A 57,671-nucleotide genomic window follows, 5' to 3' on the forward strand; every position below is an offset into this window, starting at 1 on the left:
TGAAATTTAAAAACTTCTTTTATACATTGAAGTTTAAATTCGTAATTGTATTTAACTTTTCTTTCCATAAAAATGCCCCCAAATAGTGTCTAACTTTTTGGGGGCAGTTCACTGGATGAATTTGGGATTTTTTTTATGCGTTTTTATTTTCAAAATGCATTCAAAAACGCATAGACAATATATCACGGATATATTGTCAACTCGTTTCCGCAGTTTCAATCGTGTTATGTTTTGAAAACCAGTATGCAAAATATTTTTAAAGAGTATTCTTTTAATGGAGAAATTCAGAAAATAAAGTTGTGAATAAATATTATTCATCAAAAACCATTTTCACGATACTATCATACCTAAACAACATGCTTATTTTATAATACAAAAAAAGCGCAAAGTCTAAATGACGTTTGCGCTTTCCAAATATTACTCTTTAAAACTTGACAACCTTTGTGGGCACAGATTACAAATCTGTGCTATCGGTTAAGTAAGCTCTATAATCCATTAACCACAGCTGGCATAGATCCACTAGAATTTCCTGACAAATTAACACTTTGATCACCTAAAGTATTAACCATAGAATTATTTATAATCATACAATAAAGTGTCCAGTTTCCATTTAAATTATTAGAAGTAGTACCTCCGGCGTAATCAGCTGACAAATGCCAAGTTCCGTTTTGTATAAAAGCATATACATTGAGTGGTGTAAAAGTACCACCATTAGACGCTTTAAGTCCGCCACCACGAGGATCAAAAGAAGATCCTACCACAATTACAGTATAATCTGCAGCATTTACCTTAATATCCAAATCATTAACAAAATCTCCAGCAACATTATTAATTATGTATCTAACACTATTAAAAGCTTTAGTATTTCCTGCTCCAGTTCCTACTGCATATACCTCACCAGTAGTATTGTCTCTAACTAATTGCGAAACTCCATCTTGAGGTGCTTTTGCGGCAGTACCCAAATACATCTTATCTGCAACTTTTGCTGTACCATTAACCTCCAATTTTTTTGAAGGTGTAGTTGTACCAATCCCTACATTACTTGATTCATCAATATTTAATGCAAATGCACTTGCTTTGCTATTGTAAACACCAAATTTACCGTCAATTTTATTTAGTCCAAAATAATTGGTATTAGTAGTTGTTCTGTCTTTAATCTGTAGCTCATAACCTACCTCAGCACGATTAATGCTTGTTATATTTTTTGAGCTCATATCTAAATCCCGAGCAGCTTTATGGTTACCCAAATTATCACCGCTAATAATATAAGGATTAGCACTGGTACCTGCTCCGGTTACAATATTATCAGGATTAGTACCTGGTTTTATTATGGTTTCAGCACCGGTTATAGAAGGTTTGTTTTTAATAAACGAAGCATCAGAGGTGTTAGTCGTATTCCAGTCCGCCTGAACCTGATTGTTTTTAATAAAAGTTGCAGCATCTTTCCAAACTAAATTACCGCTATTATCTAAAGAAGTAGCAACAGAACCTGGTACTATAGGTTTAGAATCATCAGCGTTTTGATTAACTGCTAACTTTTGAACAACAGTTTTACGGCTACCTTCTTCAATATAAAGATCATTTTCTTTATTCTTACTAGAGTAAATACCAAAAATTCCATTATTTTTAGTTAATGAATAAGTATCTGGATTGCCACCAACCTGATCTTTAAAATACTCAATATTAACGTTGTTAATATTTTTTGAGCTCATATTTAAATCCTGCATAGCTATATGGTTACCCAAATTATCACCGCTAATAGCATAAGGCTCAGCAGTAGTACCTTTTCCATTTACAGTTATAAGATTACCAGCGATGGCATTACCTGCTTGCACTTTCGTTTCAGCACCGGTTACTGTTGGTATGGCAGGTTTGTTTTTAATAAACGAAGCATCAGAGGTGTTAGTCGTATTCCAGTCCGCCTGAACCTGCTTAGTCCCTATTGTAGCAGGGTCTTTCCAAATTAAATTACCACTATTATCAGACGAAGTAGCAATATAACCTTGCGCTATGGCTGAACCATCAGCATTTTCATTAACTGCTAATTTCCTAACAACGGTTTTACGAGTACCTTCTTCGATATAAAGATCATTTGCTTTATTCTTACTAGAGTAAATACCAAAGTTTCCATTATTTTTAGTTAATGAATAAGTATCTGGATTGCCACCAACCTGATCTTTAAAATACTCAATATTAACGTTGTTAATATTTTTTGAGCTCATATTTAAATCCTGCATAGCTATATGGTTACCCAAATTATCACCGCTAATAATGTATGCATCAGTCGCTGTACCTGTTCCTGTTACAGTTACAAGATTACCTGTAATAGGTGCAGTACCTGCTTTTACTTTCGTTTCAGCACCGGTTACAGCTGCTGGTTTGTTTTTAATAAACGAAGCATCAGAGGTGTTAATCGTATTCCAGTCCGCCTGAACCTGCTTAGTCCCTATTGTGGCAGGGTCTTTCCAATCTACGCTACCTTTATCATCGACAGAAATAGCCACATAACCTGCAAGCGGTTTATTATTAGCAGTAGTACCATTACTAATGGCAATGTTATTTAGAGTAGTCTTACGGGTTCCTTCATCCACCTCTATATCATTTCCCTGTTTGTTAGAGTTAAAAACTCCTAAAACTCCGTTTACTTTATTAAACCCGTAATACTTTGTATTAGTTGTTGTTCTATCACGAAGCTTAAGTTCATAATTTACAAAGGCATTATTAATATTATCTATATCTTTATTTGCCATGTTCAATGTTGTTGTAGCTGTATGGTTACCCAAGTTATCACCGCTAATAGCATAAGGCTCCGCACTAGTACCTTTTCCATTTACAGTTATAACATTACCAGGGACGGCATTACCTGCTTGCACTTTTGTTTCAGCACCCGTTACCGTTGGTATGGCAGGTTTGTTTTTAATAAACGAAGCATCAGAAGCGTTAGTCGTATTCCAATCAGATTGAACCTGGTTGTTTTTAATAAAAGTTGCAGCATCTTTCCAAACCAAATTACCGCTATTATCTGCAGAAGTAGCAACAGAACCGGGTACTATAGGTTTAGAATCATCAAAGTTTTGATTAACTGCTAGCTTTTGAACAACAGTTTTACGGGTACCTTCTTCAATATAAAGATCATTTGCTTTATTCTTACTAGAGTAAATACCAAAATTTCCATTATTTTTAGTTAATGAATAAGTATCTGGATTGCCACCAACCTGATCCTTAAAATACTCAATATTAACGTTGTTAATATTTTTTGAGTTCATGTTTAAATCCTTAATAGCGGTATGATCCCCTAAGTTATCGCCGTCGCCAGTAATAGAAAGTTTTACCCAAGCCGTACCATTCCAGTAATAAAAACCAGCCCCTAAAGTAGCGTTTGTATTATATACCATTAAACTCACCGCAGGATTTCCTCCGTTAATACTTGCCTTATCGGAAAGACTTGTTAAATTTACTCTAGGAACAAGTAAACCTTTATTTGTTGCATTAAGATCTAATGCTGCAGACTTATCAGGATTATTTCCTGACATCCCTACCTGAGCAGAAGCGCTTTGGATGCCGATGGTCATAAAACAAGCAAGAGCTGCCGCGCTTGTAACCTTTTTCATTGTAGTTTTCATGATCAAATTTTTATCTTATTATTTGTCCTTTAATTTTAAATTAATATCTAAAATGTTGTTATTCATGTTCATAGGTTTTCTAGATTTTAATTTATGGTGCAAAATTACCTCGACAGTGAAAGATGTATGACCCACAAAAGTTTTTATACTATTAAAATAAGATAATTATCTTCCATAGGTTGAAAATTAAATCCGATAGTAAATTATTTTAAGATGTCCTTATTTTTTTAATGAGGCCGTGTAGAAGTTACAATTTGGCAACGGTGAGAACCAAATAGCATGGTTTTATTTAAATCAGAAACAAGTAGGTAAAAATATCCTTTGCGGTAAAAAGGAATTTTGATGTTCCTGTTTATAAGTGCGGTCTTGTAAAAAAGTAAGTATATAGAGTAAGCCTTATACTAATTTTTGTACTATTAAGTGTAGCCTAGAAATATAAAGTGCGGCGTGTTTTGTTTGAATGTGGACTCTATTACTAGAGTAAAAGTTAATCGGCTACATTTTTTAACAGATTAGAAATGGTCTGCTCATTGGCTTTTACCATTTTAGCATAATCTTTCTTGATACTATCCGGTTTGACTCCACTAACTGCTCCGCTAATAGACTGACGGATATAATACTTAGAGACATTATATTTTAAAAACAACGCTTCTAAAATATTTGAATCATAAGATTTATAAATTTTGTTCTTATTTGCATTCATCATTTCGATTGTTTAAAAAGTATCACAAAGGTAGTTGATAATTTTAATCTAACAAAACTTTATAGAAGATAATTTCTTACTTTTTTAAATCTGAGAGGCTTCTAAAGTAGCCATAAAAAGTAATGTTTAGATCATAATGCCCATTTTAATGTGTTTTTCTTTTTCTAAAATTAGGATATTGAGTATAATTATTTTTATTTAGTTGTAAATTACATTCTGTAAATATTTTAAATAGTATCTTGATATTGTAGTATTTATATGATTATTTTAAATAATCAGTTTTACTATTATAAAAATTTTATTGTACTTTTGCGTGTTACTGCTTTAGTTTAAAATATTGAAACTAAAATGTAATATCAAAGAATGCATGTAATTTTTATTGAGGTTAATTTCTATAAATGAATCCTATTTTAGAGCGTATTAAGTTGCTGGCAGAAAATGAAGGAATTACGATAACTAAATTGGAACTGATAATCGGCGCCAGTAAGGGTGTCTTGACGCGCGCTATATCGCATAATAGTGATATTCAATCAAAATGGCTTCTTAATCTTGTTGAAAATTTCCCTGCTTACAATTGCGAATGGCTTATAAAAGGCAATGAGCCTATGATTTTAGCAACAGATTTTAGAAATAACGTTTCAGAATCGGATGTGATTTATAAAGATCTTGCAGAATCACGAAAGGAAACTATAGAAAGTTTAAAAAAGGTTATCCTATTACTTGAAGATAAAATTTCTGTTAATGAATATGAAAAGCTTTAAAGGTTTTTATTTTATGGAATTGTTTTTTGTTTCAGGTTTTAAGTTTCAAGTTTCAGGTTTCAGGTTTCAGGTTTCAGGTTTCAAGTTGCTTTGGGTGCGTGTTTAAAAGGGTTGATTGTGCTTCTATAATGCGTGTCCTTACTTTACGGTTCTTTGAATTCGTTCAGGAAAACAAACTTTATAGATACTTTACCATTACTTTGCACAAGCTTTGTCAAAGTTCAAACGTAAAAACTATGACGTCGGTTTAAACTTGAAACCTGAAAAAAAATAAACTTGAAACAAAACTATTCTTCCAATATTATTGAAGGCAGATTCTCATTCAGCCATTTATACTTATTCAAGATCATGATATGTGTGCCGCCTTTTACTAGAATACATTTGTTGATATATTTTATCGGGAAAACATCGTCCTGATCTCCGTGTATATGAATTACATTTTCGTCAATTTTATCTCTATCCCAAAGAATAACGCTTTCTACAGCCCATTGCAAATAGCCTAAATCACGAACAGATAAAAACTTTTCGTATAATTTTATTCTTTTATTGACTTTTTCTCCAAATGAAAATTTTGCAAGCTTTTCGATATTTAAGATCAACTGCATCGGAATCAACTTATACGCTTTGGTTCTTTTGCCTATTTTCATTCTCCTCGGAAATTCGGCATTGCTTCTTACGCTCGATATAATAATTATTTTTCTTGCCTGAATATGTTTTGCAATTTCCTGAACCAGAATTCCGCCAAAAGATACTCCAATTAAAACTGGATTTTCATGTTTTATATTCTTGCTGATTCGAAGCGCATAATCTGACAGCAATTCTTTTGGATTGGGAATTTCCCATTCTAAAAGATGCATTTCAAAAATAGTTTCATCCAATTTTATCCTTTCAAAAATAGACGAACTTGCTGCCAAACCTGGCATAAAATAAACTGGAATTTTACTCATAACATTAAAATGAAATTACCATTAGTATATTATTCTAAAAAATAAAGTTACTTTTTTTAATATCATGACAATCAAATTTCAGACCTATTTATAGTACTTGCTCAAAAAAAATAAACTTTGAACAATAACTTAAAGTCTACAGCTGCAAAAAATAATTTAATATTGAAAATCAAATGATTACCTTTGCATTTCGAGATGTTTATCGATTTAAAACCTTATAAAGAGTTTTCTTTCAAAAAATGTTTCGTATCCCAAATTCACTATTTACCAATAACCTAACAAAAATTACTATGGAAACTTCTGTAATTATGGAAATCAAAGACAACACTTTTGCACGCCAATTTGAAACTGTCATCCCTGAAGGTATGTTAGCAGTTGAGTATTCCTTTCAAGAAAAAAAGATTTTTTTAACCAAAATCAACAAGCCAGATTCTTACGAGAACGAAGAAGCAATTAATACTTTATTGAAGAATATTTTAGAATTAAGTTCTGAAAAAAATTATAGAGTAGTTCCTATTCACCCAAAGATTGTTTCTTTTTTCAAAAAAAATCCTAGATACAAAGAATTGCTTCCTCCTGGAATTAGAATCTAAAAGTCGCCAATAACTCGGAGCCACAATCCTCCTATTACCATATAAATTAAGAGCATAATCAGACCGGTTATAAGCCCTTTGACCCACCAGCTCTTTAAGTCAACATAACCGCTCCCAAAAAATACAGGTGCCGGACCGTGACCATAATGCGTTAAAGTTCCGTAAAGCGATCCAACAAAACCAAGCATAAAGGCTAAAAGCAACCCTGGAATTCCGAGCGAAACACCAACACCAAGTAAGGCTGCGTACATTGCTGCAACGTGCGCAGTTGCACTTGCAAAAAGATAATGACTAAAGAAATAGACCAATATAATAATAGGAAAAGCCATTTGCCAGCTTAATCCGCCAATTTCTGCTTTTACTAAATCGCTAAACCAAGCTATAAAACGTAATTCGTTGAGCGAACTCGCCATCATTACCAAAACAGAAAACCATACAATAGTATCCCACGCCCCTTTTTCGGCTTTTACGTCATCCCAAGTTAGTACTGACGTTAAAAGCAAAATTACTAATCCAATAAAAGCTGTAGTTGTGGCATCTATAGAAAACAAATCTCCTGTCATCCAGAGAAAAAGCAGAATAAAAAATGTAAGCAGCATCATCCATTCGTTTCTTGTTATTGCACCCATTTCCTTTAGTTTTTGAGTTGCAATCTGCGGAGCATCGTCTGTTTTCTTTAATTCTGGCGGATATATTTTATATAAAACAAACGGAATAACAAAAAAGGCACACAAACCAGGAACAATCGCCGCGGCTGCCCATGACATCCAAGTGATTTTGATTCCTAAATTCAATGCAAACTTCTGACACATCGGATTGCTGGCCGTTCCTGTTAAAAACATTGAGGAAGCGATCAGATTCATATTATAACTATTTAAAGTTAGATAAGAACCTAATTTTCTATGCGTTTCCGGATGATCTGGCAATGAACCAAAACTCATCGACATGGATTTCATAATCGGATAAATAATTCCTCCTCCTCTTGCTGTATTACTCGGAACGGCAGGTGCCAGAACCAAATCGGCCAAACCTAGACCATACGCCAATCCAAGCGAACTTTTTCCGAATATTTTTATGAATAGAAATGCAATTCTATTTCCTAAACCCGTTTTGATAAAACCTCTTGCAATAAAAAACGAAATTCCAATAAGCCAGATTACCTTATCTCCAAATCCTTTCAAAGCCAAAGTGATTGCTTTTCCAGGATCTCCAGGTGCCAAAACTTGAGACATTGCGGTCAAAGCAATGGCAATCATACACATGGTTCCCATTGGCGCTGCTTTTAGGATAATGCCTAAAATCGTAGCCACAAATATGGCAAACAAATGCCATGCTTCTGCTTTCACGCCGTTTGGAGCAGGAATAAACCAGATTGCAATTCCGATTACTAATGTGATTATGGTCTGAGGAATTTTTACTTCTTTCATAAGATAAAACGATATTAAAGTCTACATTGAAACTGTATGATAAATAAATTATCATTATAAGTAGTGGTATCAGGAATACTTCTGTCAAAACGGTCCATTTCAAATCCGAGTTCTATTCTTCCCGTGTATGCTTTCCCAAATTCTAGACTGATCATTGGTGTATAGGTCTGTCTTAAATTGGAATTTATTTTATAACTCGGATCAAATCTTTCATATCTGCACGAGGCTTCCAGTGCGGTAAGTTTTTTATAGTTTATGAGATATCGAAGATTGGGAAGAAAATAAACCCCACGCATTTGATAATCAGCCACATTTCCTATTCTTTGATCCGCTGGAATTGAGAAATATAAATTATGATTGGTTCCTTGTTTGTATTCGATCTGTAAATCAAAAGTCATTTTATCTGTTAATTTGAAATCGCTGGTTATATCTGCTCCGACTGCAAAAACATCTTCCTTAAACACTTTGCCGATACCACCATTTAAGCCCAAATTAATTTTATACTCTTTTGAAAGTGCAAAAACCCATCTTGTAGAATATTGTTTTCCATTGTCTTTATCCATTTCAACATTTTTTCCATTTCCATTTAAAAGAGAAAAAGCATAACTGACTGGGACTTTTCCAGCATCAAAAGAGCCTGTTAACGAAGCGCCTATTTGAAAACTGGTCCAGCCATTTTTTCCAAATTCATAATATTGATTAGAGAAATCAAAAGATTTAATAATATCTACAGGAACCAACTCTTCAATTCCAAAAGCGGGTCTAAACTGCCCTCCGGTAACAGCAAAATATTTATTGAAGGTATATTTTGCGTAAGCATTTTCTAACACCTTGCCTTTTGTATCCGATTTGAAATCGGCTAAATTGACTAATATTACCACTTCTGTCGCTTCGCTTAATTTGGTATTAAGCCCAACACGCATTCTTTTTATATCAAAAGTACTCTGAACAACATCTCCTGTAGAATGCTGAAGTCCCGAAACATCTACATCGCTACTAAGACTTTGCAGATAACGTGCCTGAAAAAGGCCTTTAAACTGAAATTCTGGATATTTTACGACATTTTTAATTTCTTCTCCGTGATTTACATCGCCTTGAGCCATTATAAAAAAAGGAAAAAATAGAAAGACAAAAACAATTCTTATTAGTGGTTTGCTCACGAACTCCATAAATAAAAAATTAAAATTCTATTGCCTGATTAAATCAGTTTTTGGTTCTATAAAAAAGATAACTCCCTTGCATTCAACCTAAAACACGATCTAAAATAATAAAAATAAATCTAAGGTGTAAAAAAATCCGCATTAAAATTTTATTAACAAAGAATAAAAACAAAAAAAAGCACAAGGAATCAACTTGTGCTTTTTTTAAACCTATACTGATCAAAATTATAATTGATCTAGCATTATCTTGTTTTTTTTATAATAGTTCTACTAGTCCAAAACCTACAATAACTGCTGTCCAGACCGCAATTAAACCTGGAATCATAAAACTATGATTTAGTATCCAAGTACCTGCTTTTGTTGTCCCAGATCTGTCAAAATTTATAGCGGCCAAATCACTTGGGTAAAAACAGAAAAAGAAATAAGCATAAGATGCAGGTATACAAGCCAACAAAACGGGAGTTGGAATTCCTAAGGAAATCCCTAAAGGCATAATTACTAATAATGTTGCTGCCTGACTTTTTAGAAATGCTGAAGCACAAAACATAGCTAAAGCAAAAGTCCATGGATGCGCCGTCACCGTTTCACTTATTAAAGATAAAATATAAGGCTTGTTATTTTCGATTACAGTATCACTCATCCAGGCAATACCAAAAATCATTACAGCCGCAACCATTCCTGCATTAAACACTTTAGTATCAGAAATACTTTTTGCAGTTATTTTTGTCGCAAAAAGTATAATTGCTCCAACAGCAAGCATTACAAATTGCAAAACAATACTCATTTTTAAAGGGTTTCCTTCTTTGTCAAGAGGCAAAATAACATCTGGAAAAATGGCAATAACTACAATTCCTAAAATTCCTAAGAGGAAAAGGGCTAAAGCGGTTTTAGATTTCTTGCCAAATTTATTAGTCTGCTGTTCTAAATCTCCGAAAATATATTTGCGCTGTTCTTCATCTTTAATTTTTTCCTGAAAGATTGGATCATTTTCTAAATCTTTTCCTCTTTTTAAACTCCAAAGCGCGGCAAGAAGCAAGCCGGCAAGACAAGAAGGAATTGTAATTTTAAGAATATCAATAAGGCTTACATGCAAGTTTGCTACTGCAAAAATCCCAACCAAAGCAGCCGCTGCCGCCGAAATCGGGCTGGCCGTTATTCCTAATTGACTACAAATTGCCGCCATTGCCATAGGCCGTTCCGGACGAATTCTATTCTTAATCGAAACATCATAAATAACAGGCAATAATGGATAAACGGCATGTCCAGTACCCACAAGCATAGTAAGTGTAAAACTTGTCAGAGGTGCTAGAAACACTATTTTACTTGGATTTTTACGCAGTAATTTTTCAGCATAACTTACAATTAAATTAAGCGCTCCTGTTGCTTCTAATGATGATGATGTCGTCACTACGGCAAGAATAATAAGCATTACTTCTACAGGAGGTTTACCTGGCTCAACACCATACATAAAAACCAAAAGTGTAACTCCGAGACCACCGAGCATACCTAATGCTATACCTCCATATTTTATTCCAAAATAAATTATAACCAAAAGCAGAATCAATTGACTCCAAAATAAAAATGGGGCATTGGTTGGCAATTTTTTATCAGTGCCGTTTTCTGCTTTTGCAAGAGTTGTATCTAGTTTTTTTTCTTTATTCGTAATTGAACTTGATTGGACTTTATCTGTGAAAGTAGAAGCTTCAGCAATAACTTGCTCCGAAATAACCGCTCCTTTTTTACTTTCTGTTTGATTCTGGTTAGCCAAACAAACACTCATTCCTGTCAGTATAAGAAAAAGACAAAGGAATATTTTTATATTAAATTTCATTTTTAGTTCTGTTTTTAGTTAGTGCGTTTGAAAGGTTGGTTTTCTAAGTATTAAAAAAATCTGCCTTGAAACTGAATGATGAACAAGTTGTTGTCGTAGTTCGTTGTATTAGGAATGTTCTTTTTGTAATTATCCAATTGCATTCCCATTTCGATTCTGCCTGTATATCCTTTTCCAAACTCTAAACCTACCATTGGAGTGTATGTTTGTTTAGCATTTGAATTAATCTTAAAGCTTCTATCGAAGTATTCATAACGGCATGAAAATTCTATTGCAGTTAATTTTTGATATTTAATTTCATATCTCAAATTGGGTAAAAAGTAGGCGCCACGCATCTCATAATCATTCAGATTGCCTGTTCTGGCATCGGTATCCAAAGAATAATATAAGAAATGATTGATTCCCTGTTTACCTTCCAATTGTGTTTGCAGAATCCATTTGTCGGCCAATTTAAAGTCGGCTGTAACATCTACTCCAACAGCAAATACTTTATTATTGTAGACTTCTCCAATACCACCATTCAAGCCTAAATTAAAGTTGTATTTTTTACTGAGTTCAAAAACAAGTCTCGAAGAATATTGTTTTCCGTTATCCTTATCTTGAACCTGATCTTTTCCGTTTCCATTAACAGCAGAAAGCGCATAAGTAACAGGAATTGAAGCCAGATTAAAAGTTCCAAACATCGAAGCACCGATTTGAAAACTAGTCCATCCATTATTTCCAAATTCATTATATTGATTGGAATAATCAAAAGATTTAAGAATGTCGGCAGGATTTGTTTCTTCTATACCGAAGGCAGGTCTGAACTGTCCAACCATAAAACCAATATTTTTATTGAAAGTATATCGCGAAAATGCATTTTCTAATACTTTCCCTTTAGGATCCGATTTAAAATCGGCAAAATTGGCTAAAAGAGAAATATCAAAACTTTCTCCTAATTTTGCAGTAACACCCAATCGCATTCTTTTAATGTCAAATGTATTTTCGACTGCTTTTCCATCTGTATGCTGCAATCCCGTAACAGCATCGACATCATTACTAAAACTACTTAAATAGCGACCCTGAAAAAGTCCCTGAAATTTAAGTTGCGGATATTTTACTTCATTTTGAGTATTCGTTTCGTTTGTTTGTCCATGCGAGAGAAAAGGAAAAATTAACAAAAGAAGAAAGACTCTTAGTCCAAAAAAATTACTCACCAGCTTCATAAATATTAAATTAAAATTTTTACACCAAACACGTTAACGTGTTTATTCTTACAATAAAAATAATTTGATATTTGTGCAGTAAATATGATTTAAGTCATATTTTGAAGTTTTAAAAAATGAGCAGCATTTTCGATAAAAAGCAATAAAAAAAGCACAAGAATTGACTTGTGCTTTTCATTATTTATAGAATATATATTTTCTTACTTTTCGATCTCTCTCATAGAATCCATTTTTTTATGAGCTAAGAAACCGGCAATATCTTCAAAATGTTCCTTAACACGCTTATTTCCAAATTCGAAAACTTTAGTCGCCAATCCATCAAGGAAATCACGGTCGTGAGAAACCAGAATTAAAGTTCCATCAAAGTCGCGCAGTGCATCTTTAATAATATCTTTCGTTTTCATATCCAAGTGATTTGAAGGTTCATCCAAAATCAATAAATTAACAGGTTCCAGCAATAATTTAATCATTGCTAAACGCGTTTTTTCACCTCCAGAAAGCACTTTTACTTTTTTGGTAATATCGTCACCCTGGAACATAAAAGCTCCTAAAATATTTTTAATTTGGGTTCTAATGTCGCCAACTGCAATACCATCAATCGTTTCAAAAATTGTGGCATTTTCATCTAATAAAGCGGCTTGATTTTGAGCAAAATATCCGATCTGCGCATTATGACCAATTTCAACGCTTCCAGAGTCAACGCCAATTTCTTTCATAATCGCTTTAATCATCGTCGATTTTCCTTCACCATTTTTTCCAACAAAAGCCACTTTCTGTCCGCGCTCGATTACAATATTTGCATCTTTAAATACAACATGATCTCCGTACGCTTTAGACATTTCTTTAACCACAACCGGATACTGGCCAGAACGCGCAGCAGGAGGAAATTTCAAACGCAATGCAGAAGTATCTACTTCGTCAACCTGAACAATTTCTAGTTTTTCCAACATTTTTACGCGAGACTGAACTGCATCTGTTTTAGAGAAAGTTCCTTTAAAACGATCAATAAAAGCTCTGTTATCTGCAATCATTTTTTGCTGTTCGTCATACGCTTTCTGCTGGTGAATTCGACGGTCTTTTCTTAATTCTAAATAATGAGAATATTTTGCTTTATAATCGTAGATTCTTCCCATCGTAACTTCTATTGTACGATTGGTAATATTATCTACAAACGCTCTATCGTGCGAGATTACCACAACTGCTTTTGCCTGAGTTAAAAGAAAATCTTCTAACCATTGAATACTTTCAATATCCATGTGGTTGGTTGGCTCATCCAGCAAAATCAAATCTGGTTTTCTCAATAAAATTTTAGCCAATTCGATTCGCATTCTCCATCCTCCTGAAAACTCAGAAGTCTGACGTGTGAAATCTTCACGCTCAAAACCTAAACCTATTAAGATTTTCTCTACTTCAGCTTCATAATTTACTTCTTCAATTGCATAAAATTTCTCGCTTAAGTCAGAAACTCTTTCAATCAATTTCATGTATTCGTCACTTTCATAATCAGTACGAACCGTCAATTGCTCATTGATTTCGTCAATTTCAGCTTTCATTGTAAAAATCTCGCTAAAAGCTTTTGATGCTTCTTCCATTACAGTTGCACCGTCTTCAGTAAGCAAATGCTGAGGCAAATAGGCAATTACAGCTTCTTTTGGAGCAGAAATATTTCCTGTAGAAGGTTTGTTTACACCAGCAATTATCTTTAAAAGTGTCGATTTTCCCGCACCATTTTTCCCCATAAGGGCAATTTTATCATTTTCATTAATAGCAAAAGAAACATCGCTAAAAAGTGTAGTTCCACCAAACTGAACCGAAATATCGTTAACTGTAATCATTTGTCTTTGTTAATTTGTTTAATCGGTTAATCGTTTATTTGACCACCCATTTTTTTCGTGCTGCAAAGATAGATTAATTAGATAATTGAGCAATTTGAAAATTAGATAATTTTGAAAATGTGCCAATTAGACAATTTAATTACTAAAACAGCGGCTCAATTCTAATCAATGAAACTCAAATCGTTTTTAAATATTTAAAAAATTTAGCCTTAACTTGTACTATAATTTTAAAAACCAGCAAAATATGAGAACGAAATTAAAACTGATTTACTTGATTGCAGGATTACTATTTGGATTTTCTGCAAATGCACAAAAAACGGTAATAAAAAAAGAAGCTTTACCTGCAAATGCCCAAACTTTTTTAAAAACTCATTTTGGATCAAAAAAACCGAGCTACATATTAGAAGACAAAGAAATTCTTTCGACAGAATATAAAGTTAAATTTGGCAACGAAATTGAAATTGAGTTCGACAAAAAAGGAAATTGGAAAGAAGTTGATGGCAAAAACACTAAAATTCCAAAATCTATTGTTCCTCAAAAAATCGCTTCGTACATTAAAACAAATTTCCCAAAAGAAAAAGTAACCAAAATAGAAATTGGAAGTTCTGGTTATGAAACGAAACTTACTAATGGTTTAGAATTAAAATTCAACTTAAAAGAAAATTTCGTAAAAATCGACAAATAAGGCAATTAGAGAATGTGTCAATTAGAGAATGTGTCAATTAGAAAATTAGATAATTGGAAAATTAGATAATTGGAAAATCCTCAAAACTTTAAACACAACAAAACCCGACAGGTTTTTGAAAATCTGTCGGGTTAGCCATGTAAAAATATAGGCCACAGATTATAGGATTTTCACTGATTTTTTTCAACTATGATTTTAAAAATCCTTTTTAATCTTTTAATCTGTGGCTAAAAAACAAAACCCGACAGATTAAAAACCTATCGGGTTTGAAAAAATTATCTAATTGACTAATTATCCAATTATCTCAATTAAATTTAGTCTTTTCTCCACTTTTTAGTTTCTTCAAAAATGTGTTCTAGGATTGCTTGTTCTGTTGCATCAAAATCTATATTTCGTCTTGACAAAACCAAACGTGCTGTTTCAAAAGCTTTTTTGGTTACATAAGTGGTAAAACCAGCAGCGCCACCCCAAGAAAAACTCGGAACAAAATTACGAGGAAAACCAGATCCGAAAATATTAGCGCTTACACCAACAACTGTTCCAGTGTTAAACATGGTATTGATTCCGCATTTGCTATGATCTCCCATCATTAAACCACAAAACTGAAGTCCGGTTTTTGCAAAACCTTCAGTTTCATAACTCCAAAGCTTTACTTCTTCATAATTATTTTTTAGGTTTGAGTTATTAGAATCTGCGCCAATGTTGCACCATTCACCTAAAACTGAATCACCTAGAAAACCTTCATGCCCTTTATTTGAATTAGCAAAAAGAACCGAGTTTTTAACTTCACCACCAATTCTAGAGCCAGGTCCAACAGTTGTTGCGCCATACACTTTGGCCGACATTTTTACCATAGCATTTTCGCATAAAGCAAAAGGGCCGCGAATTGTGGTTCCTTCCATAATTTCGGTATTTTTACCTATATATATAGGACCTGTTGAAGCATTTAAAGTTACAAACTCTAATTTTGCTCCTTCTTCGATAAAAATATTTTCTGGCGAAATTACATTAACGCTTTTCGGAATTGGTTGCGATGTGCGATCTTCCGTCAGATATTTAAAATCCTGACGAATAGCAGCATCATTTTTAGAGAAAATATCCCAAGTATGTTCAATAGTGATACAATCTTCGTTGTATGGAATAATTTCGTAAGAATCAAAATCGACTTCTTCCTGATTTTCATTCGCATAAAAAGCAATTACATCTTCACCTTTAAAGATTGCCTGATTTTCCGTTAAATTAGAAACCATCTCTGCAAGAGTATCATTTGGCAAATACGCTGCATTGATCATTACATTTTCTTCCATTTCGACCATTGGGAATTTTTCCGATAAATATTCCTCTGTAATAGTCGTGATAGTCGAACCTAAATATTTTTCCCATTTCTGGCGAATAGTCATAATTCCGACTAAAATATCGGCTACAGGTCTTGTAAAAGTAAAGGGTAATAAAGCATTTCGAACGGGACCGTCGAAAAGAATGTAGTTCATAAATAATTGAGTGTTTATTAAAAATTAGTTTGGTTACCTAGGGTCAAAGTTACAAATATTTTAATTGTAGTATTTGTCGTGTATTATCCTATTCTAAAAAAAGAGTATATTTTTAATATTAAAATAACTTGGGACGCAGATAAAAACGGATTTTATATATTTTATAGAATGAATTTTAATTGTAAAACTAATAAGTAAAAAAAATCCGTTTCAATCAGCGTCTTCGCGAAAGCGAATCCGTTTTATCCGTTTCCCATAACCATATGCATAAAAAAAGCCTCCCAAGATTGGAAGGCTTTCTGTATAATTTAAAACAGCTATTATTTTTTAGCGTGTTTAGCGTATTTAGTTTTGAATTTATCAATACGTCCTGCAGTATCAATAAGTTTAGATTTACCAGTATAAAAAGGGTGAGATGTTCTAGAAATCTCCATTTTTACAACTGGATACTCAACTCCGTCAACTTCAATTGTTTCTTTTGTATCTGCAGTAGATTTAGTGATAAAAACTTCGTCGTTAGACATGTCTTTAAACGCAACTAATCTGTAATTTTCTGGGTGAATTCCTTTTTTCATCTTTTCTTTTATTTATTGTTTTAGAGCATTTTCATTTTGAAGCTTTTTCATGGTTAGAAAAAGGTATAAATAAGCAATACTCTTTTTTGTTTAAAAATTTAATTATTTTTGAGTGTGCAAATTTACAATTCTTTTTTAATAAACAAACAGTTAGCTTACTTTTTTTTAGTTTATTTCGAAAAGCTTTTTTTATATCTGATTATAGTGGGAATTACTATATTTGTGGATTAATTTTAAACATATCGAAATATGATTAATGAAGTTATAAAAAAGAATGGAGTTACTTATGGTGTAATGATCGGAATTGCATCGGCTTTGGTTACCGCTACAATCTACGCTGTTGATTTAAACTTATTTACAGCTTGGTGGATGGGAATACTAGGACTTGTAATAAGTCTAACCATTAGTATTATCATGCTTTCTAAAACTAAGAAAGAATTAAACGGCGTTTTTCCTTTCAAAGATGCTTTTACTACTTATTTTATAGCTGCAGTAATTGGTATTTTAATATCTACAACTTTCAATATTGTATTATTTAATGTTATTGATCCAGGTGCAAAAGACACTTTGAGCGAAATTATGATTAAATATACTGTTGGTATGATGCAGAAATTTGGCACACCGGCATCAGCAATTAATGAAGCTGTTGCTAAAATGAAAGAAACCAATCCGTATTCTACTTTTGAACTACTAAAGGGATCTGTTTTTGCTATCGTGATCAGTGCTATTTTCGGATTAATTTTTGCAGCATTTTTTAAAAGCAAATCTACACAAGAATAAAAATATAAATGAATTTATCTATACTTATACCGCTTCTAAACGAGGAGGAATCACTTAAAGAACTTTATACTTGGATCATTAAAGTGATGCAGTCTAACAATTACTCTTATGAAATCATTTTTGTAGATGATGGTAGTACAGATAATTCTTGGCAGATTATTGAAGGCTTTTCTAACGAAAACCCAAATGTAAAAGGGATTCGCTTCATGAAAAACTTCGGAAAATCTCAAGCTTTACACGCTGGTTTTGCAAAAGCAAAAGGGGATGTTATCATTACTATGGATGCCGATTTGCAAGACAGCCCAGACGAAATTCCTGAATTGTATGAAATGATTATAACTCAGAAATTCGATTTGGTTTCGGGATGGAAAAAGAAACGTTACGACTCTGTTGTGGCAAAAAATCTTCCTTCAAAATTATTTAACTGGGCCGCTAGAAAAACTTCTGGTGTTGAGTTAAACGATTTTAATTGCGGATTGAAAGCCTACAAAAATGTCGTGGTAAAAAACATCGAAGTTTCTGGAGAAATGCACCGTTACATTCCAGTTTTGGCAAAAAATGCCGGGTTTGCAAAAATTGGCGAAAAAGTCGTGATTCACCAAGCGAGAAAATATGGTGAAACTAAATTTGGAATGGAACGTTTTATAAACGGTTTTCTGGATTTGATTACCATTTGGTTTTTATCGAGATTCGGAAAAAGACCTATGCACTTATTTGGTGCTATGGGTTCTGTAATGTTCATCATCGGATTTTTAGCTGCGGGATACATTGGGGTTTCTAAACTTTACCATATGTACACTGGAATGAAATATACTTTAGTGACAAATAATCCGTGGTTTTATATTGCTTTAACAACTATGATTCTTGGCACTCAATTATTTTTAGCAGGCTTCTTGGGAGAAATAATCCTTAGAACCAAAAGCAATGAAGCACGCTACAAAGTGGCTAGAGAGGTTAATTTCTAAATACCTTAATCTCTGAATTATTTTATATCTTTTTTTTTAATTAAGGCACAAAATTATTGCATACAGCACCTGTAGCCCTTGATAAAAAATTATTTTTAGAATAAACATAAAACGAAATTTAAATGAATATAGCACCTAATATATTAAATGCTGTAAATGAATGGCTAACTCCAACATTTGACCAAGAAACGCAAGCTGCAGTTAAGGAATTAATGACCACTTCTCCAAAAGAATTGGAGGAGAGTTTTTACAAAAACCTAGAGTTTGGAACTGGAGGTATGCGTGGCGTTATGGGTATTGGAAACAACAGAATCAACAAATATACGCTTGGAAAAAATACTCAGGGATTATCTGATTACTTGCACCAAGTTTTTCCAAACGAAACTTTAAAAGTAGCCATTGCTTACGACTGCCGCCACAATAGTAATACGCTGGCAAAAGTGGTAGCCGATGTTTTCTCTGCAAACGGAATTCAGGTTTATTTGTTTTCAGATTTAAGACCGACTCCAGAATTATCTTTTGCTCTTAAACATTTAAAATGCCAGTGCGGAATTGTTTTAACAGCTTCTCACAATCCGCCAGAATATAATGGCTATAAAGTATATTGGCAAGATGGCGGACAAATTGTTCCTCCGCAAGACAAAGAAATTGTCAACGTAATTGAAAGTTTAGGCTATGACAAAATCAAATTTAATGCAAACGAAAGCCTGATTCAGTACATTGATACCGAAATAGACAAAGCTTTTATAAAATCGTCTATCGAAAACGCAAGTTTTAATACTCCAGCTGAAGCCAAAGACAATCTTCATATTGTTTTTACTTCATTGCACGGAACTTCTATAAAATCTATTCCAGATACTTTATCGCAAGCTGGATATAAAAATGTACATATTGTTCCAGAACAAGCTGTTCCAGACGGAAATTTCCCGACTGTAAAATCTCCAAACCCAGAAGAACCAGAAGCTTTAACAATGGCTTTGGCTTTGGCAGACAAAACAAACTCTGACATTGTTGTTGGTACAGATCCTGACTGCGACCGTTTAGGAGTTGCCGTTCGTAATAACGAAGGCAAAATGATTTTACTGAACGGAAATCAGACTATGGTTTTAATGACTTCTTTCTTATTGAAACAATGGAAAAAAGCAGGCAAACTAAACGGAAAACAATTTGTTGGATCTACAATTGTTTCCACTCCAATGATGATGGAATTGGCTTCAAGCTACGGTGTTGAATGCAAAGTTGGATTAACTGGATTTAAATGGATTGCAAAAATGATCGTAGATTTTCCTGAACTGCAATTTATCGGAGGCGGTGAAGAAAGTTTTGGATTTATGGTTGGAGACGCCGTTAGAGATAAAGATGCTGTTGCCGCTACCCTATTAATCTGCGAAGTTGCCGCTCAAGCTAAAGCAGCTGGAAGTTCTGTTTACAAAGAACTTTTACAGCTTTATGTTGAAAATGGTTTCTACAAAGAATTCTTAGTTTCATTGACTAAAAAAGGAATGGAAGGCTTACAAGAAATCAACCAAATGATGATTGATTTGCGCGAGAATCCTCTAAAAGAAATCAACGGACAAAGAGTGGTTATGGTTGAAGACTACCAATCTTCTATTGCTTTAAACCTATTAGATGGTTCAGAATCGACAATGGATATTCCGAAATCGAATGTATTGATTTATTACACAGAAGACGGATCAAAAATTTGCGCAAGACCAAGCGGAACTGAGCCTAAAATTAAATTCTACATCAGTGTAAATGCAGAAATCGAATCGGTTTCAGATTTTGACGAAGCAGAAAAATTCTTAGACGGAAAAATCAAGAATATTATTGCAGATATGCAATTGAATTAATTCTACAAATTTTAAATTGTGCAGACAATGTCTGCACAATTTAAAATCTACTAATCAAGGCTCTGGCATCCATTTTTTAAATGTTGACCAGAGTTTTTTTATAAAAAAAACTAAAAAGAAATTGAAAACACCTCAATTGGATTAATTTTGTCCCTACAAAAATAAACATCGAAAATCTCAAAACTTTGTGAGAGATTTTTAAAAGCCAAAAAAATAACACCCAAAAATAAATGAGTACTTTCAAAAAAATAGTTCCTTTTATATATCCGTATAAAAAATATGCATTCTTAAATATCTTTTTCAATATTTTGTATGCACTTTTCAGCACACTATCTTTTGTTGCCTTAATTCCGATGCTTCAAGTTTTATTCGAAAAAGGAAAAAAAATCACAACTGAACCTGTATATCAAGGTATATTCAAAATAAAAGAATATGGCGAGAATTATTTAGCATACTACATTACAACTTCGCAGCAGAATAATGAACCTGGCTATGTCTTAGCGGTAATGGTTACTATTATAATCTCAATCTTTTTATTAAAAAACTTAGCCGATTATCTGGCCATGTTTTTTATTAATTTCTTAAGAAATGGTGTTTTAAGAGATATGCGTAATGCGTTATACAAAAAAACACTAGAACTCCCTTTGGCTTTTTATTCTGAAAAAAGAAAGGGAGATGTTATTTCCAGAATTTCTGCCGATGTAAATGAGGTGCAAACTTCCTTTTTAGCCATTTTAGAGCTTATTGTAAAAGAACCTTTAACGATTATATTTACGATTACAACAATGCTTATCATTAGTGTCAAACTGACTTTGTTTGTATTCATTTTTATTCCTGTTTCAGGGTATATTATTTCATTAATCGGAAAACAGCTTAAAAAGCAATCTTCAAAAGCTCAGCAGGAACAAGGACACTTTTTATCTACAATCGAAGAAACCATCGGTGGATTAAAAGTTGTAAAAGGTTATAATTCTGAAAATTACTTTAATACTGTTTTCCAAAACTCCACAGAACGTTTTTTCAAATTATCAAACAGTATTGGAAATCGTCAAAATTTAGCATCACCAGCAAGTGAATTTATGGGAATTACTGTCATTGCTATTTTACTTTGGTATGGAGGCCAAATGGTATTAATAGACAAAACTCTTGACGGGCCTTCTTTTATTGCTTACATGGGATTGGCGTACAATATTCTAACTCCGGCCAAAGCTATTTCTAAAGCTTCTTATGGAGTGAAAAGAGGAAATGCCGCTGCAGAACGTGTTCTTGAAATTCTAGAACAGGAAAACACAATTGCATCTAAAGAAAATGCCGTTGAAAAAACAACTTTTGATGACACTATCAGCGTTCAAAATGTAAACTTTAAATATGAAGAAGAAACCGTTTTAAAGGACTTTTCGCTTCAAATTAAAAAAGGACAAACTGTTGCTTTGGTTGGGCAATCTGGAAGTGGAAAAAGTACTATTGCAAATTTATTAACTCGTTTTTATGATGTGAATGACGGAACAATTTCGATTGACGGAATCAACATTAAAGACATGAATCTGCATTCACTTCGCAGTTTGATGGGCTTGGTTACACAAGACAGCATTTTATTTAATGACACCATTAAAGCAAATATTGCTTTAGGGAAATTAGATGCAACTGATGACGAAATTATCGAAGCATTGAAAATTGCCAATGCTTACGAATTTGTAAAAGAGCTGCAGCATGGAATTTATACTAATATAGGAGACAGCGGAAACAAGCTTTCTGGAGGACAAAAACAGCGTTTATCAATTGCTCGTGCCGTATTGAAAAACCCTCCGATTATGATTTTGGACGAAGCAACATCGGCATTGGATACAGAAAGTGAAAAATTTGTTCAGGTTGCGCTTGAAAATATGATGCAGAATAGAACTTCGATCGTAATTGCGCACCGACTTTCTACCATTCAAAAAGCAGATGTGATTGTCGTAATGCAAAAAGGTAAAATCGTTGAACAGGGAACACACGAAGAGTTAATCGCGCTCAACGGAACTTATAATAAATTGGTTACTATGCAGTCTTTTGAATCGTAAGAGAAAAATCATAACCAAATTAAGAAACACAGATTAAGGAAATATTAAAACTCGGTTTAATTTCTTTAATCTGTGTTTATTTTTATAACTTTAGGTGAGTTAAAGAATAAATCGTTTAATCTCACAAAAATGTATCTTAACAACCCCAACATTACTCTTCCTGAAGATCCTAACACTATCGTTTGGAAATATTTGGACTTATCTAAATTTCTTGATTTATTGCTTTCGAAAAAACTTTTTATGTCTCGTTCAGATAAATTTGAAGACCAATATGAAGGCACTTTTAGCGAACCTACTTATGAAGAGATTAAAAAGCTCGCTACTGACAATCCTGACTTTTTAAAATACTATAAAACGCATCGCGAACAAGTTGCCATAAGCAGCTGGCATATTAACGAATACGAATCTTTTGCTATGTGGCAGATTTTTACTCAAAATAGCGAAGGTTTAGCTATTCAATCTACAATTGGAAGATTGCAGAAAGCATTAAAACCTGAAAATAATTTCGACCAATTCATCGGCGAGGTTAATTACATCGATTACAGAAAAGAATACATTCCATTTGATGACTTATTTTTCCCTTTTTTGTTCAAAAGAAAAAGCTTTCAATACGAACGTGAAGTCCGCATTTTGACCGACACTTCCAAAAGCGACATCAAACTAAACGACGGACTAAAAATTAACGTAGATATTAATCAATTAATTGAAAAGATATACATTCATCCAAAATCTGAAAACTGGTATAAAAAGCTGGTAATCGAATTGGTTGAACGCTTGGATTTTGGTTTTGAAATTGAGAAATCGGATCTAGAAAGTGATATTTTGATTTAAGGTTCTGAGGTGCTAAGCTTCAAAGGTTTTTTTAGCCACAGATTAAAAGATTAGAATGATTTTTTACTTTCATTAAATGAAAAAAAGCGGATGGAAAATTTTTTTAAAATTTCCATCCGCTTTTTTCTATTTCTCTTTTACTCTTCTCAAAACTTTTGAACCCTTGAAGCTTAGCACCTCAGAACCTTAAATAGGCTTATACGCCTTAACCTCCCATTTTTTAGAAGCCAAATCTATATAATTATAGTGCAATACATCGTTTTTATCAAACTGACCATTTTGGTTGGTGTCTTCAATTGTTCTAAAATACAAACGGTTTTTAGACTCAATTAAACTCCAATCTACCAGTTCTTCTAAATCAGCCGAAACTTTTGTGAAGTTTTCTCCACTGATATCACTTAAGTATAAAGTTTTGATATCGCTCGTATCAATTTTTCCGTCTTTGTTGGTATCAGAATCTGTTAGTGTGTAAACCATAACATTATTATGTGTTCTATCTGCAACGGTTTTTAAATAAGTAGCAGTTAAAATTAAAATTGGCTTATCTGATAATGGACGTATAGAATCGGAGTCTACTTTTTGGAATTTCAGATTTTGCAGATAACCCGTAATTTCATATTCACCTAAATTAGAAATTGTAAAACTCACATCATTTACACTAGAAGAACCAAATCTTGCTTTTGAACCTCGCTCATAAACTCTTAAATCTCCAACTGGGTGAATCAAGTAATCCGTTCCTTCCATTTGAATAGGAAGATCGGCAATTTCGATTTGTGTAGAATCTGCTTTTGTGACACTTACTTTATTTGAAGCGCCATAACTTACTTTTGGCTTTTGAACCTCTTCTCGACAGCTAATTACCGTTCCGACAAGTATAACGGCGATATATTTAAAATACTTTTTCATCTATAATGGTTATATACGATTATCAAATATACTATTTTTGATTGTATTTTTTGTTTTTATTGAATTTTATACACTTTAAGAAAGCGAGATTAGAGTCTTGCATTTAACTTAACGTTAAAAACCCTCGAAGTCATATAATTTGGAATCGCATATTGATTTTTTGAATACACATCACGAACCCAAGTATTTGTAATCGCGTTTTGATTATTAAAGAGATTAAAAATTTCGAGTCCAAGAGACAATTCTTTAAAGTTTTTCAGCCAGCCTTTTTTGGTATTCTGCGTACTGCTGTCTACAAAAACTTTTGCAAAACCAATATCGGCTCTTCGGTAATCATTCAATCTGTTTTGATACAAATATGGATCTGTATAGGCGGGCGCGCCGCCCGGCAAACCTGTATTGTAAACCAAATTCAAATAAACCTTTACACTCGGAATATTAGGCATATAATCCTGAAACAGCATCGCAAATTTTAAACGTTGATCTGTCGGACGAGCGATATATCCTTTATTTTCATAATTCTCTTCGGTTTTCATATAACCAAAACTTACCCAAGATTCTGTTCCAGGCACAAATTCGCCATTCAACCTAAAATCAAAACCTTGCGCGTACGCTTTTGCATTATTATTGGCCACATAACGAATTCGAACATTATCTATCGAATACACATTTACATCTGAAAGTGATTTATAATAAAGCTCTGTTACCCATTTAAAAGGGCGATTCCACATTTTAAAATTATAATCGTTACCCAAAACAACATGAACAGCTTCTTGCGCTTTAACATTCGGATTCACCACTCCATCCAAATCACGCAATTCTCTATAAAAAGGCGGCTGATGATACAATCCTCCAGAAATCCTGAAAACCATATCACGCTCCCAATCTGGTTTTATAGCAAATTGCGCACGCGGACTTACAACAAACTGGGTTTTTCCTTCTTCTAAAGCGCCTTCGACATTCCACCCCTGAAAACGCGCTCCCAAGTGATACCAGATCTGATTTGAACCAATTTCTGATTGTTTGTTCCACTGCGCATAACCAGAAAAACGGTTTATAGCATTAAAATTTGTCGCACGAATATTTTTATAAGGCAAAAGTGGCCCTGCATAAGGCGTGTAAGGCTGATTGTTTTCTGGCAGAATTATCAAAGGCGGATTTATTGAAAATCCTGCAGAATCGATTACTTCCCACTCCACTACTCGATCTCGAATTGATTCTCTGGTATATTTCAAACCAAATTCTAATTGGCTTTCTTTCCAATTTTTAATTCCTTTCAATTCGATATTGGCAATTAAAGCATCCAAATCGTTTCGGGCGTGATTCAGTTGAGATCCAATTCCGCGTGTAAAATCTATTGGAGAAGCATTTTCCGGATCAGCATTTACATTTCCTAAGCGATATTGCGCCAAAATATCAAAATGCTCTTTTTCTGTGGTATGAAATAAAGACCCAATTAATTTTAAAGTAAGTGTTGGCGAAACTTTATAAGTAGTTTTTAAAGCTCCAAAATACGTATCATATTGATCTTTTTCTTGTCCGTCATAATAAACCGAAAGTGCCATTGGCTGATCTGCTGTTCCAAAATTTGTTTGACGAACCAAAGGCTCGTACGAATATTTGTTCTGAGAAATATTTCCTAAAAAGCTCATTTGCCATTTTTCAGAAATATCATAATTCACATTGGTTTGAATATCGGCAAAAGTCGGCTTATAATTTGTCTCCGTATCTTGACTATTAACCAAAAGACTATTATTTCTATAGCGAACTCCTGTTACGGCAGACCATTTTTTATTTTTCGAAACCAAATCTACAGCAGCACTTCCTCCTAAAAAACTGGCTTCGAAAGCTGCGCCAAATTGAGTTGGTTTTCGATAGGTAATATCTAAAACAGACGATAATTTATCTCCGAATTTGGCTTGAAATCCGCCCGCAGAAAATTCAATATTTTGAACTAAATCTGTATTGGTAAAACTAAGTCCTTCTTGCTGTCCAGAACGAATTAAGAAAGGGCGATAAACTTCTACCTCATTTACATAAACTAGATTTTCATCATAATTCCCACCGCGAACCATGTATTGCGAACTTAATTCGTTATTTGAATTAACGCCCGGAAGTGTTTTCAGAATATTTTCGATTCCGGCATTTGCACCTGGAATTTTCCTTATCGTTTCTGTATCAACTGATGTAATTCCTTGAACACGTTTTCTATTTCCAGAAGAGACAAAAACTTCACCCATTTGCTCTTCAGAATCATTCATAATCGGATTAAAAATAAAAACTTCATTCGTTTTCAAACTAACCGTCAGACTTATCATTTTTAAGGAAACGTGAGTAAAAACCAAAGAAACTTTTTTATTAGATGGAATTACAATTTCATAAAATCCATTTGAATCAGATTGCACAGAAATATTCTGCGAAGAAACATTTACATCTGCAACAGGATGCTTTTCGGCATCCAAAATCAGCCCTTTAATGCTAGCATTTTGAGCTAATGCAATACAGCTGAAAAATAAAAAAAGAAAAGCGAATGTAAACCTATTGTGACTCAAAGATTTTGGGTTTTATTTTTTTTGACTTCTAAAAAAACGCGTTTCAAAGATAGTAGTATTTCCTACATTATCAACTACCTCAATTTTTAAAACGTTTTCTCCATCTGCCAAATACTGCTCATCAAAAGTATGGGTAATTCTTCTGGCTTTATTTTCGTATTCAAACAAAACCCAAGTTCCGTTTAAATAACCGTTATACGATTTTATTCCAGACAAAGAATCACTTATTGTAAAATCAATTTTCTTTTGATCGCTAATCCATTTTCCTTCAACAGGCTTTGCAATTCTAATAACAGGCGGGATCGTATCTAGAACCAAACCGTACGTTCCTAAGACTTTTGCTTTGGCAGTAAAAACGTCATCTTTTCTAATCGTTCCGTTAAAACTTGTTCCTTTACCGACATAAACCTTATCTCTCAAATTTTCTGGATAAGAGGCATCTTTTATCGTAATTGTAAAATTAGAATGTGCCGGAACTGTGTCGTCGTGAATATAAATTTTGTTACTTCTCACATCAAAATTCATATTAAAATCTTCGTAAAATGTCCCTGCAGGAAAGAAAACAGACATATTATCTTTTTCAAAAATTGCATCTTTGTCGTATTTTACAAAATATTTCGAAATTACAGGTTCAGCTTCGACAAGAGGCGTTGCGGTATCGTATTCGATAGGAACCGTAACCGTTCTCTGGTTTCCAAAATAATCTGAAACTTCAATTCTATAACTAGAAGCCAGATTTGATTCGGGCGTAATTATACCTTTAAGAGCGTCTGTATTAATAATACTTAAAGCAAAAGGAGTTTTCATGAAAAGCTTCTGCACTCGCTGTCCCGTTTTTTTATATCTCTGATAATCAATAAAAGCGTTGATATAACGCATTTCATCAAAAGAATACGTATTGAACTGATAATTATAATTCGGATTTCCGTTTAAAAAAGTAGAAACATTAAAAACGCCGTTTTTATTGTATGAAACATCATCGGTGTCTATGGCATTTATTCCGAAACCAATTTTACCGTTAGCTTTTACTTTAGAAGCTAGATAATTTCCGTCTTTCTGAAGCGTCATATTAACCAACAAAGGCTGTTTTGATTGGTTTACCGTCGCATTGTCTAAAGGATAAACATACAGACTGGACAAAGTAGGCTTTTTGGAATCTTTTATATTTTGGTCAAAGCCAAAGAAAATTGGATTGATAACAAATTCTGTTTTGGTATCTCTAATTTCAAAATGAAGATGCGGTCCCTGAGACGAACCTGTATTTCCAGAAAGACCAATTATATCTCCTTTTGCAACAGGAAGTTCGTCTGGTTTTGGAAACATTTCGATTTCATACGCTTTCTCTTTGTAATGCGTGTTTTTTACATAATCGAGAATTGCTCCCGTTGGCGTTTGCAAATGCCCATAAACAGAAGTATAACCATTTGGATGCGTAATATAAATACATTTTCCGTTTCCAAAAGTCGAAATTTTAATTCTAGACACATAGCCATCCGCAATAGCATGTACACTTAACCCTTCTCTCTGATTGGTTTTCAAATCAAAACCAGCATGAAAATGATTGGGTCTTAGCTCTCCAAAATTACCCGAAAGTTGCATTGGAATATCAAGCGGAGGACGGAAATAGTCTTTAGGATATTGCGTTTGGGCAAATATAGAATTACAAATAAAAAGGGCAAGTATAGAAAATCTCATAAGCAACATTTTTGCTAAGATAGCGAAAAATAAAGCAATAAAAGCAAGAAAAAGACCACAAAAAATACAATTAACTGAAATTCATTAATTTGATTATTTTTAACGCAAAAAAATCGAGAAAAAATTGCATTAATAAAAAGGAATACTAACTTTGTATGATTAAGTAATGAATAGGATGTATAATGAGTGTAATTGCAGAAATAATTGATACTCTTGAATATAAAGTCGAAAAGCTTTTTGAGAAATCAAAAGCTTTCGAACAAAACAATCAAGTATTACGATTAGAACTAGCCAAAGCTGCGCAAATTATCCAGAAACAATCTGAGGAAATGGAGGCTTTGAAGAAGCAAAATGAAACACTTAAGATAGCCAATTCGTTGCTTGGCAGCGACAATAACAAGAGAGAGACAAAGCTTAAAATAAATTCATTAATTCGCGAAATTGACTACTGTATAGCGCAACTATCAGATTAACAGTATGGACGGAAAGCTTAGAATTAAAATATCAATTGCCGACCGCGTTTACCCACTTACGGTTGAACCCGCTCAGGAAGAAGGACTTAGAAGTGCTTCTAAAAAAATTGATGCCATGATAAAGCAATTCGAAGAAAACTACGCGGTTCGTGACAAACAAGACGTTCTAGCGATGTGTGCATTACAATTTGCATCGCAGGTAGAACAAAAACAGATTGATAACGCAATCGATGGAGAAGACACTATCGAAAGAATTAAAAGATTAAATTCGCTTTTAGATCAATATCTCGAAAAATAAACGTTCTTTACAGAAACTAAGATACTGCCTACATTAGTTCACAATTGGTAAACTCAACACTAACAATTTAGAATGAGCAAATCGTCGCTACTATAGTATGCCCTCCTTTTGGCTGGGAAACTTGAACAGTGAGTTAGCTCAAAACTTGTCTTTACGAGTTTATACAAGCAATTAATGTAGGCTTTTTTTATATATAAACCCTAACAAACATGGACATCATAACGATCATTATTGGTATTGTAGGTATTGCAGCAGGATTCGCAATAGCTAAAATTATCGAGAAAAGTAATATTTCAAACCTAATCAAAAATGCTAAAAAAGAAGCAGCTTCTATTTTAAAAGACGCTAATTTGGAAGCAGAAAACATTAAAAAAGACAAAATACTTCAGGCAAAAGAACGTTTTATTGAATTAAAATCTGAACACGAACAAGTTATTCTAGCACGCGATAAAAAAGTAGCTGAAGTAGAAAAACGTGTACGCGACAAAGAATCTCAAGTTTCTAACGAACTTTCTAAAGCTAAAAAAGTAAACGACGATTTTGAAGCTAAAACGGCTGAATACAATAACAAAATTGAGGTTTTAGACAAAAAACAAGCTGAAGTTGACAGACTTCATAAAAGCCAATTACAGCAATTGGAAGTAATTTCTGGTCTTTCTGCTGAAGAAGCAAAAGAGCAATTAGTAGAAGGCTTAAAAGCAGAAGCTAAAACAAAAGCCATGTCTCATATTCAAGAAACTATTGAAGAGGCTAAACTTACAGCACAGCAAGAAGCTAAAAAAGTAATTATCAACACGATTCAAAGAGTTGGAACTGAAGAAGCGGTTGAAAATTGCGTATCTGTTTTCAACATTGAATCTGATGACGTAAAAGGACGTATTATTGGACGTGAAGGACGTAATATTAGAGCGCTTGAAGCTGCGACAGGTGTTGAGATTATTGTTGATGATACACCAGAAGCAATTATCCTTTCTTGTTTTGATCCAGTTCGTAGAGAAATTGCTCGTTTGTCTTTGCACAAACTAGTAACTGACGGTCGTATTCACCCTGCAAGAATTGAAGAAGTTGTTGCTAAAACAGCTAAACAAATCGATGACGAAATTATCGAAGTTGGAAAACGTACCGTAATCGACTTAGGAATTCACGGTTTACACCCAGAATTAATTAAAGTTGTAGGTAGAATGAAATACCGTTCTTCTTACGGACAAAACTTATTACAGCACTCAAGAGAGGTATCTAAACTTTGCGGTATTATGGCTGCAGAATTAGGATTGAATGTAAAACTAGCAAAAAGAGCTGGTTTATTGCACGATATCGGAAAAGTGCCTGATACAGAAAGTGATTTACCACACGCATTGTTAGGTATGCAATGGGCTGAGAAATATGGTGAAAAAGAAGAGGTTTGCAACGCGATTGGAGCACACCACGACGAGATTGAAATGAAATCTTTACTATCTCCAATTATTCAGGTTTGTGATGCTATTTCTGGAGCTAGACCAGGTGCAAGACGTCAGGTTTTAGATTCTTACATTCAGCGTCTAAAAGATCTTGAAGATGTAGCTTACGGATTCAGCGGTGTGAAAAATGCTTATGCAATTCAGGCTGGTAGAGAGCTTCGTGTAATTGTAGAAAGTGAAAAAGTTTCTGATGATAATGCAGCAAACTTATCTTTCGAAATTTCACAAAAAATTCAAACAGAAATGACTTATCCTGGACAGGTAAAAGTTACAGTGATTAGAGAAACGAGAGCTGTAAATATTGCTAAATAATCCAAGTAATATCTAAAAAAACAAAGGCTGTCAATTGACAGCCTTTGTTTTTTATACAATCTATTCTCTTTATTCTATTCTCTTTATTCTATTTTCTATTTCTAAAACATTCTGCATCACAACAAAGTCTCAAAACCTACATATCATTAAAAACGATTTTAAAACTTGTACCTACTCCTACTTCACTTTCTACTTCGACCGTTCCTTTCATCGCTTCAATTTGATTTCTGGTAATATACAGTCCAATTCCGCGAGCTTCCTCATGCTTATGAAACGTTTTATACATTCCGAATAGTAATTCGCCGTAAACTTTCAAATCTATTCCTAAGCCATTATCTGTAATCTTAAGCGATTTAAAACCTTCTGGCTCTATTGCAAAATCAAAAGTAATTACTGGATCTCGGTCTGGATGAGCGTATTTAATTGCATTAGTTGTAAAATTCAGTAAAACGCTTTCCATATACGCCGGATTAAAATTAATCGTCAAATATTTCGGAACATTATTAATAATAGTCACTTTACGCTGTTTATCATACCCTTTAATTGTCGAAATTGTCTTTTCAACATATTCGCAAAGTTTTAATGGCACTACAGCTATATTAATATTACTCTGCGTTTTTACAATTTGGGTAAGATTTGAAATCGTTTCGTTCAAGTCATTCGAAACAGTACGCAGATGCTCCAGCATTTCTGTTACAGTCTGTTTATTAACATCAGCATCAATAAAATCTAGAATCGATTTTATATTACCTGCCTGAGTATTCAAATTATGAGAACAATGTGCGAAAAATTTAAAAGACGGCTATTTTGATCGCTGTACAATTTCATGGTTTTCAAAAGCTCCAGCTCTTTTTCCTTTTGAGCAGAAACATCTGTATGAGTGCCAATTACGCGCAGAGGCTTTCCGTTTTCATCGCGCTTAATTACTTTTCCGCGGTCTAAAATCCATTTATAATTACCGCTTGAAGTCATTACACGATGATAATTTTCATAAAACGGAATCTTATTATCAAAATGCTCATGAATATCGGAGTAATATTTTGGAAGATCGTCTGGGTGCACAATTTTATCCCAGCGCTCTGGATCATCAAAAACGTCGGTAGATTCTAGTTCTAAAATCTTAAGCGATAATGAGGAATAAAAAACGCTGTTGGTAACCATATCCCAGTCCCAAATACCTACAGTAGAAGCATCAAGAGCAAACTGAAAACGCTCTTCAGAAATTCTAAGCTTTTCTTCCTTATCTTTTAATTCTGTAATATCTGAAACATGACCATAGAAAATCACATTACCATTTGCCGAAGATTCTGTTTTTGAAGAAACCTTAAACCATCGAATTCCTTTTTTAGGAAGGTCGGCTCTAAACTCAATCTCCCAAGGCTTTATTTCTTTTCTAGCTTTGACTAAAGACTGAAAGAAATGTTCGCGATCTTGCGGTAAAATTCGATCGTAAACTATAAATTTTATATCATTTGTAAAATCTGCCACAGAAAGCTCAAATATTTCCTCTGACGATTTACTTACAAGCGGAAACGTATAATTGTTATCGGAATCAATAACAAATTGAAAAAGCAAATCGGGCATTTCTGCCAACAATTTTTTGTAAAAATTATTTACCTCCAAGCAATCGTCATTTCCATACAAATCAAAAACCATATACCACTTTTTAATGTAAACAATTATTCAAAACTTATCCTGAAAAAGCAAAATAAACTAAATCATTTTCAGCACTTTAACACTCTATTAAAGCAAAAATTTAACACAATATATAAATTTTCAGAATAAAAAACGTACAATGTCTTAAAAAATTATTTTCTTGGATGAAAACTATACATTACTTCTTTTAGAAAACTCCGATCTAAATGCACATAAATTTCTGTTGTAGTGATAGACTCATGCCCCAACATTAATTGAATTGATCTTAAATCTGCACCATTTTCAAGCAGATGTGTCGCAAAAGAATGGCGTAAGGTATGTGGACTTATACTCTTCTTCAATCCTATTTTTTGTGCAAGATTTTTAATAATAGTAAAGACCATCGCACGTGTTAACTGATTTCCTCTTCTGTTTAAAAACAAAGTATCTTCGGCTCCTTTTTTAATAATGAGATTACAGCGAACCGCATTTCTATAAATATCAATATACTTTTGAGTCAGCGGTCCTATCGGAACAAATCTCTCCTTGTTGCCTTTTCCAGTAATTTTAATAAAACCTTCATCAAAAAAAAGATCTGAAATTTTAAGCGAAATCAATTCAGAAACTCGCAATCCGCAGCCGTATAAGGTTTCCAGCATCGCTCTGTTTCGTTCTCCTTCATTGGTACTTAAATCGATTATTTCAATTAAAGAATCAATTTCTTGTAGTGATAAAGTGTCGGGTAATTTACGGCCAGTTTTTGGAGCTTCGATTAATTCTAAAGGATTATCGTTTCTATAATCCTCAAAAACCAAATAATTAAAAAAACTTTTTAAGCCAGAAATAATCCTTGCCTGCGATCTCGGATTTACTTCTTTTGCTACCGTATAAATAAATTGCTGCAATGTTTCGTCTGAAATTTTTATTGGCGAAACATCAATCTGATTGGTTTCTAAAAAAAGACACAAACGCTCAATATCAAAACCGTAGTTTTCGATCGTATTTTTAGACAAACCTCTTTCAATCCTCAAATACGACTGATAATCTTTTATGTATCTGCTCCAATTCATATTTACAAAGTAAATGATTTTTTGGCATAAAAAAACCTTCCTAAAAAGGAAGGTTTTTTAAAATATTTTAAAAGTTTGAAATTAGAATATATAAGCTAAAGAAAGCTGCAAATTGCTGTTTTTTGAACTATCGAAATAGCTTCCGAAATCATCATAATCTCTATCAATTAAACTAGAAATTCCAACTGTATAGCGTAAACCTACAGAAATATTATCTGTAAAATTATATCCCGCGCCAAAATTGAATCCGTAATCTGTTCCTTTGAAAGCATCCTTAATGTCTTGATCTTCATTTTTAGCAGAAACCAGAAAACCGATTTGAGGACCTGCCTCAACTGTAAACTCTTTCGTAACATAAAATTTAGCCAAAACAGGAATATTAATATAATCCAATTTATAAGCTCTACCACTATCCGAAGTACCATCTACACGATATCTGGCTCCTTGCGAAGAATACAAAAGTTCTGGCTGAATAGCTAATCTTTCAATGACTTTAATTTCTGCGAAACCACCAACATGAAAGCTGGCTCTAACCTTATTATTCGCTTCTCCAGTAAAGTTGCTTAAGTTAAGACCTCCTTTTACTCCAAATCTAGTTTCTTGGGCATTTGATAGTGTAAAAGCCATAATTGCAATGGCTGATAAAATAAGTTTTTTCATTTAATTTTAGGGTTTCGGTTAAAAAATACACGATCAAATATAAATATATCCTTATTAAAAAATGCAGTTACTTCAAAAAATTAATCATTAATACATAAAAAAACCTTCCTAAAAGGAAGGCCTCACATATCTTGAAAATTAAGACTAGAACTTATATGCTAAAGATAGTTGTAAGTTGCTGTTTTTCGCACTATCATACAATTCTTCCGAACTATCAATATCATTATCCCAAATTGGAGATAAACCAATTGTATAACGTAGACCTACTGAAAGATTGTCTGTAAAACTATAACCAGCACCAATATTAAATCCAAAATCTACAGATTTTGTATCGTCCTTAATATCTACGTCCTCAACTTTAGCAGATAATAAAACACCAAGCTGCGGACCTGCTTCAACATTAAATTTCTTATCAACAATATAATACTTAGCTATAACTGGGATATTTAAATAGTTTAATTTCACATCAGCTTCAGATCCAAAAGGACCATCAAATTTAGCTCCTTGAGCAGAGTACAAAAGCTCTGGCTGAATAAAGAACTTTTCAACCACATGAATTTCAGCGAAACCACCTACATGGAATCCTATTAGCGAATTATTATCTTCAACATCTCCTCCAACTACATTGGAAATATTAAGACCTCCTTTTACTCCAAATCTTGTTTCTTGAGCATTCGAAAATGCAAAAGCCATTAATGCAATGGCAGATAAAATTATTTTTTTCATTCTAATTTGTTTTGGGTTAAAATTAATAATCAAATATAAAAATATTCTTCTTAAATGTATATTAGGAATTTAACAAATAAAATAGTATCTAAAGGTGCAAACTACTATATAATAACTTAATATAAAATTTTAAAAAATTATCGCTGCTTTTTCAAATTAAAAGAAAAGCCCTTTCTCAAAATGAGAAAGGGCTCAAAAAAATTAACTAAATTTTTTTAAAATTTGTAAACCACTCCAAAGCTCACATCACGCAAATCGGTTCCAAAACCGAAACTATTAGTTTTCTCAGCTCCGTGACCACCGTTATTGTTTACACTGTATCCTAAACCAAGCCAAGTAGCTTCAATAGCAAAATGATTAGACAAGAAATAGCTTAAACCTAAACCAATATTTGCCCCGATCTCATTTGCTTTTGCATCACCAGGTTTAATTTTAATGTTTGTATAATCAACACCAGCTTCTCCAAATACAGAAAATTGAGAAGCAGGAGTAAAATAGTATCTTCCGAAAGCACCCACAGTAAATTCATTTGCTTTATCATCATTTACTTTTGTTGATGCAAAACCTAATTTGCCCCCAATTGCTATATTTTCGGTTACAAAATAACCAACTGCTGGTACAACTGTAAAGCCACTAGCTTTATTATCACCTGTTTTTTCAGACCCAACATTTAAAGCTCCAGAAATGAATGCACTTCCTTTAGCATAACCACCAGTTTGTGCATTTGCAAAACTAAATCCCATTACTGCAATTGCAGCGAAAACGATTTTTCTCATAATTTCTAATTGTTAATTTTTGTTAAACATTAACAAAAATAAGATTAGACTTACAAATTACAATCCGCAATAAGTTTAAAAAGTATTAAAATAAGACAGAAAAGAATGATTAAAAATAATTCTGATAATCAGCAGTATATCTTAAAAAATGTATCGTTTTAGAACAATAAAAATAATTTCGATGGGAATTTTAGTAATTATTTAATGCAAAATATAATGCAATAAAATGCTAATTATGTAGTTTTGATCTGTAAATAACATTTAAAATACCAATTTTTAAAAACCTTTTTATGAAAAAAATACTTTTAGTAGCTGTTATGTTTCTTGCAACATCGGCAGCAGTAAACGCACAATTTGTACAAATCGGGGTAAAAGCAGGGGTTAACTTTGCTAACCAAACTGGCGGTTCTGATTTTGAAGGAATCTCTGTTGACAAAGAAGGTATTACAAGTTACCATGCAGGTCTTGTAGCAGAACTTAAACTATTAGAAAAATTCTCAATTCAGCCAGAGCTTTTGTATACTACACAAGGAGCAACTTATAAAAATGCTCTTACTGAATTTAAAAACGAAATGGGATACATTGCAATTCCGGTAATGGCAAAAATCTACTTGACTAAATCTCTTAGTCTGGAACTTGGACCACAAGCGTCATTCCTTGTAAGCAACAAAAAAGAATTTGATGCTGCAGATCCAAACACATTTGACTTTTCTCTTAACGGTGGTTTAGGGTTAAAAGTAGTTGGAGGTCTTTTTGTTCAAGCTCGTTATGGTGTTGGTTTAACTGAAATTTCAAAAGAAGCTGACTTTAAAAACTCTGTATTCCAACTTTCTGCTGGATACATGTTCTAAAAAATATATCACATACTTTTATAAAAACCGCTCTATTTATTAGTGCGGTTTTTTTATTTTTACAAAGTAATGACAATGGCAAAATTCAATTGCAATGTCAATCATAATCATAAAATAATAAACATGAAAATCTGCATTATCAACGGACCAAATTTGAATCTTTTAGGAAAAAGAGAACCAGAAGTTTACGGAAGTCAAACTTTTGAAGATTATTTTGAAACGTTGAAACAAAAATTTCCAAACGTTGAACTTTCTTACTATCAAAGTAATATCGAAGGCGAATTGATTGGTAAAATTCAAGAATGTGGTTTTACTTTTGATGGAATTATTTTAAATGCTGGCGCTTACACACACACTTCTATTGGTTTAGGTGATGCAATGAAAGCTGTTACAACTCCAGTTATTGAAGTTCATATTTCGAATACTTATGCTCGCGAAAGCTTTAGACATCAATCTTATTTATCTGGAAATGCAAAAGGTGTTATTTTAGGTTTTGGACTTAAAAGTTACGAATTAGCGATTCAATCTTTTCTATAAAAATATTTTCTGTTGAATGAAGTTGAAGCATTATAAAGTGCTCTTCGACTTCGTTCAGCGTGACAACTGGGATTAAAATCAATCATTTTATCTCTCTTTACAATTTAACAATTTATTAGTAACCTCAGATTCAACTTATTCTATTTTTGTAAGATATACCACCTTACATGAGAAACTATACTTTAATTGCTTTTCTATTTTTTACAATTTCAAACTTTGCTCAGATCAAAGGAACGATAACAGATAATAAAGGAAATCCACTTCCTTTTGTATCGGTTTTTGAAGAAAACACATACGCTGGCACAACTTCAAATGAACAAGGAAAATATCAGCTGAATGTAAAAGAGGTTGGAAAAAACAAAATCATTTTTCAATATTTAGGTTTTAAAACTCAAAAAATCACTGTTGCTTCTGGAGAAAAAACAGTCAATTTGGATGTTAAACTTCAAGAAGAAAGTTTCGATTTAAATGAAGTCGTTATCGATCCTAAAAACAATCCTGCAAATGCGATTATAAGAAGCACTATTGCAAATAAAAAAGAAAACTCAGATAAAACAGGAAGATATACCGCCGATTTTTATTCGAAAGGAATGTTCAAAGTTAAAGACCTTCCAAAAAAAATACTCGGACAAAAAGTAGATCTTGGCCCCGATATGGCATCTAATTTAGATTCTACAGGAACTGGAATTTTATATCTATCTGAAACTATTTCGAAAGTTACTTTTCAAAAACCAGATAAACTGAAGGAAAAAATTATTGCTTCTAAAATTTCTGGCAACAACCGCGGTTATAGTTACAACACGGCGGCTTTATCTACTTATGATTTCTACGACAACACTTTAGATTTTGACGTTAGAATGATCTCTCCTATTGCTGATAACGCTTTTAGTTATTATAAATATAAATTGGAAAGTACTTTTTATGATGATAATAATCAGCAGATCAATAAAATCAAAGTAATTCCAAGACGAGATAAAGAACCTGTTTTTGAAGGCTACATATATATAGTAGATGACAGTTTCGCCATTTATGCCATTGATCTTGACATAAAAGGTTATCGAATGAAAAATGAATTTACTGAAGTAATGAACTTAAAGCAGAGTTTCAGCTTTAATGCAAAGAATAAAATCTGGTCTAAAAATGCGCAGACACTTTCTTTTAGCGCTGGTTTTTTTGGAATAAAATTTTTAGGGAATTTCAATTATGTTTATTCAAATTATGAGTTTCACGATGCTTTCGAAAAGAAAACTTTCGGAAACGAACTTGTGGCTTTTGAACTTAATGCGAATAAAAAAGATGATGCTTTTTGGAATGAAATTCGCCCAATTCCGCTAACCATTGAGGAACAAAATGACTATACAAAAAAAGACAGCCTTCAAACGATTAGAAAATCAAGAAAATATACTGATTCTATCGATGCCAAAAACAACAAATTTAAAGTTTGGGATATTTTTATGGGTTACGATTATAAAAACACATTCAAAAAATATTCTTTTGAATTTAACGGTTTGCTGAATATTTCTTCTTTAAGTTTTAATACTGTTCAAGGTTTCAATCTAGATTCTGGTTTCTCTTTTAGAAAATGGAATGAAGAAAAAGGACAGGAAACTTCTATAAGCACTACTTTTAATTATGGATTTTCGGATGAACGTTTTCGCGTAATTGGCGAATTCAGGCATCGATTTAACAACATTAATTACGCCACAATCTGGGGGTCTGGAGGAACAAAAATAGCTCAATTTAACAATTCAGAGCCAATTACCAAATTTGTCAACTCAATAAGTTCTTTATTTTTTAAAGACAATTACATGAAGTTGTACAACTTAGAATTCGCTGAAATCAATTACGGACAAGATATTGCAAACGGAATTAATCTTACCGGAAAAATTGGCTACGAACAAAGAAAACCACTTTTCAATACAACAGATTATTCTTTCTTTAAAAAAGATGATCTGTATAGCTCTAACAATCCTTTAGCTCCAAATGATTTTGTTACTCCAGCTTTTGATCAGCATCATTTGTTCAAAGCGCTTGTAACAACTAGAATCAACTTCGGAAACAAATATATTTCAAGACCAGATGGCCGATACAACTTTAGAAATGATAAATATCCAACGATTTATTTAGCATTCGAAAAAACTTTCGCGGCAAGCGAAAAGAGATACGAATTTGAAAGGATTGGCGCTTCAGTACTTTATGATTTATCGCTTGGAAACAAAGGTGTTTTAGGAAACAATTTTAGAGCAGGTAAATTCTTTAATGCAGAAAATATCTCCTTTATCGATTACAGACATTTTAACGGAAATCAAACTCATATTGGAACAAGTAGCCGTTATTTAAATGTTTTTAATTTAATGTCATATTATTCAAACAGCACGAATAAAAGTTATTTCGAATTGCATTCTGAATATAATGATACTGGTTTTATAATGAATAAAATTCCGTTATTAAATCTTTTAAAATCAACTTTAAATGTTGGTTTTCATGCTCTAACAATTCCAGATCGAAAACCATATTCTGAATTTACTGTTGGTTTAGACAATTTAGGATTTGGAAAATTTAAACTATTCCGAGTAGATTATGTACATTCTTACCAAAGCGGAATTCAGCAAAATGGTGTCGTTTTTGGGTTGAAAATTTTGAATGTGTTGGATTAAGTTACATAGGCCCATAGTAACAAAGGGACAAAGGCTGAAAATTAAATTCAAAAACCTTTGTCCCTTTGTAGCTATGAACCTTTGAGCCTTCAAGAGTGATAATCATCTGGTTCAATATGAATCAAAACATTTCCTAATTGCGGAATTTGTTCTTTTAGTGTATCCTGTAATTTATGCGACAAATCATGCCCTTCTTTGACAGAAATTTTTGCCGAAACTATCGCATGAAGATCCACATGATAGCGCATTCCTGCTTTTCTTATGTAGCATTTTTCAGTGCCCAGAATCCCAGGAACAGTCAAAGCAACCACACGAATTTCTTCTACTAAATCATCATTTAGATTTTCATCCATGATTTCGCCAAGGGCAGGTCTGAAAATTTTATAACTATTATATAAAATAAAAAATGCGGCAAAAAGTGCTGCCCAATCATCTGCAGATTCGTAGCCCTTTCCCATACACAACGCAATCGAAATTCCGATAAATGCTGCTACAGAAGTTATAGCATCACTTCTATGGTGCCAAGCGTCGGCTGCCAAAGAGGAACTGTTGGTTTGTTTACTTCGTTTCATGACCAAACGAAAGGAATATTCTTTCCAGATAATAATGGCACCTAAAACATACAAAGTCCAAGATTTAGGCAAATCGTGCGAAGTGTTAATATTTGCGATACTTTCGTAACCAATAATTGTTGCAGAGGTAATTAAAAACCCAACAACTAAAAACGTAATTAAAGGTTCGGCGCGACCGTGACCGTAAGGATGATTTTCATCGGCCGGTTTATTAGAATACTTGATTCCGAACAAGACCAAACAAGACGAAAATATATCCGTCGTAGATTCAATCGCATCGGCAATCAAGGCATAAGAATTGCCAAAAAAACCCGCGAATCCTTTTATCAAGGCTAAGCAGGTGTTTCCGACTATACTAAAAATAGTAGCTTTTATAGCTTTTTGTTCATTTGTCATTTAGTGACATTTATTTTTTTTAGCCACGAATTCACGAATTATTTTTGATCATATTTGAGATTAAATTCGTGAATTCGTGGCTAATAAACTTTACGCTCTCACGATTTTTGCTCCAATTGCTCTCAAACGCTCATCGATACGCTCATATCCACGGTCGATTTGCTCAATATTTTGGATTGTACTTGTTCCTTTTGCAGAAAGCGCAGCAATCAATAATGAAATTCCCGCACGAATATCTGGAGAAGACATTGTAGTTGCTTTTAATTGAGATTCGAAATTATGCCCCATAACCACAGCTCTGTGCGGATCACATAACATAATTTTCGCTCCCATATCGATCAATTTATCCACGAAGAATAAACGGCTTTCGAACATTTTTTGGTGAATTAAAACATCTCCTTTTGCTTGTGTTGCCACAACTAAAACAATACTTAGCAAGTCAGGTGTAAATCCTGGCCATGGCGCATCTGCAATTGTAAGGATAGAACCGTCGATATCAGTTTTTACTTCATATCCGTCTTTGTGAGCCGGAATATAAATATCGTCGTTACGTTTTTCGATTGTAATTCCTAGTTTTCTAAAAGTATTCGGAATCAAACCTAGATTTTCCCAGCTAACATTTTTGATCGTGATTTCGCTTTTTGTCATAGCCGCAAGACCAATCCAAGAACCAATTTCGATCATATCTGGAAGAATTCTGTGTTCGCATCCGCCCAAACTTTCAACACCTTCAATAGTCAATAAGTTAGAACCAACTCCAGTGATTTTTGCTCCCATAGAGTTTAACATCTTACATAACTGCTGTAAGTAAGGCTCACAAGCAGCATTGTAAACCGTAGTTTGTCCTTTTGCCAAAACAGCAGCCATTACGATGTTTGCAGTTCCTGTTACAGAAGCTTCGTCAAGAAGCATATCTGTACCCTGAAGTCCTTCCTCTGGAGTTTCTACACCATAAAAGTGATCTTCTCTGTTATATCTAAATTTTGCTCCAAGGTTAATAAAACCTTCAAAATGCGTATCTAATCTACGTCGTCCAATTTTATCTCCTCCTGGTTTTGGAATATATCCTTTTCCGAAACGAGCCAAAAGCGGACCAACAATCATAATAGAACCACGAAGCGCTCCACCTTCTTTTTTGAAAGCTTCGGTTTCTAAATATCCAACATTTACTTCATCTGCTTGAAAAGTAATAGAACCTGGTTCATTACGTTGAATTTTCACCCCTAAATTACCCAACAAAGTGATTAATTTATTGATGTCTATAATATCAGGAATGTTATTAATTTTTACTTTCTCTCCTGTTAGAAGCACGGCACATAAAATTTGTAACGCCTCATTCTTTGCTCCTTGCGGAGTGATTTCTCCTTTTAAAGGTGTTCCTCCTTCGATTTTAAAAATTCCCATAGATCTTGTTTAGGTTCTGAGTTACTGAGGTTCTAAGGTTCTAAGTTTTTTTCTTTTTGTAAAAAGCTTAGCATCTTAGTAGCTTAGACTCTTAGTGGCTTTTTTTGTTTTAGGTTCTAAGGTTCTGAGATTTTGAGGTTCTAAGCTTAGCATCTTAGTACCTTAGCATCTTAGCACCTTTTTTATTTCTGATTATTATTTTTTTGAAAATTCTTTTTCTGACCGCCTTTGTTATTGTTGTTGTTTTTATTATTCTGAGTTTTTGGCTGTGCTCCAGAGGCGGTTTTGTTAGACATGCGTTTATTGGTACGCATTAGATCTGTTGTATTCAAAAGTTCTTCTGTGCTGTGCAGCAAATTTATTTTACCTCCTGACAACTCATACAAATGCTCAAAAATCACATCGTCTTTTACCGTGTCTTTATTCCAGCTTAAGAATGATTTTTTCATATGATTAGCAATGACCATTATCAGTGCATTCTTCATTTCGCCATCTTCCCATTTATTAGCAACATCGATCATGTATTTGATGTTGTTACCATAAAATCTATATTTCGGAAAATTTTGCGGATACTGCAAAACATCTGGCTTTAATTCTAAAACTTCTTTTGAAGGAATCGGATATGGCGATTCTACATTCAGTTTAAAATCAGACATGATAAAAAGCTGATCCCAAAGTTTATGCTGAAAGTCAGGCACATCACGCAAATGCGGGTTAAGACTTCCCATAACCTGAATGATATATTTTGCGGCTTTGTTACGCGTTTCATCGTCTTCAATAGCAGTGGCCTGATCAATCAGTTTTTGCAAATGACGACCATACTCTGGGATAATTAAACGCTGTCTTTCAGAATTATATTCTAAATTGTAGACAACATCGCTTGCGGCTTCTCTTTTATATTTTTCGATCATAAGTTTATAATGAAACTATACCTTCTATTGTAGAAACTTCTTTGTATTTACTAATAACATCGTCTGAGCTGTGCATCGTAACATCTACAGAAACACTGGTAAATTTACCTGTTTTTGATTTTGTTGTTTTAATAACCGCTCCCATTCTGTCAAAAGCTTTTTCTACACGCTCTACGTTGTCTGCTACAGAAGGCACAATAAATTTATATAAGTATTCTGCAGGCCAAGTATTTGCGTTATCTAGCTCTAATTTTAATCTTTCGTAAAATTCGGCTGTATTTTTTTCTTTATCGTTCTCCATTCGTAATTAAAAATAAACGCAAATATACGTTTTTGATTTCAGATTTATGATTTTAGATTTTAGATTTTTTGACTCTAAAAAATGAGAGTTTTTTTGCCACGAATTTCACGAATTGACACTAATTATTTTATTTGAAAATCAATTCACAAATTTTAATTACCTTGCTTAATCAATACAATTAAAAAATTCGTGAATTCGTGGCTATAAAACTCTGCGCCTTTGCGTCTCTGCGAGATTAAAACAAAATTCAATGAAAAAAATCCTTTTCCTTTTTATCGCTCTTATTACAAATTCAATTCAAGCACAAGAAATTAAAACCCTTACGTATTTCCAAAACGATACTTTAAAACTAGATTTAGATTTATACCTGCCAAAAGTAAAAGCGGGCGAAAAAATCCCGTTGATTATGTTTGCTTTCGGAGGCGGGTTTTCCGGCGGAGAACGCACCAGCGAAAAAGATTTCGGGAAATTTATGGCGAAAAATGGTTACGCCGTTGCGAGCATTTCGTACAGTTTGTACATGAAAGGAAAAGATTTTGGCTGTAAAGGAACTTTAACAGAAAAAATAAAAGCAATCCAAATTGGCGTGAGTGATATGTGGCAAGCTACAGGATTTTTAATCGAAAATGCCAATAAATACAATTTGGATACTTCTAAAATATTCATTTCTGGAATTAGCGCTGGTGCCGAAATTGGTTTTCATGCCTCATTCTGGGATTATAAACTAATGAATTTATACAAAAGTAATCTGCCGGAAAACTTTAAATACAAAGGTTTTATTGGAGGTTCGGGCGCGATTCAGGATATTAATCTGATTACGAAAGAAAAAGCGATTCCGATGTTATTGGCGCACGGAAACAATGACGATACGGTTCCGTATGCTGCGGGTTCGCACCGCTCCTGCCCGACTAATGCTTCTGGCTGGCTAATTCTTTTTGGTTCTTATGCCGTTTACAATCAAATGAATGATTTACATAAAGATATTGAACTAATTACTTTCTGTGGCGGAGGACATGAATTTTCAGGTTATCTTTTTCATGATGGAAAAAAATATGTTTTAGATTTTGTGAATGATGTTCTGAAAGGAAAAAAGTTTCAATCGCATTTGATTATTCCAAGTAATAAAAAAGGAAATGGGAAATATTTGTTTTGTGAGTAAGTATAATTAATCAAAATAAAAAGGAACTTAAAAAATGATAGGCATAGGAGCTGATACCGATTCAGGAATAAATATTATTGGATATTTTGATGATATTGAAGGTCTTGAAGGAGAGTATCCATTGGAAAAGAGAGTTGAAGGTTATCCTAGAAAATGTAAGTTAATTTTAAAAGGTGGAATTAACTTTTTTGATTTCGAAGACAGATTAAAAAAAGAATTTACAGAAAATGATAATGGTGGGTATTTTTGCGTCTTGGACAACCAAAACAACATTAAACTAGCTTACTTTTTTTATGATTTAAAAATAATTAATAAACAAGAATTAAATACTACTCTTTTTCACACAGAGATAAGTTGTTTTCTATATGAAGCTTCTAAAGGAGTTAGCGATGTTTGGAAAAGCAGAATTAATAAAAACATAACAGAATACAATCTTTGGGAAAAGCTTGATAAAAAAAAGAGACAAGGATGGCTTGAGGTTGCATTACATTTTCAGCACATTACAGAAGATAAAGAAAATTTGAAAATAACCTTAGATGGCAAATTAGTTGATGATGAAGATTCTTTTTTCTGTGCTCTAGGCGAAAGCATTAATGGCCCCGGAGGATATTTTGGAAGAGGTTATGATTCTCTGCATGATTGCCTGCGTGGGGATTTTGGTATTAAACTACCTTTTACATTAATTTGGAAAAATCATTTAAAAAGCAAAGAAAAGCTGCAAAAAAAATTTAATACCATAGTCAGATTATTAAAATTAGATGATGTTTCTGTAATTTTAGATTAGCAAAAAGATTAAAAATAATTCCAAAAACAAAACCATACTTCCTCCCTAGCCCTGATGGTCCCGAAGCTTCGGGAGAAAATCCTTTTGCTTTTTCTTTAAAAAGCAAAAGATTGAAATGGACATCAGTCTCGAAGTCTCGGGACATGCCTGCAAAAAATGCGAAATCATTCGCTCAAGGCAAATTTTATTTTTTATATATTAATAAGTTTAGGTAAATTTGCGCTTTATTTTTAGAAAGTGCAAAAAGAAATTATAGTCCTGCTTGGTGGTCCTGGAACTGGAAAATCGACGCTTATTAACGAATTGGTCGCTCGCGGCTATTGCTGCTACCCTGAAATCTCTAGACAGGTGACCATGAAAGCGCAACAAGAAGGTATTGAACAATTGTTTTTGGAACAGCCTTTATTGTTTAGCGAAATGTTATTGGAAGGCCGAATTGAGCAATACAAAAATGCTCTTGAAGAACCTGATAATGTGGTTTTTATTGACAGAGGAATTCCAGACGTTGTCGCATATATGGATTATATTGGCGATGAATATCCAGAACATTTTACCAAAGCCTGCACGGATTATAAATATACTAAAACTTTTATTTTACCGCCTTGGGAAGAAATTTACCAAAGTGATACGGAGCGATACGAAAATTTTGAGCAGGCAGTTAAAATTCAGGAACATTTGGTGGAGACTTATCGAAAATATGGTTACGAACTGATTGAGGTTCCAAAAGATACGGTAGAGAACAGAATTCTTTATATCTTAGATAAAATTTAGCGAGGTTTTAAAGTTGCAAAACGAGAAGCTGATTTCTAAATTTTTAACTTAAAACATACGGCATGCTCGAAGCGCAGGATATTCTTCTAAAGTACTGGAAACACGACAGTTTTAGACCACTGCAAAAAGAAATTATCGAATCTGTTTTAGACGGACAGGATACATTTGCGGTGCTTCCGACCGGTGGTGGAAAATCGATTTGTTTTCAGGTTCCTGCCATGATGCAGGACGGAATTTGTCTGGTTATTTCTCCTTTGATTGCTTTGATGAAAGATCAGGTAATGAATCTTCAGAAAAGGGAAATTAAAGCAATTGCCCTGACGGGTGGAATTCATACCGAAGAAATTATTGATCTTCTTGATAATTGCCAATACGGAAATTACAAATTCTTATATCTTTCGCCAGAACGCCTGCAATCAGATTGGATTCTGGAACGCATTAAAAATCTTCCCATTAATTTAATTGCTGTAGACGAAGCGCATTGTGTTTCGCAATGGGGACACGATTTTAGACCTGCTTATCTTAAAATTTCGGAACTGAAAAAATATTTTCCAAAAATTCCCTTTTTGGCTTTGACTGCAACGGCTACTCCGAGAGTTATTGAAGATATCAGAACACAATTAGAATTAAAAAATCCGAATCATTTTCAGCAATCTTTTGAGCGAAAAAATATCGCTTACATGGTTTTTGAAGTCGAAGATAAACTTTACCGCACCGAACAAATTCTTAAAAAGAATCCGCAGCCTTCCATCATATATGTACGAAATCGCAAAGCGTGTTTGAATATGTCTTCGCAATTGCAATCGTTAGGATTTACCGCAACGTATTACCACGGCGGACTTTCATCTAAAGAAAAAGATAAAAACATGCAGCTCTGGATGTCGGAACAGGCGCAGGTTATTGTAGCTACGAATGCATTTGGAATGGGAATTGACAAGGACAATGTAAAAACGGTTATTCATACGCAGCTTCCAGAAAACTTAGAAAATTATTATCAGGAATCTGGACGCGCTGGTCGAAATGGCGCGAAAGCTTTTTCGGTTTTGCTTTATAATAATTCTGATGCCATACAAACGGAACAGCAGTTTTTGAATATTCTTCCCGATAAAAAGTTTTTAAAAACAATGTATGTCAAATTGTGCAATTATTTTCAGATTGCTTACGGCGAAGGTTTAGATGAGTCTTTTTCATTCAAAATGAATCATTTTTGCAATAAATATGACTTTCCTACTCTTAAAACGTATAATTCTTTGCAGTTTTTAAATCAGCAGGGAATTATTACAATGTCTCAGGAATTCTCAGAAAAAATCACTGTTCAATTTTTGATAGAATCAAAAGAAGTGATTCGCTACATGAGCCTGAATCCTAATGATGAAGAGATTTTGTTAGCGATTTTGAGAACCTACCCGGGTATTTATGATGTAAAAGCTAATCTTAATTTAGCTTTGCTCGCAAAAAAATCTAATCATAAAGAAGAACAAATTATAGCTCTTTTAGAAAAACTGAAAGAAAAAGAAATTATAGAATACAAATCTAAAAATAACGACGCCACTATACTATTTAATGAAGTTCGCGAAGACGACTTAACTATAAATAGAATTTCGAAATATTTAGAGAAGCAAAATGAAATTAAAAAGGAACAGCTTTTATCTGTCCTTCACTATATAAAAGATAATAAAGCCTGTAAAAACAGATTGGTTTTGGATTATTTTGGAGAAGAAACAAAAGAAAACTGTGGCATTTGTTCTTACTGCATTACTCTAAAAGGAAAAATTACCGAAACCGATTCGATTGCAGACAAGATCTTATCTTTGCTTAAAACGACTTCCTTGACTTCGAGAGAAATTGAAAACCAGATAAAAATGGATACTAAAGATATTATATCTGTTCTTCAGGAATTACTCGAAAACAATCATATTATCATACAAGCGAATAATAAATACACTTTAAAATCATAATGGAGAAATTGAGAATTATATTTATGGGAACGCCAGAATTTGCCGTTGGCATTTTGGACACCATTATTAAAAATAACTACGAAGTTGTCGGCGTAATTACCGCTGCAGACAAGCCAGCGGGACGCGGACAAAAAATAAAATATTCGGCAGTAAAAGAATATGCGATTGCAAACAATCTTACTCTATTACAGCCAACTAATTTAAAAGATGAAGATTTCTTAGCAGAATTAGAAGCTCTTAATGCCAATTTACAAATTGTAGTAGCTTTTAGAATGTTGCCAAAAGTGGTTTGGGAAATGCCGTCTTTAGGAACTTTTAATCTTCATGCTTCATTGCTTCCAAATTACCGCGGGGCTGCTCCTATTAACTGGGCTATTATTAATGGAGAAACCAAAACTGGAGTTACTACTTTCTTTATTGATGACAAAATTGATACCGGAGCGATGATTTTAAATTCTAAAATCGCTATTGAACCAGAAGAAAACGCTGGCCAGTTACATGATCGTTTAATGCATTTAGGCAGCACAACTGTCATTGACACTTTAAAGGTTATTGAAAGCGGAAATGTCAGTACAACAATTCAAGAAGATAACGACGATATTAAAACGGCTTATAAATTAAATAAAGAAAACTGTAAAATTGATTGGACAAAATCTGGTGCAGAAATCAACAATCTAATTCGAGGCTTAAGCCCTTATCCTGCTTCTTGGTGTTTTTTGAAAGACCAAAATGAAGAATTGAATATTAAAATTTATGAAGCAAAACTAATCTCAGAACCCCATTCTTACGAGACTGGAAAGCTAATTAGTAATAAAAAAGAAATTAAGATTGCAATAAAAGACGGTTTTATTCAGTTATTAAGTCTACAATTTCCAGGAAAAAAGAGAATGCTTGCTTCTGAATTATTAAATGGAGTAAGTTTTTCTGATGTTGCAAAAGTGTATTAACGTCAGTAAAACAGGGGTTTGTACCCGTTTTTCATCGATAAATAACGCTCTTTATGAACAAAAAAAGCAAGTTATCAACAATTTTTGCTAAAAATAAAGAAAACACTTGCACGCAACGGATTTCCTACTAAATTTGTGTATTAACAATTTTTTTTAACCAACAATTAATAACTAATTATTATGAACAAATCAGAATTAATCGATGCTATCGCTGCTGATGCAGGAATCACAAAAGCTGCGGCGAAATTAGCTTTAGAGTCTTTTTTAGGTAATGTAGGAACTACTTTGAAAAAAGGAGGAAGAGTTTCATTAGTAGGTTTCGGATCTTGGTCAGTATCTTCTAGAGCTGCTAGAGATGGTAGAAACCCTCAAACAGGAAAAACTATTAAAATCGCTGCTAAAAACGTTGTAAAATTCAAAGCAGGAGCTGAATTAGAAGGAGCAGTGAACTAAGTAAGAAAGTTCTCTAAACTTATAATATAATTAAAACCTTCCTCATGGAAGGTTTTTTTATGCGGTTTAACGATTTTTTTTGTGATTTTAATTTTTTTATGATTAAATTTAATAAAAATTGTAACCGTATGATTTCAGAAAAATTAAAAAAAGGACACCTGCTTATTGCCGAGCCTTCAATAATTGGAGATTTATCATTCAACAGATCGGTAATTTTATTAGCAGACCATAACAAGGAAGGATCAATAGGTTTTATAATTAATAAGCCATTAAAATACACTATTAATGACTTAATACCAGAAATTGATGCTAATTTTAAGATATATAACGGAGGTCCTGTAGAGCAAGACAACCTTTATTTCATTCACAATATTCCAGAATTAATCCCAAATAGTGTTGAGATTTCTAATGGTATTTATTGGGGAGGAGATTTTGAGTCTACCAAAGACCTAATAAATAACGGATCTATTAGTAAAAATAATATTCGTTTTTTCTTAGGCTACACTGGTTGGGACGAAAATCAGCTTGAGAATGAGATGCAGGGAAATTCCTGGATTATCGCCGATAATAATTACAAGAATAAAATTATCGGAAAATCTACCACTCACTTTTGGAAAGAGCAAATTATTGAGCTTGGTGGTGATTATCTTATTTGGTCTAATGCCCCTGAAAATCCATATCTGAATTAATTTTCAGAAATGGATTCATTTAGTTTCTGCACTAATAAATGCGCCAAATTTGTTGTAAACTCCTTTTTTCGATATTTACTTATCGGCTGTATCCCCATGATTACATTTGTCAAGAATAATTCGTCTGCTTTTTGAAGATCAAACGGCGAAATTATTTCTTCTACTACTTCTATGCCCTCAACTTTTCTACCTAGCGCTAAAATTTGTTTACGCATAATTCCGTTTAAGCAGCCTTCTGAAACTGGTGGCGTAATTAACTTTTGACCAATTACCATAAAAACATTTCCCTGAAGTGCTTCTACTACATTCTTGCTATCATTTAACAACAGACAATTAGCAAGGTCATTTTCGTGCGCATAAATGCTTCCTGTAATATTGATCATCTTATTGGTTGTTTTAAGAGATGATAATAATTGCTTGGTTACATAGAAATCTTTATACAAATCTACTTCGTATTCTTTTGTATTTAATGAGTAAGAAGTATTTCCAAGCACAATAGCATTAATTAAAAACGAAATATCATTGCTTTTTGGAAGATATAATCCCCCATCATTTCTAAAAACAGTAATTCTTGCTCTTGCTGAAGATGCAATATTTAATTGGTTTACTAGATTGAGAATTTGCTCTTCAAAATATTCCATTGTAAAATTCATCGGAATCATCATTCTTACAACTCGCATAGAAGCCATTAGTCTAAAATAATGGTCTTCAAGAAACAAGATTTTTCCGTTGATAATTTTTACAGTTTCAAAAATGCCATCGCCATATAAAAAGGCACGATTTTGAGTTAGTATATTCTCTTCCTGCCCGATGTTTCCGTTAAAATTAATCATAAAAAAACCCTGAATTTTGTTCAGGGCAAATATAAGGTATAAAAAAGAATTTTCTAAACAGATCCTATAAGATGTTTTAGATCTGATATTTGATTCTCCCACAATTGTTTAGCCTCGCCTATTTCTTCTTTATCAGCAAAATCTACCACCATTAGCGATACATCTTTAGTTAATTCATCGACTAAAATATGAAGTTCAAAAAAGTACTCAGTATCTTTACTGCTTTCGTCAACCCATTTAAATTTTACTTTTTCGCCAGATTTTTTTGAAGCCAAGCGTGCTTTTTCCTGAGAATCATTCCAAATGAAAGTAAAAAATTCACCTCTAGAATTAACATTGTCGGCAAACCATTCTTGTAAACCTGATGGCGTTGATATATATTGATACAATAATTGCGGCGAAGAATTGATCGGAAACTCGATTTCGTAACGTATTTTTGAATCCATGTGCTACTTTTAATTTTTTCGAAATATAAGAATATATGTCCAAAAACAATGCATAATTAAAAATATTTTTTTTTCTTCATTTTATGCTTGTATCCTTTAATATTATTTCTATCTTTGCACCCGCAATCAGGAATTCATGATAGCAGTCCAGGCGAGGTAGCTCAGTTGGTTAGAGCGCAGGATTCATAACCCTGAGGTCACGGGTTCAACTCCCGTCCTCGCTACAATAGGCAAAACCCTTAGACAGAAATGTTTAAGGGTTTTTTATTTAAATTAACTCTTCATCGAATGAAAAATTTCAGTGAGGAATCGTTAAAATTGTTATCTTAGAACGCTATTAAAGAGCTAACAATTAAGAGTCTCAATTTCGAAAAAGCAATTTGCATACATAATTCATAAACAGCATGGATATAGTTAAATTTAAAATCACATCAAAAACGATAAAAGTAGAAGTACGAAATTCGAATAACTATGTTTTTAATTTTAATACTGCTTTAGAGATAGAAAAAGCAGACCGCGATGTTTTACTTAAACTTTACAATGCATTAGATCTTCTTTTTAAGAAAGAAGCTACCATTGAAAATAAAAATTACATTTCTCCTAATCAGACTAATATATTAGATCAGATTTCTGCCGCAGATAATTCAGAGTTGGAGGAATAATTCATCTTATTTATTTTCATAAAAAACAGTTTAAATGTCTGGAGAAAAAGATCTCGGTATAATTTTAAAAAATTTAAATCCTATTTTAAATGAAGGCCGATATGTTTATTGCTCATTAAACAATATCGACAACATTCCTTTCTCCAAAATTTTATTTCTTTTTAAAGAAAACGAGGGAATCACTGTAATTCTAAAAAAAGAAGATGCAGACCAACTAAATCTCGATTATTCCTATGTTGCTGCTTGGATTACCTTTAAAATTCATTCTTCTTTAGAAGCGGTTGGAATGACTGCTGCATTTTCAAAAATATTAGGCGAGGCAAACATTAGCTGTAATGTCGTGGCTGCCTATTATCACGACCATGTTTTCATTGATGAAAAAGATGCGGAATGTGCTATGAAGACACTGAAGCGCATCTAAAAATCACTTCATTTTATCTTAAAAACAAATTAGTTTTTTTTCGAAGCCTGCCCTTTTACGCTAGTTTTCAACTGTATCGTTCAAAATATAATTTTCTGTATCTGTATCCTAGCCTATAATTGCTATAATTTTGCATTAGCACCCCTCTTTCATAATACAATAACTACCTTGAAAGTGTAGAATCTGATTTGAAAAAAAAAAACAATATTTAATGGAAAATAACAAACAATTAGAAATAGTTACCTATAACCCTAAATATCTCAAAAGTTTTAAGGATTTAAACATAGAATGGATTTCAAACTATTTTGTAGTAGAACCTAATGATGTAAAAGCGCTCGATCATGCCGAAGAATATATTATAAGTAAAGGCGGGGAAATTTTTTCTGTTATTTTAAATGATGAAGTTTTAGGCGTTTGTGCTTTAATTAAAAATGACGGAACAGATTACGATTACGAATTAGCAAAAATGGCTGTAAGTCCGAAAGCACAGGGAAAACGAATTGGATTACTATTGGCCGAAACAGCTATAAAATGGGCAAAGGAAAAAGGTGCTTCCAAAATTTATCTGGAAAGCAACACCAAACTTCAACCTGCGATTAAACTGTATGAGAAATTAGGATTTGAAGAAATAAAAGGTGTTTCGTCTGGTTATAACAGAGTAGACATTCAGATGATGCTTACGCTGAATTCTTAAAGCTGGACTATTTTATTAAAAGAAAAAGTGGACTATTGCTATTGTTCTTTTTCAAAATAAATTTGCTTTAAATGGTAAAGACGATGAACATACACATTATACAACACGAAACCTACGAAGCTCCAGGCGCCTATCTAAATTGGGCTGAAAGCAGAAATTATACAATATCTTTTTCTAAAGTTTATGAAAATGATGCATTGCCAAATTCTGTTGACTTAATAGATATGCTGATTATAATGGGCGGGCCTCAAAGTCCAAATACGACTCTAGAAGAATGTCCTCATTTTAATGCCGAAGCTGAAATTTCATTAATGCAAAAGTGCATTGCTGCGGGAAAAGCAGTCGTTGGAGTTTGTTTAGGTTCACAATTAATTGGCGAAGCTCTGGGCGCAAACTTCGGTCATAGTCCAGAAAAAGAAATTGGAGTTTTCCCGATCACTTTAACCGAAAACGGAATTAAAGATGAAAAAATAAATCATTTTGGTTCTGTTCTAAATGTTGGACATTGGCACAACGATATGCCAGGTTTGACAAAAGAAAGTAAGGTTTTGGCTTTTAGCGAAGGCTGTCCTGTCCAGATTGTTTCTTATTCTAATCTTGTCTATGGTTTTCAGTGTCACATGGAATTAACCGCTGAGGTTGTTTCTCTTCTAATTGAGAGTGAAACTGATTTATTGGCCAAAAGCAAAAAACACCAATTTGTTCAAAATCCAGAAGAAATTCTTTCGCATGATTTTAGTGAAATGAATGAAAAACTTTTTCAGTTTTTAGATAAACTTGTCGACGACTATAAAAGTTAGAATTTATAATCAACAATAAAAGTAAACCCTTCGACTAATGTTTAAGGGTTTTTATTTGAAAAATGCTGTAACATTTCTCCAATAAAAGCGTTCAATCTTAAATTAAATTACGGTTCTTTGCAACTAATTACATTTTGAGGTTACTCAATTTCCGAATACAATAATATTGACACCAATGAGTTTAGACTAGGAAGCTAGTCACGATATTTTCGTTATGGACAATAAAAAGTTTATTTTAAGTTTAAAAAAAGGTAATGAAGCAGCTTTCAAAGAAGTATACTTCAGCTACTACGACAAACTTATCAATATTGCCAAACGATTTAATTCTTCTGTTTTTACTCCCGAAGATTTTGTTCAGGAAACTTTCATAAGACTTTACAATAAAAGAGAACTCTTAAACGAAGAAGTTTTATTCGATAAGCAAATATTTGTGATCTGCAAGAACATTATTATCAATCATGTTAATAGAGAAAACAAAGTAATTCCGTTAGATCCTGTTCAGGTTGATATCCCTCAGGAAGAACCAGAATCGGGAATTTTTGAAGAAAGACAAGAAAAATTACAAAACTTCATCAGTCAGCTGCCAGAACAGCAGCAAAAAATATTCACTTTACATAAACTGGAAAACCTTAGCTATAAGGAGATTGCAGAAATAACGGATCTTTCTGAAAAGACCATTGCCAATCATATTTATCTTGCCAGTAAATTTATTCGAAAAAAAATCGAAAACCATTAGGAACTTTTTAGTTCTCGTTTGTTATACTAAAAAACAAAGAACTAAAAATGCACATCGAAGCGTATAAAACGAATGTTAGAACCAAAAAAGATGCAACTCTACTGACTGCACTTTTACAGTTCGTTATTTCCGACTGCATCATAAATTTCGATAAACAAGGACGTGAAAATGTTCTTAAGATCGAAACCAATAGAGAAATTCACGAAATGGTTTATGGTGTTTTTACTAAACAGGGATTTCAATGTCAACTTATTTAAAAATCTGAAAATGGATAACGAAAAATTTGACAAGGAATTCGAAAAACTTTGGAACGAAACTTCCCATTCTCATTCAAATGAAGAAAAAGAAACTTCGTGGGAAGAATTTCGCGCCAAAACGTTTACTCAAAAGAAACGTTCCTTGAGAACGTGGCACTATTATTCTGCTGCCGCTGTTTTACTTTTTGTTTTAATTGGAACTGGAATTTACTTTGACAGCAATCCTGTAAACGAAAATGCTGTTCTAGCCGAAACGGTAATCCAAAATACGACCTCAGCAACCAAATATGTTGTCTTGCCAGACAGCTCTAAAGTAGAATTAAGTCCAAATTCAAAAATTAAATATGGAGAAAATTTTGCTTTAAATAGAAAAATTGAAATTAAAGGTCAAGCGTATTTTAAAGTTAAAAAAGACAAGCAGCATCCGTTTCAGGTTTTCTGCGATGAAACGACAACAACAGTTTTAGGAACTTCTTTTACCGTTAAGGAATCTGGAAACGAAGAAATAACCGTTGAACTTTTTGAAGGAAGCGTAGAAATGAGCGTAAAAGGAAAAGATCAAAAATGGATCTTGAAACCTGGCGATAAATTCACATATGCAAACCAAATTGCTTCGGTAACAGAATTCAGCCGATTTGTAGATTTTGATGACAAAAAACTCTCTGTTATCAGTCAATATATTGAAGAAAACTACGGCTATAAAGTCAGTATTCCGAAAGAAAATCTAAATCAGAAAATCACGATTCGAATCAATAAAAAAGAAGATTTAAAAACGATTGTTCAACTAATATCCGAAATGTATAACCTAAACTTTGAAATAAATGAAGATTTAAAGCAGATTAATTTTCAATAAAAACAAAAAGGATGTAAGCCGCGAAACTCCACATCCTCCTAATATTCAGGATAACACGAGGTTATTCCATTTAATAATATTCAAAAATACAAAATTTCATGAAGCATATAATTTCAGCATGCTTTTTTTTATTCAGCTTAGGTATGTCTGCTCAAGGCGTTACGGTAACTGTAGATCAAAATGTAACTTTAAAAGAATTCTTCAAACAGATTGAAAGCCAAACCGATTTTAAATTTGCTTTTACAGATCAAATCGATACCAATAAAAAGTATTTTACACAAAATAAAACTTTTAAAAATATCGAAATCAGTAAGCTTATTACCGAATTAAATCAGATTTCGTCTGTACAATTTTCTATAGTGGGCAATAATATTTTTGTGAAGCAGAAAGCTCAAACGCAAAAGCCTGCCAAAAAAAAAAGCAAGCTAAGCGGAACCGTTTATGATGATGAAAGACAGCCTGTAATTGGTGCTAATATTTACATTAAAGAACTGGAAACGGGCGTTGTAACAGATGCAAACGGAAAATATAGTATTGAGGTTCCAAACGGAAACTATACCGTTCAGGTGAGTTATGTAGGTTTTAAAAATGAAGAAAAACGTGTTTCTGTTTCTGATGACAACAGAGTTAATTTCAACATAGATTCTGATAGCCAACAATTGGGAGAAGTTATTGTGGTGGCCAATAAAGCGGTTGACATCAAAACAACACAAATGAGTGTGAACAGACTTTCTATGCAGGAAATCAAGAAAATTCCGGTTGCAATGGGCGAAGCCGATCCTTTAAAATCGATTTTGACTTTGCCAGGTGTAACCAATGCGGGAGAAGCTTCTTCTGGTTTTAACGTTCGTGGTGGTGCTGCAGATCAGAATTTGATTCTTTTGGATGGCGCTCCTGTTTATGCCGACTCCCACATGTTTGGGTTCTTTTCTATTTTCAATGCTGATGTCGTTAGCGGTTTAGATTTATACAAAGGCGGAATTCCGTCAAAATTTGGAGGGCGTGTTTCTTCTGTTCTAGATGTTACACAACAGACGGGAGATTTTGAAGAATATAAAGTAAATGGTGGAATCGGGATTATCTCGAGCCGGCTTTTAGTTCAAGGTCCGCTTGAAAAAGAAAAAGGTTCTTTTATTCTTTCTGGACGTGCTTCTTATGCACATTTATTTATGAAACTGGCTGACAATAATAACTCAGCTATGTTTTACGATTTGAATGCGAAATTAAATTATCGTTTTAATGCCAAAAACACATTGTCTTTTTCTGGTTATTTCGGAAACGATTTATTTGACATTAATGATCGTTTTGCGAGTACGTACGGAAGCACAATGGGAATTTTAAACTGGAAACATCAATTTTCTGATCGTTTAAACAGTAACTTGTCTACTTTCTATAGCGATTACAGGTTTAATCTAGAAATTCCGATTGAAAGTTTTCAATGGGACAGCAATATTCAGAGTTACGGATTGAAATACAATTGGAATTTCCAGCAGTCGGAGAAATTCAAAATCAATTATGGTGTTGATGGTTTGTATTATAATTTTAATCCTGGAGTTGTAAAACCAACTTCTTCAGATTCTCAGTTTAATTATATGCAGCTGGACAAAAAATACGCTTTAGAAGCTTCTGCTTTTGTTGATTTTGAAAATCAGATTACAGAGAAATTGAATTTCCGCTACGGACTTCGTTACAGCATGT

54 protein-coding genes and 1 tRNA gene (1 of these 55 running past the window's edge) are annotated in these 57,671 nt (G+C 33.2%); 30 read left to right on the forward strand and 25 right to left on the reverse strand.

Annotation, left to right across the window (positions count from 1 at the left end):
- Positions 1-485: 485 nt before the first annotated feature.
- Positions 486-3,623, reverse strand: a complete 3,138-nt coding sequence (locus EG814_RS14215; protein ID WP_125722569.1) for a hypothetical protein — start codon at positions 3,621-3,623, stop codon at positions 486-488.
- Between the two features lie 487 nt (positions 3,624-4,110).
- Entirely contained in the window at positions 4,111-4,329 is a 219-nt protein-coding gene (locus tag EG814_RS14220) for a hypothetical protein (RefSeq protein WP_125722570.1), read from the reverse strand.
- A 395-nt stretch (positions 4,330-4,724) separates the two neighbouring features.
- Between EG814_RS14220 and EG814_RS14225 the strand changes: the two genes are divergently transcribed.
- The gene (locus EG814_RS14225) at positions 4,725-5,087 is read left to right on the forward strand and encodes a hypothetical protein (protein ID WP_125722571.1); all 363 of its coding nucleotides are present in this window, start codon (positions 4,725-4,727) and stop codon (positions 5,085-5,087) included.
- A 287-nt stretch (positions 5,088-5,374) separates the two neighbouring features.
- On the opposite strand, the gene EG814_RS14230 is transcribed toward EG814_RS14225, so the two are convergent.
- Positions 5,375-6,034 carry an alpha/beta hydrolase gene (locus tag EG814_RS14230; RefSeq protein ID WP_125722572.1) on the reverse strand — a complete coding sequence of 220 codons (660 nt, stop codon included), beginning with the start codon at positions 6,032-6,034 and terminating at the stop codon, positions 5,375-5,377.
- 308 nt (positions 6,035-6,342) lie between these two features.
- Between EG814_RS14230 and EG814_RS14235 the strand changes: the two genes are divergently transcribed.
- Positions 6,343-6,627 carry a GNAT family N-acetyltransferase gene (locus EG814_RS14235; protein ID WP_125722681.1) on the forward strand — a complete coding sequence of 95 codons (285 nt, stop codon included), beginning with the start codon at positions 6,343-6,345 and terminating at the stop codon, positions 6,625-6,627.
- Here the strand turns inward: EG814_RS14235 and EG814_RS14240 are convergent.
- From EG814_RS14240 to EG814_RS14260, 5 genes are all read right to left on the reverse strand, one after another.
- Positions 6,624-8,054 carry an anion permease gene (locus EG814_RS14240; protein ID WP_125722573.1) on the reverse strand — a complete coding sequence of 477 codons (1,431 nt, stop codon included), beginning with the start codon at positions 8,052-8,054 and terminating at the stop codon, positions 6,624-6,626. The genes EG814_RS14235 and EG814_RS14240 overlap by 4 nt on opposite strands.
- Positions 8,055-8,068: 14 nt before the next feature.
- Entirely contained in the window at positions 8,069-9,157 is a 1,089-nt protein-coding gene (locus EG814_RS14245; RefSeq protein ID WP_235830978.1) for a porin, read from the reverse strand.
- A gap of 313 nt (positions 9,158-9,470) precedes the next feature.
- The gene (locus EG814_RS14250) at positions 9,471-11,045 is read right to left on the reverse strand and encodes an anaerobic C4-dicarboxylate transporter (protein ID WP_206430313.1); all 1,575 of its coding nucleotides are present in this window, start codon (positions 11,043-11,045) and stop codon (positions 9,471-9,473) included.
- 50 nt (positions 11,046-11,095) lie between these two features.
- Positions 11,096-12,205 (reverse strand): porin, encoded by a 1,110-nt coding sequence (locus tag EG814_RS14255; protein WP_235830979.1) that lies wholly within the window; start codon positions 12,203-12,205, stop codon positions 11,096-11,098.
- 245 nt (positions 12,206-12,450) lie between these two features.
- On the reverse strand, positions 12,451-14,085 hold the full coding sequence (locus EG814_RS14260; RefSeq protein WP_125722576.1) for an ABC-F family ATP-binding cassette domain-containing protein: 1,635 nt from the start codon (positions 14,083-14,085) through the stop codon (positions 12,451-12,453).
- A gap of 244 nt (positions 14,086-14,329) precedes the next feature.
- On the opposite strand from EG814_RS14260, the gene EG814_RS14265 reads away from it, so the two are divergent.
- Positions 14,330-14,770, forward strand: coding sequence for a PepSY-like domain-containing protein (locus EG814_RS14265; RefSeq protein WP_125722577.1), 441 nt, complete (start codon positions 14,330-14,332; stop codon positions 14,768-14,770).
- Between the two features lie 314 nt (positions 14,771-15,084).
- Here EG814_RS14265 and EG814_RS14270 read toward each other — a convergent pair whose 3' ends face one another.
- On the reverse strand, positions 15,085-16,260 hold the full coding sequence (locus EG814_RS14270) for a GlmU family protein (protein ID WP_125722578.1): 1,176 nt from the start codon (positions 16,258-16,260) through the stop codon (positions 15,085-15,087).
- Positions 16,261-16,580: 320 nt separating this feature from the next.
- Positions 16,581-16,835: a type B 50S ribosomal protein L31 gene (locus EG814_RS14275; RefSeq protein WP_008464817.1), complete on the reverse strand. Its 255-nt coding sequence runs from the start codon at positions 16,833-16,835 to the stop codon at positions 16,581-16,583.
- A gap of 249 nt (positions 16,836-17,084) precedes the next feature.
- Between EG814_RS14275 and EG814_RS14280 the strand changes: the two genes are divergently transcribed.
- The 5 genes from EG814_RS14280 (at position 17,085) to EG814_RS14300 (ending at position 23,321) form a co-directional block, all read left to right on the forward strand.
- Positions 17,085-17,615 carry a DUF4199 domain-containing protein gene (locus EG814_RS14280; protein WP_125722579.1) on the forward strand — a complete coding sequence of 177 codons (531 nt, stop codon included), beginning with the start codon at positions 17,085-17,087 and terminating at the stop codon, positions 17,613-17,615.
- A gap of 8 nt (positions 17,616-17,623) precedes the next feature.
- A complete protein-coding gene (locus EG814_RS14285) occupies positions 17,624-18,580 on the forward strand; it encodes a glycosyltransferase family 2 protein (RefSeq protein WP_125722580.1) in 957 nt (318 codons plus the stop codon).
- Between the two features lie 122 nt (positions 18,581-18,702).
- Positions 18,703-20,430: a phospho-sugar mutase gene (locus EG814_RS14290; protein WP_125722581.1), complete on the forward strand. Its 1,728-nt coding sequence runs from the start codon at positions 18,703-18,705 to the stop codon at positions 20,428-20,430.
- Positions 20,431-20,660: 230 nt separating this feature from the next.
- On the forward strand, positions 20,661-22,490 hold the full coding sequence (locus EG814_RS14295) for an ABC transporter ATP-binding protein (protein WP_125722582.1): 1,830 nt from the start codon (positions 20,661-20,663) through the stop codon (positions 22,488-22,490).
- A gap of 129 nt (positions 22,491-22,619) precedes the next feature.
- The gene (locus tag EG814_RS14300; RefSeq protein ID WP_125722583.1) at positions 22,620-23,321 is read left to right on the forward strand and encodes a DUF2971 domain-containing protein; all 702 of its coding nucleotides are present in this window, start codon (positions 22,620-22,622) and stop codon (positions 23,319-23,321) included.
- 186 nt (positions 23,322-23,507) lie between these two features.
- Here the strand turns inward: EG814_RS14300 and EG814_RS14305 are convergent, their stop codons facing one another.
- From EG814_RS14305 to EG814_RS14315, 3 genes are all read right to left on the reverse strand, one after another.
- On the reverse strand, positions 23,508-24,227 hold the full coding sequence (locus EG814_RS14305) for a CREC-EF hand family protein (protein WP_125722584.1): 720 nt from the start codon (positions 24,225-24,227) through the stop codon (positions 23,508-23,510).
- 89 nt (positions 24,228-24,316) lie between these two features.
- Positions 24,317-26,779 (reverse strand): TonB-dependent receptor plug domain-containing protein, encoded by a 2,463-nt coding sequence (locus tag EG814_RS14310; protein ID WP_125722585.1) that lies wholly within the window; start codon positions 26,777-26,779, stop codon positions 24,317-24,319.
- Between the two features lie 12 nt (positions 26,780-26,791).
- On the reverse strand, positions 26,792-28,474 hold the full coding sequence (locus EG814_RS14315) for a M23 family metallopeptidase (RefSeq protein WP_125722586.1): 1,683 nt from the start codon (positions 28,472-28,474) through the stop codon (positions 26,792-26,794).
- A gap of 182 nt (positions 28,475-28,656) precedes the next feature.
- Here EG814_RS14315 and EG814_RS14320 point away from each other — a divergent pair, with 182 nt between their 5' ends.
- The 3 genes from EG814_RS14320 (at position 28,657) to rny (ending at position 31,014) form a co-directional block, all read left to right on the forward strand.
- A complete protein-coding gene (locus EG814_RS14320) occupies positions 28,657-28,947 on the forward strand; it encodes a hypothetical protein (protein WP_008464802.1) in 291 nt (96 codons plus the stop codon).
- Between the two features lie 4 nt (positions 28,948-28,951).
- Positions 28,952-29,245 carry a cell division protein ZapA gene (locus tag EG814_RS14325; protein WP_125722587.1) on the forward strand — a complete coding sequence of 98 codons (294 nt, stop codon included), beginning with the start codon at positions 28,952-28,954 and terminating at the stop codon, positions 29,243-29,245.
- Positions 29,246-29,454: 209 nt separating this feature from the next.
- Positions 29,455-31,014, forward strand: a complete 1,560-nt coding sequence (gene rny, locus EG814_RS14330; RefSeq protein WP_125722588.1) for a ribonuclease Y — start codon at positions 29,455-29,457, stop codon at positions 31,012-31,014.
- Between the two features lie 136 nt (positions 31,015-31,150).
- Here the strand turns inward: rny and EG814_RS21215 are convergent, their stop codons facing one another.
- From EG814_RS21215 to EG814_RS14355, 6 genes are all read right to left on the reverse strand, one after another.
- Complete coding sequence (locus EG814_RS21215) at positions 31,151-31,780, reverse strand: ATP-binding protein (protein WP_235830980.1); 630 nt, start codon at positions 31,778-31,780, stop codon at positions 31,151-31,153.
- Positions 31,777-32,670: a PAS domain-containing protein gene (locus tag EG814_RS21220; RefSeq protein ID WP_235830981.1), complete on the reverse strand. Its 894-nt coding sequence runs from the start codon at positions 32,668-32,670 to the stop codon at positions 31,777-31,779. Before EG814_RS21220 ends, EG814_RS21215 begins: the two co-directional genes overlap by 4 nt.
- Positions 32,671-32,822: 152 nt before the next feature.
- Entirely contained in the window at positions 32,823-33,719 is an 897-nt protein-coding gene (gene xerD, locus EG814_RS14340) for a site-specific tyrosine recombinase XerD (RefSeq protein WP_125722589.1), read from the reverse strand.
- Positions 33,720-33,800: 81 nt separating this feature from the next.
- On the reverse strand, positions 33,801-34,379 hold the full coding sequence (locus tag EG814_RS14345) for a porin family protein (RefSeq protein ID WP_125722590.1): 579 nt from the start codon (positions 34,377-34,379) through the stop codon (positions 33,801-33,803).
- A gap of 144 nt (positions 34,380-34,523) precedes the next feature.
- A complete protein-coding gene (locus EG814_RS14350) occupies positions 34,524-35,105 on the reverse strand; it encodes a porin family protein (RefSeq protein WP_125722591.1) in 582 nt (193 codons plus the stop codon).
- A 215-nt stretch (positions 35,106-35,320) separates the two neighbouring features.
- On the reverse strand, positions 35,321-35,881 hold the full coding sequence (locus tag EG814_RS14355; RefSeq protein WP_125722592.1) for an outer membrane beta-barrel protein: 561 nt from the start codon (positions 35,879-35,881) through the stop codon (positions 35,321-35,323).
- Between the two features lie 290 nt (positions 35,882-36,171).
- On the opposite strand from EG814_RS14355, the gene EG814_RS14360 reads away from it, so the two are divergent.
- From EG814_RS14360 to EG814_RS14370, 3 genes are all read left to right on the forward strand, one after another.
- The gene (locus EG814_RS14360; RefSeq protein WP_125722593.1) at positions 36,172-36,732 is read left to right on the forward strand and encodes a porin family protein; all 561 of its coding nucleotides are present in this window, start codon (positions 36,172-36,174) and stop codon (positions 36,730-36,732) included.
- Between the two features lie 123 nt (positions 36,733-36,855).
- Positions 36,856-37,269, forward strand: coding sequence for a type II 3-dehydroquinate dehydratase (aroQ, locus tag EG814_RS14365; RefSeq protein WP_125722683.1), 414 nt, complete (start codon positions 36,856-36,858; stop codon positions 37,267-37,269).
- A gap of 167 nt (positions 37,270-37,436) precedes the next feature.
- Positions 37,437-39,926 carry a DUF5686 and carboxypeptidase regulatory-like domain-containing protein gene (locus EG814_RS14370; protein ID WP_125722594.1) on the forward strand — a complete coding sequence of 830 codons (2,490 nt, stop codon included), beginning with the start codon at positions 37,437-37,439 and terminating at the stop codon, positions 39,924-39,926.
- 89 nt (positions 39,927-40,015) lie between these two features.
- Here EG814_RS14370 and EG814_RS14375 read toward each other — a convergent pair whose 3' ends face one another.
- The 4 genes from EG814_RS14375 to EG814_RS14390 form a co-directional block, all read right to left on the reverse strand.
- Positions 40,016-40,894: a cation diffusion facilitator family transporter gene (locus EG814_RS14375; RefSeq protein WP_125722595.1), complete on the reverse strand. Its 879-nt coding sequence runs from the start codon at positions 40,892-40,894 to the stop codon at positions 40,016-40,018.
- Positions 40,895-40,984: 90 nt separating this feature from the next.
- Entirely contained in the window at positions 40,985-42,298 is a 1,314-nt protein-coding gene (murA, locus tag EG814_RS14380) for a UDP-N-acetylglucosamine 1-carboxyvinyltransferase (RefSeq protein ID WP_125722596.1), read from the reverse strand.
- Between the two features lie 182 nt (positions 42,299-42,480).
- Entirely contained in the window at positions 42,481-43,209 is a 729-nt protein-coding gene (locus tag EG814_RS14385; protein WP_125722597.1) for a DUF4290 domain-containing protein, read from the reverse strand.
- Between the two features lie 4 nt (positions 43,210-43,213).
- Entirely contained in the window at positions 43,214-43,510 is a 297-nt protein-coding gene (locus tag EG814_RS14390; protein WP_035649758.1) for a DUF493 family protein, read from the reverse strand.
- Positions 43,511-43,760: 250 nt separating this feature from the next.
- Here EG814_RS14390 and EG814_RS14395 point away from each other — a divergent pair, with 250 nt between their 5' ends.
- The 7 genes from EG814_RS14395 (at position 43,761) to EG814_RS14425 (ending at position 50,271) form a co-directional block, all read left to right on the forward strand.
- Complete coding sequence (locus tag EG814_RS14395) at positions 43,761-44,669, forward strand: alpha/beta hydrolase family protein (RefSeq protein ID WP_125722598.1); 909 nt, start codon at positions 43,761-43,763, stop codon at positions 44,667-44,669.
- A gap of 34 nt (positions 44,670-44,703) precedes the next feature.
- Positions 44,704-45,453 carry a barstar family protein gene (locus EG814_RS14400; RefSeq protein WP_125722599.1) on the forward strand — a complete coding sequence of 250 codons (750 nt, stop codon included), beginning with the start codon at positions 44,704-44,706 and terminating at the stop codon, positions 45,451-45,453.
- Between the two features lie 237 nt (positions 45,454-45,690).
- Positions 45,691-46,224, forward strand: coding sequence for an AAA family ATPase (locus EG814_RS14405; RefSeq protein WP_125722600.1), 534 nt, complete (start codon positions 45,691-45,693; stop codon positions 46,222-46,224).
- 62 nt (positions 46,225-46,286) lie between these two features.
- On the forward strand, positions 46,287-48,182 hold the full coding sequence (locus EG814_RS14410; RefSeq protein WP_125722601.1) for a RecQ family ATP-dependent DNA helicase: 1,896 nt from the start codon (positions 46,287-46,289) through the stop codon (positions 48,180-48,182).
- Positions 48,182-49,129, forward strand: coding sequence for a methionyl-tRNA formyltransferase (gene fmt, locus EG814_RS14415; RefSeq protein WP_125722602.1), 948 nt, complete (start codon positions 48,182-48,184; stop codon positions 49,127-49,129). The genes EG814_RS14410 and fmt overlap by 1 nt, the downstream gene beginning before the upstream one ends.
- A gap of 180 nt (positions 49,130-49,309) precedes the next feature.
- Entirely contained in the window at positions 49,310-49,582 is a 273-nt protein-coding gene (locus tag EG814_RS14420) for an HU family DNA-binding protein (protein WP_008464760.1), read from the forward strand.
- 128 nt (positions 49,583-49,710) lie between these two features.
- Positions 49,711-50,271, forward strand: coding sequence for a YqgE/AlgH family protein (locus tag EG814_RS14425; RefSeq protein WP_115890137.1), 561 nt, complete (start codon positions 49,711-49,713; stop codon positions 50,269-50,271).
- Here the strand turns inward: EG814_RS14425 and EG814_RS14430 are convergent.
- Together EG814_RS14430 and EG814_RS14435 are read right to left on the reverse strand one after the other, a co-directional pair.
- Positions 50,268-51,104 (reverse strand): aminotransferase class IV, encoded by an 837-nt coding sequence (locus EG814_RS14430; RefSeq protein ID WP_125722603.1) that lies wholly within the window; start codon positions 51,102-51,104, stop codon positions 50,268-50,270. The genes EG814_RS14425 and EG814_RS14430 overlap by 4 nt on opposite strands.
- Positions 51,105-51,157: 53 nt before the next feature.
- The gene (locus EG814_RS14435; RefSeq protein ID WP_125722604.1) at positions 51,158-51,550 is read right to left on the reverse strand and encodes an START-like domain-containing protein; all 393 of its coding nucleotides are present in this window, start codon (positions 51,548-51,550) and stop codon (positions 51,158-51,160) included.
- A gap of 150 nt (positions 51,551-51,700) precedes the next feature.
- On the opposite strand from EG814_RS14435, the gene EG814_RS14440 reads away from it, so the two are divergent.
- The 9 genes from EG814_RS14440 to EG814_RS14480 all read left to right on the forward strand — a co-directional run.
- A tRNA-Met gene (locus tag EG814_RS14440) sits at positions 51,701-51,774 on the forward strand.
- Between the two features lie 180 nt (positions 51,775-51,954).
- A complete protein-coding gene (locus EG814_RS14445) occupies positions 51,955-52,212 on the forward strand; it encodes a hypothetical protein (RefSeq protein ID WP_125722605.1) in 258 nt (85 codons plus the stop codon).
- Positions 52,213-52,246: 34 nt separating this feature from the next.
- Entirely contained in the window at positions 52,247-52,633 is a 387-nt protein-coding gene (locus tag EG814_RS14450; RefSeq protein ID WP_125722606.1) for an ACT domain-containing protein, read from the forward strand.
- Between the two features lie 211 nt (positions 52,634-52,844).
- Positions 52,845-53,327: a GNAT family N-acetyltransferase gene (locus EG814_RS14455; RefSeq protein ID WP_125722607.1), complete on the forward strand. Its 483-nt coding sequence runs from the start codon at positions 52,845-52,847 to the stop codon at positions 53,325-53,327.
- A gap of 83 nt (positions 53,328-53,410) precedes the next feature.
- Entirely contained in the window at positions 53,411-54,127 is a 717-nt protein-coding gene (locus tag EG814_RS14460) for a type 1 glutamine amidotransferase (RefSeq protein WP_125722608.1), read from the forward strand.
- Between the two features lie 214 nt (positions 54,128-54,341).
- Positions 54,342-54,863 (forward strand): RNA polymerase sigma factor, encoded by a 522-nt coding sequence (locus EG814_RS14465; RefSeq protein ID WP_125722609.1) that lies wholly within the window; start codon positions 54,342-54,344, stop codon positions 54,861-54,863.
- 47 nt (positions 54,864-54,910) lie between these two features.
- A complete protein-coding gene (locus EG814_RS14470) occupies positions 54,911-55,120 on the forward strand; it encodes a hypothetical protein (protein WP_125722610.1) in 210 nt (69 codons plus the stop codon).
- 10 nt (positions 55,121-55,130) lie between these two features.
- A complete protein-coding gene (locus EG814_RS14475; protein WP_125722611.1) occupies positions 55,131-55,973 on the forward strand; it encodes a FecR family protein in 843 nt (280 codons plus the stop codon).
- A gap of 98 nt (positions 55,974-56,071) precedes the next feature.
- Positions 56,072-57,671, forward strand: the 5' portion of a protein-coding gene (locus EG814_RS14480; RefSeq protein ID WP_125722612.1) for a TonB-dependent receptor. It continues 1,019 nt past the right edge of the window; 1,600 of the gene's 2,619 nt are visible here — the first part of the coding sequence; it begins with the start codon at positions 56,072-56,074; its stop codon lies beyond the right edge, outside the window.

The sequence above is a fragment of the Flavobacterium ustbae genome, assembly GCF_003946915.1.
Classification (GTDB): domain Bacteria; phylum Bacteroidota; class Bacteroidia; order Flavobacteriales; family Flavobacteriaceae; genus Flavobacterium; species Flavobacterium ustbae.

Coding starts and splice junctions, on each gene's coding strand:
- EG814_RS14450 (WP_125722606.1), top strand. CDS start 52,247: ATGTCTGGAGAAAAAGATCTCGGTATAATTTTAAAAAATTTAAATCCT.
- xerD (WP_125722589.1), bottom strand. CDS start 33,719: ATGAATTGGAGCAGATACATAAAAGATTATCAGTCGTATTTGAGGATT.
- EG814_RS14460 (WP_125722608.1), top strand. CDS start 53,411: ATGAACATACACATTATACAACACGAAACCTACGAAGCTCCAGGCGCC.
- EG814_RS14420 (WP_008464760.1), top strand. CDS start 49,310: ATGAACAAATCAGAATTAATCGATGCTATCGCTGCTGATGCAGGAATC.
- EG814_RS14475 (WP_125722611.1), top strand. CDS start 55,131: ATGGATAACGAAAAATTTGACAAGGAATTCGAAAAACTTTGGAACGAA.
- EG814_RS14245 (WP_235830978.1), bottom strand. CDS start 9,157: ATGGCTCAAGGCGATGTAAATCACGGAGAAGAAATTAAAAATGTCGTA.
- EG814_RS14325 (WP_125722587.1), top strand. CDS start 28,952: ATGGACGGAAAGCTTAGAATTAAAATATCAATTGCCGACCGCGTTTAC.
- EG814_RS14280 (WP_125722579.1), top strand. CDS start 17,085: ATGATTAATGAAGTTATAAAAAAGAATGGAGTTACTTATGGTGTAATG.
- EG814_RS14300 (WP_125722583.1), top strand. CDS start 22,620: ATGTATCTTAACAACCCCAACATTACTCTTCCTGAAGATCCTAACACT.
- EG814_RS14355 (WP_125722592.1), bottom strand. CDS start 35,881: ATGAGAAAAATCGTTTTCGCTGCAATTGCAGTAATGGGATTTAGTTTT.
- EG814_RS14260 (WP_125722576.1), bottom strand. CDS start 14,085: ATGATTACAGTTAACGATATTTCGGTTCAGTTTGGTGGAACTACACTT.
- EG814_RS14275 (WP_008464817.1), bottom strand. CDS start 16,835: ATGAAAAAAGGAATTCACCCAGAAAATTACAGATTAGTTGCGTTTAAA.
- EG814_RS14285 (WP_125722580.1), top strand. CDS start 17,624: ATGAATTTATCTATACTTATACCGCTTCTAAACGAGGAGGAATCACTT.
- EG814_RS14395 (WP_125722598.1), top strand. CDS start 43,761: ATGAAAAAAATCCTTTTCCTTTTTATCGCTCTTATTACAAATTCAATT.
- EG814_RS14390 (WP_035649758.1), bottom strand. CDS start 43,510: ATGGAGAACGATAAAGAAAAAAATACAGCCGAATTTTACGAAAGATTA.
- EG814_RS14360 (WP_125722593.1), top strand. CDS start 36,172: ATGAAAAAAATACTTTTAGTAGCTGTTATGTTTCTTGCAACATCGGCA.
- EG814_RS14435 (WP_125722604.1), bottom strand. CDS start 51,550: ATGGATTCAAAAATACGTTACGAAATCGAGTTTCCGATCAATTCTTCG.
- murA (WP_125722596.1), bottom strand. CDS start 42,298: ATGGGAATTTTTAAAATCGAAGGAGGAACACCTTTAAAAGGAGAAATC.
- EG814_RS14410 (WP_125722601.1), top strand. CDS start 46,287: ATGCTCGAAGCGCAGGATATTCTTCTAAAGTACTGGAAACACGACAGT.
- EG814_RS14425 (WP_115890137.1), top strand. CDS start 49,711: ATGATTTCAGAAAAATTAAAAAAAGGACACCTGCTTATTGCCGAGCCT.
- EG814_RS14295 (WP_125722582.1), top strand. CDS start 20,661: ATGAGTACTTTCAAAAAAATAGTTCCTTTTATATATCCGTATAAAAAA.
- EG814_RS14240 (WP_125722573.1), bottom strand. CDS start 8,054: ATGAAAGAAGTAAAAATTCCTCAGACCATAATCACATTAGTAATCGGA.
- EG814_RS14445 (WP_125722605.1), top strand. CDS start 51,955: ATGGATATAGTTAAATTTAAAATCACATCAAAAACGATAAAAGTAGAA.
- rny (WP_125722588.1), top strand. CDS start 29,455: ATGGACATCATAACGATCATTATTGGTATTGTAGGTATTGCAGCAGGA.
- EG814_RS14345 (WP_125722590.1), bottom strand. CDS start 34,379: ATGAAAAAACTTATTTTATCAGCCATTGCAATTATGGCTTTTACACTA.
- EG814_RS14400 (WP_125722599.1), top strand. CDS start 44,704: ATGATAGGCATAGGAGCTGATACCGATTCAGGAATAAATATTATTGGA.
- EG814_RS14215 (WP_125722569.1), bottom strand. CDS start 3,623: ATGAAAACTACAATGAAAAAGGTTACAAGCGCGGCAGCTCTTGCTTGT.
- EG814_RS14375 (WP_125722595.1), bottom strand. CDS start 40,894: ATGACAAATGAACAAAAAGCTATAAAAGCTACTATTTTTAGTATAGTC.
- EG814_RS14305 (WP_125722584.1), bottom strand. CDS start 24,227: ATGAAAAAGTATTTTAAATATATCGCCGTTATACTTGTCGGAACGGTA.
- EG814_RS14470 (WP_125722610.1), top strand. CDS start 54,911: ATGCACATCGAAGCGTATAAAACGAATGTTAGAACCAAAAAAGATGCA.
- aroQ (WP_125722683.1), top strand. CDS start 36,856: ATGAAAATCTGCATTATCAACGGACCAAATTTGAATCTTTTAGGAAAA.
- EG814_RS21220 (WP_235830981.1), bottom strand. CDS start 32,670: ATGGTTTTTGATTTGTATGGAAATGACGATTGCTTGGAGGTAAATAAT.
- EG814_RS14270 (WP_125722578.1), bottom strand. CDS start 16,260: ATGAACTACATTCTTTTCGACGGTCCCGTTCGAAATGCTTTATTACCC.
- EG814_RS14370 (WP_125722594.1), top strand. CDS start 37,437: ATGAGAAACTATACTTTAATTGCTTTTCTATTTTTTACAATTTCAAAC.
- EG814_RS14350 (WP_125722591.1), bottom strand. CDS start 35,105: ATGAAAAAAATAATTTTATCTGCCATTGCATTAATGGCTTTTGCATTT.
- EG814_RS14465 (WP_125722609.1), top strand. CDS start 54,342: ATGGACAATAAAAAGTTTATTTTAAGTTTAAAAAAAGGTAATGAAGCA.
- EG814_RS14225 (WP_125722571.1), top strand. CDS start 4,725: ATGAATCCTATTTTAGAGCGTATTAAGTTGCTGGCAGAAAATGAAGGA.
- EG814_RS14385 (WP_125722597.1), bottom strand. CDS start 43,209: ATGATCGAAAAATATAAAAGAGAAGCCGCAAGCGATGTTGTCTACAAT.
- fmt (WP_125722602.1), top strand. CDS start 48,182: ATGGAGAAATTGAGAATTATATTTATGGGAACGCCAGAATTTGCCGTT.
- EG814_RS14235 (WP_125722681.1), top strand. CDS start 6,343: ATGGAAATCAAAGACAACACTTTTGCACGCCAATTTGAAACTGTCATC.
- EG814_RS14230 (WP_125722572.1), bottom strand. CDS start 6,034: ATGAGTAAAATTCCAGTTTATTTTATGCCAGGTTTGGCAGCAAGTTCG.
- EG814_RS14250 (WP_206430313.1), bottom strand. CDS start 11,045: ATGAAATTTAATATAAAAATATTCCTTTGTCTTTTTCTTATACTGACA.
- EG814_RS14290 (WP_125722581.1), top strand. CDS start 18,703: ATGAATATAGCACCTAATATATTAAATGCTGTAAATGAATGGCTAACT.
- EG814_RS14315 (WP_125722586.1), bottom strand. CDS start 28,474: ATGAGATTTTCTATACTTGCCCTTTTTATTTGTAATTCTATATTTGCC.
- EG814_RS14220 (WP_125722570.1), bottom strand. CDS start 4,329: ATGATGAATGCAAATAAGAACAAAATTTATAAATCTTATGATTCAAAT.
- EG814_RS14265 (WP_125722577.1), top strand. CDS start 14,330: ATGAGAACGAAATTAAAACTGATTTACTTGATTGCAGGATTACTATTT.
- EG814_RS14430 (WP_125722603.1), bottom strand. CDS start 51,104: ATGATTAATTTTAACGGAAACATCGGGCAGGAAGAGAATATACTAACT.
- EG814_RS14320 (WP_008464802.1), top strand. CDS start 28,657: ATGAGTGTAATTGCAGAAATAATTGATACTCTTGAATATAAAGTCGAA.
- EG814_RS14455 (WP_125722607.1), top strand. CDS start 52,845: ATGGAAAATAACAAACAATTAGAAATAGTTACCTATAACCCTAAATAT.